The organism is Mesorhizobium sp. (assembly GCF_004962245.1).
In the GTDB taxonomy this organism is placed as follows: Bacteria; Pseudomonadota; Alphaproteobacteria; order Rhizobiales; family Rhizobiaceae; genus Mesorhizobium.
Map to the genome: position 1 here is coordinate 56,008 of NZ_SUHQ01000015.1, position 56,194 is coordinate 112,201.

A 56,194-nucleotide genomic window follows, 5' to 3' on the forward strand; every position below is an offset into this window, starting at 1 on the left:
TCGAAGCGGCGGCCCAACACCCGCGCGCCGATGAACAGCTTTCTGTAACTCAGTGCGCCGCCGATCACATCTTCGACGATAGGATGCGAGGCGCCCACACGGTCGGCGGCGTCGCGTATGGCGAGAAACAGCCCGCGATCAAGATCGCTGCCGAACAGCCGGGCCTCGGCGAAACGGTCGAACAGCGCGTTGGTGTTCGAGGACTGATCAGGGTTTCGCGCCACCAGTTCGGCGATGGTCATTGGCTCCAGCACACTGATCGACAGGTGCGGAAACCAGTGCCGGGGCGCCTTGTCCTCCGGTGTCAGCGATGCCGGCAGCGTTCGCGCTCCAGCGACGAAGATCGGCACGATGCGGGCGTCGGCCTGCATCGCGATGCGGGTGACGGCGCGAAACAGGCGAAATGTCCTGACATCAGGCTCGACCATATCCGGCAGGTAGACGGCGAGGCGGCCCTTGCCCTTCAGCACCCGCACCAGCCGGCGGCTGACGAAGACATGCTCGGCGTTGAAGGCGATGGTGCGGCCAAGCTCGCGCCAGGGTTCGAGCCAGGGCGATCGCGCCGAGGCCTCGTCGAGGATGTGCAGCGTGTCTTCCGGCAGCAATGACAGCATCAGCGCCGGTTCGAGGCGCGACTGATGCGAAATGACGTAGATGACCGGGGTGGCCGCGTTGCGGGCGATCCTGATACGGCTGTCGGCAATCCGGTAGGCGAGCTTGAACGGCACATAGAGCAGCGCCTGGACGAAGCGCAGGCCGAGGCGGAATTTCTCCACCACGCCGATCAGCAACCAGGCCGCAACGAGGCCCGCAAGCAGCGCTAGTGTCAGGATCATGCCGCATCTCCCAACGTTTTTCACGTCGCGCCTCTTCGGCGGGCGCTTCGGTGAGAACCTAGCCGAAGTGGGCCCAACGTCAATGCGGAGCTTTTCCTTCTCTACCTTGCGGGTGAACAGTCGGTTGCGCGCCATTCAGAGGCTGCTCGACCGGGGCGCAGCCGGCATGTTCGCAGACAGCCTTCCCTTGGCCCTAGCCTAGCGCCCAAAGAAAAAGCCGACCTTGCGGTCGGCTATAGGTTGACGGGCCGAGGGGTTTGGGGGGACTTGGGGTGACCCGTCAACCCAACAATGCCTGAACCCGATGATGGTTCCATGACTTTGCGGATTTATTTCAGGGGCAATTTATTTCAGCGGTAGATTTTCTCAGGCGGAGCGCTGCCTGGCCGCTTGCCAGTCGCGCCCGGCATGGGCGAACACCGCGCAGAGCACGATGACGCCGCCGATCATGCTGGCGGCCGGCGGGATCTCGGCCAGGAACAGGAAGGCGAACAGGATCGCGAACGGTACTTCAGCCGAGCCCAGCAGGCCGGATTCGGCGGCCGGGATGAGCCGTGCCCCCTCCGTCCACAGGATAGAGGCCAGCGCGAAGGACATCCCGAAAGCGACGAGCAGAACGGCGTCTCTGGCCGAGACCGCCAATGGGTCGGTGACGAACCAGCCGAGCACGAACAAAAGAAACGCCGATACCGCGCCGGCCCACACCACAGGCGTATCGCGGAAAGAGCGCACCATGATCATGTAGAGCGCGGCGCCGATCGTCATCAGCAGCGCCAGCCCGTCGCCGAGCAGATGGCCGGTGCCAAAGCCGGACCAGACCATGATCGCCACACCGCTGAGCGACACGGCGGCGGCGGCAAGCGTCTGCAGTCGGAAACGCTCACGGACCAGCATGAAGGCAAGCAGCGCGGTGACGAAGGGCGCGGTGGCGTAGATGATCGCGACATTGGCGACGAAGGTGAACTTGAACGCCGAGATGAAAGCGATGCTGGCGAGCGCGCCTTCGATCGCCAGCAGCCAGCCGCGCCAGCCGAGGCGCAGGCTTTCACGTCCGCCGGAGCGACGGCGCCGCCAAAGCACATAGAGCGTGATCAGGATCGAGCCGACGAAGCCACGCCAGCAGGTGATGGTCAGCGGGTCGGCATGGATCGACTTGGTCAACACGCCGGTGAGGCCGAAGACCGCCGCCGACGCCGAAACCAGGATAATGCCAAGGGTGCGCTCGGCAGCGGTGTCGATGGTGCCTGGCATGCTTAGGGATCCCGTCATGTCACCAGACTACGCTGCCTTGTCCTGACACCGTACTGTCAGCAGGGGTTGCCGCATCCTACAGCCGCTTGCGGAAATGCTCGTTGCCGATGATCAGCAGGCCAGCGGCGACGATCAGGGCGGCGCCGAGGAACACTTCGTGGCGCGGCACGTCGCCCCATATTGCGTAGCCGAGCGCGAAAGCCCAGACCAGTGAGGTATATTCGAACGGTGCCACGATCGAGACCGGCGCACGTTTCATACCTTCGAAGAGCAGGTATTGCGCAACGCCGCCGAGCGCGCCGACACTGATCAGAAGCAGCACCTGACCCCAGTCTGGCATCTGCCACAAAAGCAACGCCGGCAGCGCCGAAAAGATCAGGAAGTAGAAATTGTTGAGGATGAGCTGGACCATCGAACGCTCTGCCATCGCCATTTTGCGTAAAAGCACGATAGCGATGCCCCACAGCAAGGCGGCGGCCAATACCAGCAGCATCGGCATCGACAGGCCGAGACGGGCGGGGTCGCAGGCAACGAAGACGCCGGCAAAACCGATCAACACCGCCAGCCAGCGCAATATCGGCACTTTTTCGCCGAGCATGATCACCGAAAGCACGGTGACGATGATCGGGGCTGCGTAATAGATGGTGGTGAGTTCGGCCAGCTGCAGATATCGGGCGGCATTATAGTAGCAGAGCCACGCCGCCAGCGTGAAGGCGCTGCGCACGAACATCGGCCCGACGATGGGCGAGCGCGCAGTATCCGCAAACAGGCGACGTCCGCCGATCGCCGCGCATGCGACCAGGATGGTCATGCTGCGGAAGAACATGATCTGCCAGACCGTCATGCTGGCGACCAGGAGCTTGATCGAGGCATCCTGCGCGGAAAACAGGAAATAGGCGGCACCCGTGAACAGAATGCCGGCGAGAACCCGTTCGCGGGTTTCCAGGATGGCGATATCGGCCATGGTTGATCCGGCGGCTGTCGCGAGGAAGAGCGGGAAGCCTGCCAATCAAGCCGCCACGTATAAGCATACGGGTGAAACCTTGCGCGGCGCTGCGCCAGCGGAGAGCTTGCGTTGGGGCAGGGCTGGCGGCATCGACACGACGTAACCATCCGTATCGCACGCTTCCTTCCCTGTTGACTCGGCCCCTTGGGCAGCCCCGATAGAAGGGCGGTCAATAGCAACAAGGTGATTCATGAGCTCTTCCGCCCAGTTCCTGAACGCTTCCGAAGCCGCTTGCCGGCTCGGGGTGTCGGCCAAAGCCCTGCGGCTCTATGAGCAGCGTGGCCTGATCGCTCCAATCCGGACCGCGGCCGGATGGCGGGCCTACGGTCCTGTCGAGATGAGTCGCGCCGCCGAGATCGCGGCCCTGCGCGCGCTTGGCTTCAGCCTCGCCCAGGTGGCGCGGGTGTTGGAGGGCGACTCGCGGGGCTTGGAGCCGATCTTGGCCGCGCACCAGGTAGCACTCGAAGACCGGCTGCGCCAGCTTGTCGGCACTATAGAGAAGATCGGTAGCCTACGGGATGATCTCGTTCGAGGCGAGGCGCCAACCGCTGGGGAACTGGCGCGCCTGATGGCGCCAGACGTCAGGCTCAGCGTCGCTTTCGACCTGCCCTGGCCGTGGGGCGGCGAGCGCTTCGAACTGGGACATATCCGACCGCTGAACTACATCATCGGTCCGCTAGGCAGTGGCAAGACCCGACTGGCGTAGCGCCTGGCCGAGACCCTGCCCAACACCGCCTTCCTTGGCTTGGACCGACTGACGGATGGCGGCGCGACGGCCCTGGCTCTCTTGGACGCCGACCCAGCTCTCAGGTCGCGGGTCGATCAGACGCTGGCCTGGCTCGCTGAGGACGGCGCTACGGTATCGGATGCACTGATCGCCCTGCTTGCCGGACTGGAGGTCGAAGGCCCGGCGATGCTGGTCGTCGACATGATCGAACGGGGACTGGATCAGGCCTCTCAAGAGGCACTGATTGCCCATCTGCGCCGCCGTGGGCCTGGTGGTCGACCACTTTTTCTGCTCACACGCTCCTGCGCGATACTGGACCTGGCGGCCGTTGGCACCGACGAAGCGATCATCCTCTGCCCCGCCAATCACAGCCCCCCTAACGCATGTCGCCCCTTACCCCGGCTCGCCCGGCTACGAGGCCGTCGCTACCTGCCTGGCCTCACCCGAGGTACGGGCTCGGACGGACGGCGTCATTGCCTGGCGGCCCCAGGTCGCATGAACAGGTACTCTGTCAAATGACGCAGCCATGTCTGGCCGCTTGTCACTCTGATCCAAATGTCGTGAAATCGAAGTCTAGAGCGTCGGACCCAAAAGTGGGTACCGGTTTTGGAAAATCCGATGCTCAAACAAGAAGATGGAGCGGCAGTACGCTTCGACTTGAAAGCCCGCCGCTCTAGGTCGTACCGGTTCCATCGAGTGTCGCGACGGGCGAATGAAATGACTGTCGAGGAGGGCGGACATGGACGCCACCGGACTGAAGGCCATGCAGGCTCCGCTCAAGGAGGCCTATCGCGATGACGCATCGAGCGCGCTGGTCACGCTCAGGGCCAGAGGCTCGATCGACGATCAGTCGATCGCCTGCAAGGTGGAGACGGGCAGGGCACTGGCCGTTGCCGGTCTCCATCCGGCTACCGGCGGCTCCGGGCTCGAATTGTGCTCGGGCGACATGCTGCCGGAGGCGCTGGTCGCTTGCGCCGGCGTAACGCTGAAGGCGGTGGCGACGGCGCTGGAGTTCAAGCTCGGCGCCGCGACGGTGGGGCCGAAGGTGATCTCGATTTTCGCGGCACTTTAGGTGTGGCAAGAGATGCGCCGGTCGGCTTCCGCGCCATCCGGTTGAATTTCAGCCTCGACAGCGACGAGCCACATGAGCGCATCGACACGCTGCTCAAACTGACCGAACGCTACTGCGTGGTGTTCCAGACCATCACTGCCAGGCCGGAACTGACGGTGAGCGCGCAGCGCTGAAAACGCGCCGCCAGCTACTCGCTTTCGCCCTCGTCGGCGAAGGGTGAGGCGCTCGGCACGCACTGCACCCCCCAGCCGGCCGGCGTCGGCTGCTTCTGGTATTCGGTGACGGCGAAGGTGCACTGTTCGCGGGTGTCGAACGTGCTGGGCAGCACCACCATGCCGCCTTGCGGGCCGGCGACTACCAGATACCAGACCAACGCTACGCTCGAAGCCGCCATGGGAATTTCCTCAGCTGTTGTGGGAATCAAGCAATCCTATCAACTGCGGGCAATCGACGAAAGCGTCCGCCGGACGCGGCCGTGGGATTGCAGCCGCGTAATGGTCGACGGCTCAGTTCACGGCAAAGCAGTAGAACAGGCCGTCGCCGCCGGTGCTCTTCAGCGCCTCCTGGCTGCAGCCGCCGCGTGAAGCGTGCGAGGAATTCCACGATTTGGCGGCCGCCGAATCGTCGAGACCGGTGCGGTCGTGATGGCCGGTCATCGCCGCACCTTCGGCTCCGCTGAGCGTCCAGTCGCCGCAGGTCTGGTCGGCTATTTTCGTGCCGTCGGGCGTGGATCCCGTCAGCACGTCGTGCCGGTTGGGCTTGTCGCCGCGGCCGTTGACCATTTCACCCTTTTCGTCGAGCGCCGTCTGCTTGGTGATGGCGTTGGCGTCGCTATGCAGCGAAGCGACATCGTCGGCGATCTTGACTCCCTTGGCGTTGAACCACGGTCCCTTGCCGATGCGATCGCGCGCATCGGTGTCGCTGGTCGAGAGATAGGCGTGCCATGTCTTGCCGGTAACGCCGGCGGCTTCAGCCAGTGACCCGCAATGCGCATCGGCGCCCGCGAGGCCGCCGAGATCGGCACCCTTGCCAGAACCGACGCTGGTGACGAAGAAGCTCATTGTCGCATCCTGTGAGGATGCGACGCCGATGGCTGCTAGCGATGCAGCGGCGGTGACGAGAAGCAGTCTGCGCATGGTGGTCCTCCGTTTGCGGATATTTGGCATTCCAACAACGTCGGTGGCGGCGCAATTCTTCCGCCAAAATGCGCGGTGCGTCTACTCCGGCTGCCGGTAGGCGACAAAGCGGTTGTGCTTGGCCTGGAAGATCAGGCCGGTTTCCTTGAGCGCGGGGCTGGCCAGTGGCACGATGCGTTTGGCGATCTCTGAGGGATGCGGCAGCGTTTCCGGATCCTCGCCGGGCACGGCCTGCGCCCGCATGGCGGTGCGGGTGGCGCCGGGGTCGGCGGCATTGACCCTGAGGGCCAAGTTTTCCGTCTCATGCGCCCAGGAACGCATCATGGTCTCGACCGCCGCCTTCGACGCGGCATAGGGCGCCCAGAAGGCCCGCGCCGAATGGGCGGCGTTGGAGGAAAGCACGATGGCGCGGCCGGCGTCGGAGAGCCTGAGCAGCGGGTCGACCGAGCGGATCAGCCGCCATATCGCGGTGACGTTGATGGTCATCACCTTTTCGAAGGTCTTGGCCTCGACATGGCCGATCGGCGAGATGACGCCGAGCACCCCGGCATTGGCAACCAGGATGTCGAGCTTGCCCCAACGCTCGTGGATGGCGCCGCCCAGCCGGTCGATGCCGGCCATGTCGGCGAGGTCGAGCGGCACCAGTGTGGCCTGTCCGCCCGCCGCCTTGATCTCGTCGTCGAGTTCCTCCAGCCCGCCGACGGTGCGCGCGACCGCAATGACATGAGCGCCGGCGGCAGCCAGCTCCTTGGCGATGAAATAGCCGATGCCGCGCGAGGCGCCGGTGACGACCGCGACGCGGCCGGAGAGGTCGAGGGCAGGGGTCATGAGGGCTCGGCTGCTCTAAAAATCAAAGATTAAGGTGACCAGCCACTGTCATAGCCGGTCGGAAACCAGATTCCACGGCGCAGATGGTGACCAATGTTCGGCCTGACATGGTTCTGATCCAGGGCATCCAGATCGGGGATGATCCTGATTCTGAACGAGGCCGGAAATTCCTCGTACGGAAATAGTCGGCTACTTGCGACGCCAACCGCGTCAATCTCGTCCTCTGCGGTAATGCCAACGCCCATCGGGAAATCGCGGCAGCGTTCGTCCTCAAAATCCAGCCAGAACAATTTCAGCATCGAAGCACGGCATCAAGACCCGCCCGCCGCCAAGAGCGACAGCGTGCGCACATTGTCGGAGCCTTCGAAGTCGGCAAGCCGGGTCGGGTATTGCCCGGTGAAGCAGGCGTCGCAGAATTGCGGCTGCTCATTGTCGCGGCCGGCCTCGCCGACGGCGCGGTAGAGGCCGTCGATCGAGAGAAAACCAAGCGAATCGACGCGGATGAATTCGGCCATCTCCTCCACCGACATGCGCGACGCGAGCAGCTTCGACTTCTCCGGCGTGTCGACGCCATAGAAACAGGAAGCACGCGTCGGCGGCGAGGCAATGCGCATGTGCACTTCCTTGGCGCCGGCATCGCGCACCATCTGCACGATCTTCTGGCTGGTGGTGCCGCGCACGATCGAATCGTCGACCAGCACGACGCGCTTGCCTTCGATCATGCGGCGGTTGGCGTTGTGCTTGAGCTTGACACCCATATGACGGATCGAATCGCCAGGCTGGATGAAGGTGCGGCCGACATAGTGATTGCGGATGATGCCGAGCTCGAACGGGATGCTCGCGGCCTGCGAAAAGCCGATCGCCGCCGGGGTGCCGCTGTCCGGCACCGGCACGACGATATCGGCCTCGACCGGGCTTTCGAGCGCCAGCTCGGCGCCGATGCGCTTGCGAACCTCGTAGACGTTGCGGCCTTCGACCGACGAATCAGGACGCGCGAAATAAACATACTCGAAGATGCAGAAGCGGGTTTTCTGCGGCTCGAAGGGAAACAGGCTCTCGATGCCCTTGGTGGTAACCACGACCATCTCGCCGGGCTTCAGGTCGCGCACGAAACGCGCACCGATGATGTCGAGCGCGCAGGTTTCGGAAGCCAGGATCCAGGCGCCGTCGAGATCGCCGAGCACCAGCGGCCGGATGCCGAGCGGATCACGGCAACCGATCATCTTTTTAGACGTCATCGCCACCAGCGAGAAGGCGCCTTCGACCTGGCGCACCGCATCGATGAAGCGCGAATTCAAGTCACGCTCCTTGCTGGTAGCAACCAGATGCAGCAGCGTCTCGGTGTCGGAGGTCGACGAGAAGATCGCGCCCTGTTTCTGCAGCGCGCGCTGCACGGTCATGGCGTTGGTGAGGTTGCCGTTGTGGGCGACGGCGAAGCCGCCATCGGCGAGTTCGGCGAAAAACGGCTGGATGTTGCGCTGGCCGGCGCCGCCTGTGGTGGCGTAGCGCGTGTGGCCGATCGCGCGGTTGCCTTGCAGGCTGTCGATGACGCGCTGCTTGGTGAAGGTGTCGCCAATCAGGCCGACATGATGTTCAACATGGAACTGGGTGCCGTCGTAGGAAACGATACCGGCCGCTTCCTGGCCGCGATGCTGCAACGCATGCAGGCCGAGCGTGACGATAGCTGCAGCGTCTTGCCGGCCAAAAATACCGAACACACCGCATTCGTCGTGGAAATGATCGTCAGCTTCGGCGGAAAGCACGTCGTCTGCGTCTGCCATCTTCAGCTCCGCTAAAGTCGCTATATAGTGTGATGACTGCTTGAGAGCAACGTAGAGTTTGCGGCTTTCACATGATCGTCAGTTTGCCGGCGCCGGATTGGCCGGTGCATTGTCGGCCGGTGGCGCGTCGGTTCCGCTCTCGTCGGGTGCCGGAGCACCGGTATCGTCGCCGGTTGCCGGCGCGTCTGCCGCGGGTGCGTCCGCCGCTGGAGGTGTCTCGGCGCCGGTCTCGGGTGCCGGCTGATTCGGATTGAGCCTGTTGAGGATCGCGTTTTCCGGATCCTCGGGCAGCAGGCTTTCGAGCTTGGCGCCGATCGATTCGAGCAGCGGCCGGGACTTGGCGTTGGCGACCCAGCCCGGAGCCTTGGGGCCGGCCAGCCAGTTGAAGAACAGCAGGGCCACCGCGACGACCAGGATGCCGCGCGCCGCGCCATAGAGGAAACCGAGCGTGCGGTCGAGCGCGCCGATCCTGGAATCGATGATCCAGTCGGCGAGCTTCATGGTGATGACGGAAACGACGATCAGCGCGATGATGAAGACGATGCCGGCGGCGGCCACCATGGCAACCTTCTCGTTGTCGACATAGGGCTGAACGTAAGGCAGGACCGGTTTGTAGAAGAAGAACGCCGCTGCCGCCGCCGCTATCCAGGAGATGATGGAGAGAACCTCGCGCGAAAAGCCGCGAACCATGGCGAGCATCGCCGAGACCAAGGTGAAGCCGACGAGAATTCCGTCAAGCAGCGTAATCGGCATGTCTTTCGCCCCACTTCATGAGCCGCGTCACTCTTGCTCGTCGGCACGGCTGCGCCGTGAGCCGGCTATGCGCGCCACGAGGTCGGCAAGCTCGGTGGGCTGGAAAGCGCCGGCCCCTATCCCCCCGGCAAGTTCCTCGCTGCCCAAGGGCAGAACCGCACTTCCGAAACCCAGCTTTTCGGCTTCCTTCAGGCGCTGCTGCGCATGCGCAACCGGCCTTACGGCGCCCGAAAGGCTGATTTCGCCGAAATAGACGCAATCGGCCGGAAGGGCAAGACCGGTGAGCGAGGAAACCAATGCGGCCGCCACCGCCAGATCGGCCGCCGGCTCTGAAATGCGGTAGCCGCCGGCAACATTGAGATAGACGTCGTGGGTGCCGAAACGGACGCCGCAATGGGCTTCGAGGACGGCGAGGATCATCGACAGCCGGGCGCCGTCCCAGCCGACGACGGCGCGGCGGGGTGTGCCCAGCGACGACGGCGCCACCAGCGCCTGGATCTCGACCAGCACCGGGCGGGTTCCCTCCATGCCGGCGAAAACCGCTGCACCCGGCGATTTCGCATGGCGTTCGCCGAGAAAAAGCTCGGACGGATTGGCGACCTCGCGCAGGCCCATGTCAGACATTTCGAAGACTCCGATCTCGTCGGTCGGCCCGAAGCGGTTCTTGACCGTGCGCAGGATGCGGTAGTGGTGGCCGCCTTCGCCCTCGAAATAAAGCACCGCGTCGACCATGTGCTCGACCACGCGTGGCCCGGCGATCTGGCCTTCCTTGGTGACGTGGCCAACCAGCACGATCGCCGCTCCGGTGGATTTCGCATAACGGATCATCGCCTGGGCGGCGGCGCGCACCTGGGTGACGGTGCCGGGAGCCGAATCGGCCATGTCGGTCCACAAGGTCTGGATCGAATCCAGAATCACCAGGTCCGGCCGCTTGCCGTCGGCGATGGTGGCGAGGATGTCCTCGACATTGGTTTCGGCGGCAAGCTCCACCGGAGTGTCGGCGACGCCGAGCCGTTGTGCGCGCAGCCGGATCTGGGCAACGGCCTCCTCGCCGGAGACATAGACGATGCGGTGGCCTTTTGCCGCGAGTGCTGCGGCCGCCTGGGTCAATAGCGTCGACTTGCCGATGCCGGGATCGCCGCCGACCAGAAGGGCCGAACCGCGCACGAAGCCGCCGCCGGTGGCGCGGTCAAGTTCGCCGATGCCGGAGACGATGCGCGGCGCGTCCTCGATATCGCCGGACAAGGTCGTGAGCACCACGGCGCGGCCCTTGCGCGCATTGCGGGTATTGGCCGGACCCGAGCCGATGCCGCCGGACGTGCCTTCCTCGACTAGCGTGTTCCACTCGCCGCAAGCATCGCATTTGCCGGCCCAGCGCTGATGCACCGATCCGCAATTCTGGCAGATGAACTGGACGCGGGACTTGGCCATCAGATGGATGCCGCTTCGTGACAAGTTAGCGGGACAGCGCCCCCCTCTGTCCGGCAGGACAGAGGGGGGCGCGAAAGAACGCCGCGGTCCGGTGCCATTGTTTCTGTGTCTGCCAAGCGGCTACTCGAACCTCTCCGCAATATGATGCTCTTCAGCAAGGTCGGAGAAGCGGGTGAACTCGCCCTGGAAGGCGAGGCTGACCGAGCCGGTCGGTCCATGGCGCTGCTTGGCGACGATGACCTCGGCCTTGCCGCGCATCTCGTTCATCTCGTTTTCCCATTTGATATATTCGTCGGTGCCGGGCTTCGGCTCGCGGTTCTTCAGATAATATTCCTCGCGGTAGACGAACAACACCACGTCGGCGTCCTGCTCGATCGAGCCCGATTCGCGCAGATCCGAGAGTTGTGGGCGCTTGTCGTCGCGGCTTTCGACCTGACGCGACAGCTGCGACAGCGCGATGATCGGCACGGCAAGTTCCTTGGCCAGCGCCTTCAGGCCGGTGGTGATCTCGGTGATTTCCTGCACGCGGTTCTGCGAGGATTTCGCGCTCGACCCTTGCATCAGCTGGATATAGTCGATGACGATGACATCGAGGCCGCGCTGGCGCTTCAGCCGTCGCGCGCGTGCCGAAAGTTGGGCGATCGAGATGCCGCCGGTCTGGTCGATGAACAGCGGTATCTTCTGCATGGTCTGCGAGCAGGCGACCAGCTTTTCGAAGTCCATCTCGCTGATCTCGCCGCGGCGGATTTTTGACGACGGGATTTCGGTCTGCTCGGAAATGATGCGGGTGGCGAGCTGTTCCGATGACATTTCGAGCGAGAAGAAGCCGACGACGCCGCCATTGGCCGCCTTGAACGAGCCATCGGCCTGCTGCGCCGGCACATAGGCTTCGGCGATGTTGAAGGCCATGTTGGTGGCGAGCGAGGTCTTGCCCATGCCGGGGCGGCCGGCGATGATGATCAGATCGGACGGCTGCAGGCCGCCCATGCGGCGATCGAGATCGCGCAGGCCCGTGGCGACGCCCGACAGGTGCCCGTCACGCATATAGGCGGCGTTGGCCATGTCGACGGCGGTCTTGACCGCATCGGTGAAGCTTTCGAAGCCGCCATCGTAGCGGCCGGTCTCGGCCAGTTCGAACAGGCGTCGTTCGGCATCCTCGATCTGCTCGGACGGCGACATGTCGACCGGCGCATCGTAGGCGATGTTGACCATGTCTTCGCCGACGGTGATTAGCGCGCGCCGCGTGGCGAGATCGTAGATGGCGCGGCCATAGTCGGCGGCATTGACGACGGTGACCGCCTCGACAGCCAATCGCACGATATATTGCGCAACCGTCATGTCGCCGACCTTCTCGTCGGCCGGCAGGAAGGTCTTCAGCGTGATCGGCGTTGCTATCTTGCCCATGCGGATGAGTTCGGCGGCGACCTCGAAGATTTTTCTGTGCAGCGGCTCGTAGAAATGGCCGGATTTCAGGAAGTCCGAGACGCGGTAGAAGGCATCGTTGTTGACGAGGATGGCGCCGAGCAGCGCCTGTTCAGCCTCGATGTTGTTCGGCGCCTCACGATAGAGCGGTGTTTCCGCCACGCCGAATTTTCGCGCTGCCTCAGCCATGATGTCCCCGGTTTTTGATCCCGGCTTCTCGATATCAGAACGGGACAAGTCAGTGATGACTTATCTGCATCAGTCCCCAACCAACCAGCTTTGATGCCCGCGATTCACAGACAAGATCTTTCGGTGGAAAGAATCTTGATTGACTCGAATCAAGATGACGAGCTTAGCCATTCTTGAACGAGAACAAAACAGGAAAATGGCTGCCAGTCATTCCGGCAGCGCGTCGCCCCAGTCGAGCCGTCGCGCGGCCTTGAATATCTCGCCATCGCGCTTGGTGAACAGTTTTTCGCCGGCACTGCCGTCCTTTTCGCAAAGTTTCAGCAGAACCTTGCCGGAGCCCGATTTCGGCGGTGCGATCACCCGCGCCCGCGATGGGCCAACGGCTTGGCGGGAGGCGGCGACGTAGATGAATTTCTCGTCCTCCCAGGGTACGTCGGCCTCCTTGGCCAGCCGGTGCAGGCGCGAGCGCGCGACACGGCGCGAAAAATGGCACCAGTCGGGCGCCGCGAGCGGGCAGGGTGCCTCATGCGGGCAAGGGGCAAGCACATGCGCGCCCGCCTCGATAAGGTGCCGACGCACCGCAAGGATGCGCTCCCATCCGGCCGGCGTGCCCGGTTCGACGACCAGCAGCGTGTCGTCGCTCAGGTGCCAGAGCCGGTCGACGAGCTTTGGCAGCGACGCCGGCGCGATCTCGTCCAGCACATAGGCGCAGGTGACCAACTCGGCCGGTTTGAGATCGGCAAGGTCGATGGTGACATCCCCGGCCAGCCAGGCGATTTTGGCCGTCATCGCGTCTGCGGCAAGAGTCTCGCCGACCCGGCGCACCGCTGCGCTCGCTTCGAGCAGCACCGCTTGTTCGAGGTCGGGCCAGAGATCGAGCGTGGCCCAAAGCACCGTACCAGGACCGGCGCCGACATCGAGCAGGGTTTTCGGCGCGTAGCCGGGTCGCGCCTCGCTCACTGCATCGAGGCTGGCACGGACGGCGGCATAGGTCGCCGGCAGCCGCGTCGCCAGGTAGGCCTTGACCGCCATCTCCTCGGCCATGTGCAGGCGGCCGTCACGCAGCTCGGCGCGGTAACGGTCGGACAGCGTTTTTGCCGCTTGCTTCAGCGTCGGCAGCGGCACTTTTTCGAGGAGATGCTCTACGCCCTGTCGAAGCAAAATAGGCAGTTCCATAAATCAGGCCCCCCGACGCGCGAGCAGGATGATCGAGGCGCCAACGATGCAGAGCGCGGAACCGGCAAGGTCCCAGCGGTCAGGGCGCACGCCTTCCACCAGCCACAGCCATCCGAGCGAGGCGCCGATATAGATGCCGCCATAGGCGGCATAGGCGCGGCCCGCCGCACTGATGTCTACCAGCGCCAGCAGGAAGCCGAACAGGGCGAGCGAGGCCAGGCCTGGCGCCAGCCACAGCGGCGACTTTTCCAGTCGCCACCATGCCCAGATCGAAAAGCAGCCGGCGATCTCGGCAAGGGCAGCAACGCTGTAGATGAGATAGGTCATGAAAAAAGGTCTCGTGGCGACGACGAGACCTTTTTCAGCGTGCAGGCAGGCAATGGCAAGGGCAATGCGTGGCCACCGGCAGCTATTTCGGAGCCGCCATCCTGCGGCGCCGCGTCGGCCTGGCGGCAACGGTTTTTTGGCGATGCCCCATGTCGCGCATCTCCAGCGCCTTCTCGCATTTGGCCATATAGTCTCGAGACATCGGCAGCGTGTCGTTCTTCTTGGCGATCTGGATTTGGAAGATCACCAGGTCCTGCCAGCGGAAGGCGGCTTCCGAGGCTGCCAGATAGAACTCCCACATGCGGCAGAAGCGCTCGTCATAGATCGCCTTGGCCTTGTCGCGATTGGCGGCGAAGCGCTCGCCCCAGTGCTTCAGCGTGTCGGCATAATGCAGCCGCAGGATTTCGATGTCGGTGACGATGAGGCCCGACTTTTCGATCGCCGGCATGACTTCCGAGAGCGAGGGAATGTAGCCGCCCGGGAAGATGTATTTGCGGATGAAGGCGCTGGTTGCCCACGGCACGCCGGAGCGGCCGATCGTGTGCAGCAGCATGACGCCGTCCGGCTTCAGGAGCGTCGCCGATTTCTCGAAGAAGGTGCGGAAGTGGTTGACGCCGACATGCTCGAACATGCCGACCGAGACGATACGGTCGAAGCGCTCGTTGAGCTCGCGGTAATCCTTCAGTTCGAAATGCACGCGGTTTTCCAGACCTTGCGCGTGGGCGCGGTCGGTGGCGACGCCATGCTGCTCGGTCGACAACGTCACGCCTTGCACGTCCACGTCGAAGGACTTGGCGAGATAGAGGCCGAGCCCGCCCCAGCCGGAGCCGATGTCGAGCACCGTCTGGCCGGCCTTCAGCCTGAGCTTGGCTGCGATGTGGCGCTTCTTGGCGGCCTGCGCCTCATCGAGCGTCATGTCCGGCTGCTCGAAATAGGCGCAGGAATACTGCATGTCCTCGTCGAGGAAGAGCCGGTAGAGGTCGCCCGACAGATCATAGTGGCGCTGTACGTTGCGGCGCGCGCGCGCGGCCGTGTTGATCTGCTGCAGGCGGCGGAAGGCGTGGCGCAGGCCCTCGATCGCCTTCGACCAGGTGGCGTCGATGCCGCCGCTGCCCATGTTCTGGAAGGCGATGCGCATCACCCCCAGCACGCCGCCCTCGAGTATGTCGAGTTCTCCGTCCATATAGGCTTCCGGCACCGCCAGCATCGGATCGAAGGTGATGGCACGCTCGGCATGCGCGGTCTTGATGTGCATGTGCACCGGCTCGCCGCTGCCGTCGCCGAAAACCACTGCCGCGCCCTTCGGGCCGGTTACCTTGAGATTGCCGGTGCAAACCAGGCGGTCGAGAATGCGCTTCAACAGAATATTCATGACCAAACGTCCCCTCTCGGCCAGACAGGCTGTTCGCGCATGACCCAAAATCAATATCGATTTCGGAAAGGATCATGCGCCCAGTCAAGACGCTACAGCGTCCAGAGGACGCGCGGCGCTGTAGTCTGCAACAATATGTAGGGGTTCGAAAAGTTCCATTTGGCATAAAAATGCCCGGGCGAGAGGCCCGGGCATTGGTCCAGAAATGACTGGAAGCCGACTAAGTGACTGGAGCACCGTTCTGGCGCTCTGTCGTATGTAATCAGGCGTTGTCTTCGCCGCCCTCGAACTCGGCATTGGGGTCGAAGAAGTTCTCCGGGCGCGCATTGTCGTTGATGTCTTCGCCATAGATGGCTTCGGCGGTGGTCAGCGTCTCGCCCTGGGCCTGGCGCTCGGCTTCGTCGGCCGTGCGGGCAATGTTGAGCGTGATGGTGACCTCGACTTCCGGATGCAGCGCGATCGCCACATTGGTAAGACCGATGGTCTTGATCGGCTGGTTGAGCAGGATCTGGTTGCGGTTGACCGAAAAACCTTCCGCCGTCAGCAGCTCGGCGATGTCGCGGGTCGACACCGAGCCGTAAAGCTGGCCGGTTTCGCCGGCCGAACGCACGGCGATGAAGCTCTTGCCATCGAGTTTTTCCGAAATCTGCATGGCCTCGGACTTGCGCTCGAGGTTGCGGGCTTCGAGCTGGGCACGCTGTCCCTCGAACTTCTTCTTGTTGGCTTCGTTGGCGCGCAGCGCCTTGCCCTGCGGCAGCAGGAAGTTGCGGGCGAATCCGTCCTTGACCTTGACGGTATCGCCCATCTGGCCGAGGCGGGAAACGCGTTCGAGAAGAATGACTTCCATGGTTTTGTTCCTTCGTTTGGGCGCCAATCACTGGGATCGACGCCGAATTGTCTGGAACAGGTCAGGAAGCTGAGGGCGTCGCCGCCTATGTCGCTGTCCTGCCTGTCGCGGCAGTTAGAGGTCTTCACCTCAACCCGGGATTTGATGGCAACCCTGCGGCGCCCGTCGCCGTGGGAAAAGCGGGCGGCGAACCGCCCGCCAAAGAGTGTTAGCGAACCACGTAGGGCAGCAAGCCGAGGAAGCGGGCGCGCTTGATCGCCTTGGCGAGCTCGCGCTGCTTCTTCTGGCTGACGGCGGTGATGCGCGACGGCACGATCTTGCCGCGCTCGGAGATGTAGCGCTGCAGAAGACGTACGTCCTTGTAGTCGATCTTGGGCGCATTGGCGCCGGAGAACGGGCAGGTCTTGCGGCGGCGATGGAAGGGGCGCCGGGTCGGGATCTGATTGATGTCGACCATTATTCTGCACTCCCTTCAACACCTTCGCGCGGACGGCGCGGACCACGGTCTGCACCGGCGTCGCCACCGAAGCTGCGCGGCGGACGATCGCTACGGTCGCCGCGATCACGGTCGCCGAACGAGCGCGGGCCGCGATCGCGGTCACCAAAGCTGCCTCGCTCCGAGCGCTCTTCACGCTTCTGCATCATCGCCGAAGGGCCTTCCTCATGCGCATCGACCTTGACGGTGAGGAAACGCAGCACATCCTCGGACAGTCCCATCTGGCGCTCCATCTCGTTGAGCGCGGCCGGCGGGCAGGTGATGTCCATCAGCGTGTAGTATGCCTTCCGGTTCTTGTTGACCCGGTAGGTGAGGGACTTCAGTCCCCAGTTCTCGACCCGGCCGACGGACCCGCCATTGGCGGAGATGACACCCTTGTACTGTTCGACAAGCGCATCGACCTGCTGCTGCGAGAGGTCCTGCCGGGCAAGAAACACATGTTCGTAAAGAGCCATATTGTTCTTTGCCTTTCTTCGTTTCTCTCCCGGTTCCCGGCGGCAAAAGCCTCTGCAACTTCTCTGACCCGCTAGTCCCGAAGGGGCGGGGAAGAAAGGAGCATGACGAGACGGTCGAGAGCGGAGACACGGGAGGCGGAAGCGCTTCTGGCCCCACACGAAGGTTTTCGAAAAAACCTCCGGCCCTCCGTTCAGCCCCCAGCAAGGACCGGCAGATTGCGGGCGTCTATACAGCAATTTGGCCGCAAGGCAAGGGCGAGCCGAAAACCCGCCGCTGCAAGGACGACATGTCGCGCCGCGGCAGGGTCAGCTTGTATGGGGGACGAGCTTGTTCACCGTTTCCGGGAAGAAATCGGGCGCTGCACGGCGCTTGCCGAACATCATGTCGTATTGCAGCAGACGGAAATCGCGGATGGCCGGGTCGATTTCCTTCTTGCGCGCCCAGTCCGGCGTAGCCTCGCCCGCCGGCGTCAACAGCAGATTGCGGTCGACGACACGGTAATGCTCGCGCATCTGGCCGAGAAAGCCGGTGTAATAGGGGTGGCTGATCCCGGCCGTGGTCAGGATATGGTAGGGCAGGAAGGCAGGGCTTACCGCCTCCATTTCCTCGGCCGGCCCGGTGCGGTTCGACCATACGACCAGCGGCGTCTGGTGATGCAGCAGCATCAGATCAGGCGGCTCTTTACGCGGCGCGACATTATCCTTGAGGAAGCCGGTCTCGACATAGACCGGACCGAGCGGCGGCAGATGGTCGCCGAAGAAGGCGATGACCGTCGGCCGTTTGCGGTTCTTCGCCCATTCGACAAGGCGCCCGAGGCCCTTGTCGGCGTCGGATGCACCCTCTGTGAAGCTCAGGAGCGAATCCTTTGCCCACTGGCTGGTCGGCGCCTGCACCTTGTGGGTCGGATTGTAGTAGCGGTTCGGCTCATAGGGTCCGTGATTCTGCAGGCTGACGGCAAAGAAGAAGAACGGATCGTCGGTGGCGTCGGCTTCGCGGATGATCTCGTCGGTCATCGCCGCATCGGAGGCCAGCGGCCCGCGCTTTTCGAGATATGGCATGTTTTCCTCCGACTTGAAGGCGTCGAAGCCGAAATCCGCATAGACCGGCGTGCGGTTCCAGAACCAGCTCGTGCCCGGATGGATGGCGCGCGTCTCATAGCCCTGGCTCTTCAGGAACGTCGCCATCGATGGCACCGGCGCGCGGACATATTGCTGGTAGGGGATGCTGCCGGCCGGCAGGAATGCGTTGGAGAAGCCCGTCAGCGCCTCGAATTCGACATTGGCGGTCATGCCGCCGAATTCGGGCGAGAACACGTGGCCCGAGCGCAGCGCCCGCACGTTGGGAATCGGGTCGGGCGTGACGGCGACGCCGGGCAGCCCGGTCGGATCCCAGAAGGATTCGCTCATGACGATGATGATGTCGGGCTTCTCGGCCGGTACCGAGGCCGTCACATCAGGCCTGTCGATCGCCGCGATCGACTTGTCGGAGTAGCCGGCGGGCGCCTTGACATGGGCCATCGGCACGTTGAGCGCGAAGGCAAGCGCGAAGCCGTTGGAGGCGTAGTTTTCCTTCTGGTCCCACATCATCGGGATGATCTGCAGCCGGTCGCGGGTCCACGAGAAGGTTGCATAATCCATGATTGAGACGAAGAAGGCGAGCAACGGCACGGTCAATGTCAGCCGGGCAAGGCGGCCCTTGTGGCTGAGCGCCGGCACTCGGCGGCGCCACTGGCGCCAGCCATGGACCAGCAGCGACAGCCCGACGACGATGCTGACCGCAAGGGCGAGGGCGGTTCCCGGGCGATCGCGCACCAGTAGCGGCATCAGCGCCACGATCTGGCGTGAATACAAGAAGTCGGTCGGATAGAGCGGATCGCCGAGATAGAGCGATTTCTGATGGCCGATAAAGGCCAGCGCCAGCGTCAGCGGCGCGACGATCACCAGGCTCTGGTGGCTGCGGCCGAGCACGGCGTCGAGGCCGATCAGGATCAGCGCGAAGATGATGATGGTGGTCCAGCCCGGCTTGAAGGGCTGCAGGAAGAAGGTGACGGTGCCGGCAAAGTTGCCGCGCACGATCAGTTCGATCGCAAACACCAGAATGGCGGCGGCGAGCAGGCTGACGAGGCCGTAGCGGATAACAGGCCATTTCCGGCCCGGCAGATAGCCGGTGGCCGGATCGCCTTCCAGAAACTGTGGCGCGGCCTTGCTTGCGCCTTTTCTAGTCCTTGCCACCTTACAATTCCCCCAGCCATACACAAAACGTCACTGAACTGTCATCGATCTGTCACGAAAAGCTAGCGTCTGTGGCTGAAATAAGAAGAGCCAGCAAACGAATCGTGAGCGGTTTTCATCAGGAGTGATCGCCAAAAAGCCTTTTGTAACAGGCACTCGGCCAGTGATGCCGAGCCGGAGTGGGCTGGAGTGGGCCGATAGCGGACTTGACTTGCCCGCCCGCCTTGCGTCACAGGCAGGAAAAATCAGCCGCTTGGGAGCACACATGGCCGTCGCATTCACCTTTCCGGGACAGGGCAGCCAGGCTGTCGGCATGGGCAAGGACCTTGCCGACGCCTTTCCGGAATCGCGGAAGATCTTCGAAGAGGTCGATGACGCGCTCGGCGAAAACCTGTCGAAGCTGATCTGGGAAGGGCCGGAAGAGACGCTGACGCTAACCGCCAATGCCCAGCCGGCGCTGATGGCCGTGTCGCTTGCCGCGATCCGGGCGCTGGAATCGCGCGGTTTCTCGCTGAAGGACAAGATTGCCTATGTCGCCGGCCATTCGCTTGGCGAATATTCGGCACTTGCCGCCGCCGGCTTCGTTTCGGTCGCCGATGCCGCCCGGCTCTTGCGTATCCGCGGCAACGCCATGCAGGCGGCAGTGCCGGCCGGGGAGGGCGCCATGGCGGCGATCATCGGGTTGGAGCAGGCCGATGTCGAAGCTGCCTGCGCTGAAGCTGCTAAAGGTTCGGCCAAAGGCTCGGTTTGCCAGATCGCCAACGACAATGGCGGTGGCCAGCTGGTGATCTCCGGCGCCAGGGCGGCGGTCGAACTGGCGGCGAGACTGTGCACGAAAAAAGGCGCCAAGCGGGCGCTGATGCTGCAGGTTTCGGCGCCTTTCCATTCGGCGCTGATGGCACCGGCGGCCGAGATCATGCGCGAGGCGCTGGCCGGGGTGACGAAGAACGCGCCGTTCGTGCCCGTGGTCTCCAACGTGTCGGTCACCCCGTCCAGCGATCCGGACGCAATCGCCCGCCGCCTGGTCGAACAGGTGACCGGCCGCGTGCGCTGGCGCGAAACGGTGGAATGGTTCGGCGCGAACGGCGTTGCGACGCTTTACGAGGTGGGTGCCGGCAAGGTGCTGTCGGGGCTGGCGAGGCGTATCAACCGCGACATCGCCACCGGCGCCGTCGGCACCGCCGCCGATGTCGAGGCGACGATGGCGGCATTGGGTGAGCCACGTAGCTTGAATTCATCGGCGCTTGGCGCTACGTGAATACATGTATCGCAACGAGGTGCGGCATGCCCACATCGATCCGCCTTTCTCCTGAAGTTGAGCAGCGCCTGGATTTTCTCGCGGCCAAGACGGGTCGCAGCAAGGCCTACTATCTGCGCGAGCTCATCGAACGTGGTCTGGAGGACATGGAGGACTATTATTTGACCGCCGAAGTCCTGGAGCGGATCAGGCGTGGTGAAGAGGACGTCATGAGGGCTGAGGACTTCTGGCGTGGCCTGGACGCTTGAATATGCCCGCTCGGCGCGTAAGTTCGTCGAAAAACTGGATCCGCAGACACGTCACCGCATCCGCGATTTTATTGAAAACCGCATTGCCGTCCTCGAAAACCCGCGTGAACTCGGCAAGCCGCTGAAGGGCCCGCTCGCAACATTTTGGAGATATCGCGTCGGCGACTATCGGATCATTTGCGATGTCCAGGATAACCGGCTCGTCATTCTGGTGGTAACCATAGGCCACAGCGGCGATGTCTACAGATAATCGAACTCACCGGCCTGTTATGATTTGGCCGGCCTGTTATGATTTGGAAAGAGGATAACACATGTTCGAATTGACCGGTCGCAAGGCGCTCGTCACAGGCGCATCGGGAGGCATCGGCGAGGCGATCGCCCGGGTGCTGCACGCGCAGGGCGCCATAGTTGGCCTGCACGGCACCCGCGTCGAAAAGCTGGAAACGCTGGCAGCCGAGCTCGGCGACCGGGTCAAGCTGTTCCCGGCCAACCTTGCCAATCGCGACGAGGTCAAGGCGCTCGGCCAGGAGGCCGAGGCTGATCTCGACGGCGTCGACATTCTCGTCAACAATGCCGGCATCACCAAGGATGGGCTGTTCGTGCGCATGGCGGACGCCGACTGGGATACGGTGCTCGAGGTCAATCTGACCGCCGTGTTCCGGCTGACCCGCGAACTCACCCATCCGATGATGCGGCGCCGGCACGGCCGCATCATCAATATCACCTCGGTCGTTGGCGTTACCGGCAATCCCGGCCAGACCAATTACTGCGCCTCCAAGGCCGGCATGATCGGTTTTTCCAAATCGCTGGCGCAAGAGATCGCCACCCGCAACATCACCGTCAACTGCGTCGCCCCGGGCTTCATCGAATCGGCCATGACCGACAAGCTCAACGACAAGCAGAAAGAGGCGATCATGGCGGCGATTCCGACACGGCGCATGGGCACCACCGCCGAAGTCGCTTCCGCCGTCGCCTACCTCGCTTCCAACGAGGCTGCCTATGTCACCGGCCAGACCATCCACGTGAATGGCGGCATGGCGATGATTTGACAGTTGCGGGAAAACACCCCTTTTCGCCTTGGACCCAAGCCGATTTTCGTGTAATGCGGCCCGCAACCCGGCGGTTCGGGCAAAAACCGGTCCGGTGCCGTTGCGTTTCCGGCAGGACCATCTTTCAGCTTGATTAGCGGCATTCTGCCCGCTAACGAAGACAGACAAACAAAAGACGAGGATGCCCAAATGAGTGACACCGCAGAGCGCGTCAAGAAGATCGTTATCGAGCACCTTGGCGTCGACGCCGACAAGGTGACGGAGCAGGCGAGCTTCATCGATGATCTGGGCGCGGACAGCCTCGATACGGTCGAACTCGTCATGGCGTTCGAAGAAGAGTTCGGCGTCGAGATTCCGGACGATGCGGCCGAAACCATCCTGACTGTTGGCGATGCGGTGAAGTACATCGACAAGGCTTCGGCCTGACGCTATTTGCAGTCACCACCGGGGAGGACCTGCGATGAGGCGTGTCGTCGTCACGGGCCTTGGGCTGCTTTCGCCGTTCGGCATGGGCTTCGAGCATAGCTGGAAGGAGCTTCTTACCGGCCGCAGCGCAGCCAAGCGCATCACCGAGTTCGAAGTGGAGGATCTTGCCTGCAAGATCGCTCACGTCGTTCCGCGCGGCAACGGCGAGAACGCCACTTTCAATCCCGAGGCCGTTCTCGAGCCGAAGGAACTGCGCAAGATCGGCGACTTCATCCTTTATGGGATCGCGGCCGCCGACGAAGCCCTGAAGGATTCGGGATGGGCGCCGAAGACGCACGAGGAGCAGTGCGCCACCGGCGTGCTGATCGGCTCGGGCATCGGCGGCATCGAAGGCATCGCCGAGAACGCGATGATCCTGAAGGAGCGCGGTCCGCGCCGCATCAGCCCATTCTTCATCCCCGGCCAAATCATCAATCTCGTCTCCGGCCAGGTCTCGATCCGGCATGGGCTGAAAGGCCCCAACCACGCCGTCGTCACCGCTTGCTCCACCGGCGCGCATGCCATCGGCGATGCCGCCCGGCTGATCATGTGGGGCGATGCCGACGTGATGGTCGCCGGTGGCGCCGAGGCGCCGGTGACGCGGCTGTCGATCGCCGGGTTCGCCGCCTGCCGGGCGCTGTCCACCGACCGCAACGACGCTCCAGAAACGGCCTCGCGTCCTTATGATCGCGACCGGGACGGCTTCGTCATGGGCGAGGGCGCCGGCGTCGTCGTTCTGGAGGAGCTGGAACACGCCAAGGCGCGCGGCGCCAAGATCTATGCCGAGGTCACCGGTTACGGCCTGACCGGCGATGCCTATCACATCACCGCGCCGGCCGAGGATGGCGACGGCGCCTTCCGCTGCATGGTAGCAGCGCTGAACCGGGCCAAGCTGACGCCGGCAGACGTCGACTACATCAACGCGCACGGGACCTCGACCATGGCCGACACGATCGAGCTCGGCGCTGTCGAGCGGCTGGTCGGCAATGCCGCGTCGAAAATATCGATGTCGTCGACCAAGTCGTCGATAGGCCATCTTCTGGGCGCGGCGGGCGCCGCCGAGGCGATCTTTTCGATCCTCGCCATTCGCGACAATATCGCGCCGGCCACCATCAATCTCGACAATCCGGAGCGCGAAACGGCGATCGATCTGGTGCCGCACAAGCCGCGCGCCCGCCAGGTCGACGTGGCGCTATCCAATTCCTTCGGCTTCGGCGGCACCAACGCCTCGCTGGTTTTCCAGCGCTACAATGGCTGACCGGCTCGCCGACCCGCACGGTTTGCGCGTGCCGTCAATTTTGCCATATTCCACCCTACTGTGCCCAGGGGGATTCGTTGCAAGATCAAGCGGCAGGGCGCCATGAACACAAATTCGGCGGACAACGGGGAATTCGGGCAACGGCCCGCACCGTCGGGCCCGATCGTGCCGAAGACGGCCAACGAGGCGTTGCGGCCTGAAGCCGGCACACCGCCGCCCAAGCGCTCGCGCGCTTCGCGCAGCCAGTTCGTCGTGTTCATGAATTTCGTCATTTCGCTGGTGATGCTGGTGATTCTGGCGGCCGGCTTTGCATTGTATTTCGGTAAGCAGGAATTCAACGGACCCGGCCCGTCGGCCAATGCCGACACCTTCCTGGTCAAGCCGAACACCGGAGTCCAGGAAATTGCCGACCAGCTCGAGCGGCGTGGACTGATCAGCGACGCGCGCATCTTCCGCCTTGGCGTGCGCGCCTATGGCAATGATGCCGCGCTGAAGGCCGGCGAATACGAGATCAAGCCGCGGGCCTCCATGCGCTACATCATGGAGTTGCTGAAGAGCGGCAAGTCGGTGATGTATTCGCTGACCGTCCCCGAGGGGCTGACCGTCGAGCAGGCGCTGCAGCGCATCGCCGATCAGGCAGCGCTCGACGGCGATATGCCGGCGACCATTCCACCCGAGGGCAGCCTCGCTACCGACACGCTGCGCTTCACCCGCGGCGCGACGCGCCAGCAGATGGTCGAAAAGCTTTTGGCCGACCAGAAGAAGCTGGTCGAGGATGTCTGGCAGCGGCGCGCGCCCGACCTGCCGCTGGCCAATGTCGAGGACTTCGTCATCCTGGCTTCGATCGTCGAGAAGGAGACGGGCAGGGGAGATGAACGCTCGCGGGTCGCGGCCGTCTTCCTCAACCGGCTGGCCAAGGGCATGCGGCTGCAGTCCGATCCGACCATTATCTACGGCCTGTTCGGCGGCAAAGGCAAACCTGCCGACCGTCCGATCTACCAGTCGGACATCCAGAAGCCGACGCCCTACAACACTTACCTGATCAACGGCCTGCCGCCGACGCCGATCGCCAATCCCGGCCGTGCCGCGCTGGAAGCCGTTGCCAACCCGTCGAAGACCGACGACCTTTATTTCGTTGCCGACGGCACCGGCGGTCACGTCTTTGCCGCGACGCTCGCCGAGCACAACGAGAACGTCGCCCGCTACCGGGCGCTGCAGAAGAAGCTGGCCGGTGAGGCCGCCAAGGCGGACGCCGCCAAAGTGGAAGGTCAGACCGATGCGCCGGTGGACGGCGATGCGGGAGCGGCGCAGTAGCGCCGGAGGGTTTTGAGATCGTCCCTCCGATCCGTTTGACGGCAGGGACGTGCTGTTTTTGATCAGGAGCGCCTCGCGTCCGATTTGGCGAAGAGGCGCTCCGGCATTTTGAAGCCGCGCATGACCTGCCCGGAACCACTTCCGGAATCATGCGCCAGGGGGACGCAAGGGCATCATGAATTTGCAGAGCATGACCGGTTTTGCACGGGCCGTCGCCGAACATGACGGCACGTCGATCGCCTGGGAGGTCAAGTCGGTCAACGGCAAGAGCGTCGAGGTCAGGCTGCGGCTGCCGCAGGGCCTCGAGCGACTGGAGCCGTCTGTCAGGCAGACGGTGCAAAAGCGTTTTGCGCGCGGCAATTTCCAGGCCACGCTGACCATCGGCCGCGCCGCCGGCCAGCAGGCGCAGCCCGTGGTCAACGAGGCCTTCCTGAGCGATCTGGCGGGGCTGGCCAAGCGGCTGCAGGAGCAGTTCGGCGTAGCGCCTGCGACAGCCGACGGGCTGCTTTCGCTGCGCGGCGTGCTCGACATCCCCGAAACCGCCGAGACCGAAGAGGCGCGGGCGGCGCTCGACGGCGCGATCCTCTCGGTGCTCGAAGTGGCGCTGGGCGGGCTGGAGCAGGCACGCCAGGGCGAGGGCGCCGCCCTGCGTTCGCTGCTGTCTGGCCACATCGACGCCATCGAGGCACTGACGTTGCGCGCCGAGGCCGATCCGTCGCGCGAGCCGGCGGTGATCCGCGAACGGATTGCCGAGCAGGTCCGGCTGCTGATGGATGCCTCTGCCAATCTCGACGCCAGCCGGCTGCATATGGAAGCTGCGTTCCTGGCCACCAAGGCCGACATCCGCGAGGAGATCGACCGGCTGAAGACGCATGTCGCGTCCGGCCGGGTGCTGCTGGCGGGCGGCGGCGCCATCGGCCGCAAGCTCGATTTTCTGGCGCAGGAATTCAACCGCGAATCGAATACGCTGTGTTCGAAGTCGAACGCCGCTACGGTCACCGCCATAGGGCTGGAGCTGAAGGCGGTCGTCGACCAGTTCCGCGAACAGGTCCAGAATCTGGAGTAACCCTGATGGTCGCCAAGGAGCCGATGGTTGCTAAGGATCTGGGTTCCCGCATTCGCCGCCGGGGCCTGATGCTCGTGTTGTCGTCGCCGTCCGGCGCCGGCAAGTCGACGATCGCGCGCAATCTTCTGGAAAGCGATTCCAGTCTCGAACTGTCGGTCTCCGTCACGACGCGGCCACGCCGCGGCAGCGAGATCGAGGGCGTCCATTATCATTTCCGCACCATGCGCGAGTTCGAACGGCTTCGCGATTCAGACGAACTGCTCGAATGGGCCGAAGTGCATGGCAATTGCTACGCGACGCCGCGCGAGCCGGCCGAACTGGCGCTTGCACAGGGCCGTGACATGCTGTTCGACATCGACTGGCAGGGCGCCCAGCAGCTCAAGGAGAAGATGCGCGCCGACATCGTCTCGATCTTCATCCTGCCGCCCTCGATGAAGGAACTGAAGGCCCGGCTGAAGCGCCGCGCCGAAGACCAGGAATCAGTGATCGAGACGCGTCTGAAAAACGCCTGCAACGAGATCGAGCACTGGAAGGAATACGATTTCGTCATCATCAACGACGATCTCGACCGCGCCTTCGCCGAGGTGCGCGGCATCGTCACCGCCGAGCGGCTCAGACGCGACCGCCGGCCCGGCCTGTTCGATTTCGTCTCAGGGTTGCTCGACGAGAAGACGGATTAGGGGCGGTGGAGCGCCAATCCCCCCTTGTGGGGAGGTTGGCAGCTTCTCACACCGCGTTGGTCAGTCGCACGAATTCCTCGACGTCAAGCGTTTCGGCGCGGCGGGTCGGATCGATGCCGGCGCGGGTGAGCAGGGCTTCGCCGCCGAGGCTCTTGACGCTCTGTCGCAGCATCTTGCGGCGCTGGCCGAAGGCTGCTTCGGTGACGCGGCTGAGCTTCTTGACCTCGGCGGGCAGGGGACTTGCCCGCGGCACCAGATGCACCACCGACGACACTACTTTGGGCGGCGGCGTGAACGCTTGCGGCGGCACGTCGAAGGCAATTCGTGCCTCCGTCCGCCAGCCGGCCAGCACGCCCAGCCGGCCATAGGCATCGCTGCCGGGACGGGCGACGATACGCTCGGCCACCTCGCGCTGGAACATCAGCGTCATCGATGCGTAGAAGGGCGGCCAATCGGCAACGGTCAGCCAGCGTATCAAAAGTTCGGTGCCGATGTTGTAAGGCAGGTTGGCGACGATCTTCACCGATCCATCGCCTCCATGCGCCCCTTTGGCAAGCGCTGCGAAATCCGTCTTCAGCGCATCGCCGGCAATGATCTCCAACCGGCCCGGATAGTGGTCCGACACTTCCGCGAGCGCTGCCAGGCAGCGCTCGTCGCGCTCGATGGCGATGACCCGGCCAGCGCCGTGGGAAAGCAACGCCCGGGTCAAGCCGCCGGGACCCGGACCAACCTCGATCACCGTGGCGTCCGTCAGGTCGCCGGCGGCGCGCGCGATCTTGCCGGTCAGGTTGAGGTCGAGCAGGAAATTCTGGCCGAGCGCCTTTTTCGCTTGCAGCCCATGGCGTTCGATCACCGCGCGCAACGGCGGCAGTCCGTCGATGCTCATGCGACCGCCCTCAAGGCGCTCATGCGGCGCCAGCCTTCGCCCCGGTGTCGGCAAGCCTGCGGGCGAGCCTCAGCGCCGCGATCAGGCTGTCGGCCCGGGCTATGCCCTTGCCGGCGATATCGAAGGCGGTGCCGTGATCCGGTGAGGTGCGGATGAAGGGCAGGCCAAGCGTGACGTTGACCGCCTCGTCGAAGGCAAGCGCCTTGGCCGGGATCAGCGCCTGGTCGTGATACATGCACAGCGCCACATCGTAGCCGGCTCGGGCGCGGGCATGGAACAGCGTGTCGGCCGGCAGCGGCCCGAAGGCGTCGATGCCCTCCGCCCTCAGCCTGTCGATCGCCGGGCGGATGATGTGCTCGTCCTCCGCACCCATCGCGCCGCCTTCGCCGGCATGCGGATTAAGGCCGGCAATGGCAAGCCGCGGCTTGGCGATGCCGAAGCGGTGTTCGAGGTCGGCGGCGGTGATGCGGGCGGTCGCGACGATCAGGTCCGTCGTCAGCGCCTTCGGCACCTCGCACAGCGCAATATGGATGGTGACCGGAACCGTGCGCAACTCGGGACCGGCAAGCATCATCACCGGCATCGCTTCGGCGCCGGTGTGGAGCGTCGCCAGATGCGCCAGATACTCGGTGTGGCCTGGGAAACGGAAGCCGGCATCGTAGAGCGGCTTCTTGGCGATCGGGCACGTGACGACCGCCGCGGCGCGGCCGCCAAGGCAATCGTCAACAGCGCGGTCGATGGCCTCGATGATGCCGGCGGCGTTGGCTGGGTCCGGCCGGCCGGGGCCGTCGACGAAGCGGGCGACGAGCGGCAGGACGGGCAGGGCGCGTGCAAAGACACGCGCCGCTTCGGCCGGCTTTGTCTCCGTGATTGGCACATCGGCGCCGAGTCGGCGTGCCCGTGCGGCAATCAGCGCCGGATCGGCTATGAGATAGAAGGGCGGTACACCGGCGCTGTCACGCGCCTGCCAGGCGGCAATGGCGATTTCAGGCCCGACGCCGGATGGATCGCCGACGCTCAACGCCAGCGGGAGCTCTGCCTCTGGCGACTTCAGCGCTCGACGATGCGGGCTTTCTTCCGCAACTCCTCGACATACTTCTTGGAGAGATCGTCGGCGTCCTTGCCGGTCGAGCCTTCGCTCTGGAACACCATCTGGGCGGCCTTGTCGTCGGACACTTCGCGCGACGAGCAGATGCCGATGAACTCGACGCCACGGTCCGTCTGGCGTGTGGGGGTGGCGCCGCCGACCTTGGTGGCCTTGATCTGGTCGGCCCATTCCGGCGGCAATTGCGGCGCCAGCACCCGGCCGAGATCGCGAACGGTGACGTCGATCAGGCCCTTGGCGAATTCGCGCGAGGTGCCGCAGCCGTTGAAGCGGGCGCGCATGGCATCGGCCTCGCGCTTGCGCTTGGCAAGCGTCGCGCTGCGCTCGGCCGCCGGCACGACGAAGATGACCTGCTGCAGCATGTACTCCATGGCGGTCGGCTTGGCGCCGCCCTTGTCGAGCATGCGCCTGACCGCGTCCTGTTCGGTCATGGCGCCGCCACCGCTCTCGGAACGATGACGCGCGGTCAGCGCCTGATTCCAGGCCATCTGGGCGCGGATGAACTCCTTGAAATGCTGCTTGCCGACGCCGGACTGCGCCATGACGCCATCGAGCTGCTTGAGCTGCATCTTGTTGGTCGTGGCAAAGCGCTGATAGGCGGCGTCGACCTGGGCGTCGCTGATGCGTATGCCGAGACGCTTGGCTTCGGCGAGGCGCAGCGTCTGCTCGATCATTTCGTTTGCGGCGTCGCCCTTCCTCCGCTGGAGGCGCAGAAAGGCCGCACGATGCTGGATATCGCCGGTGGTGATCGGTACGTTGTTGACGACGTACTTGATCTGGCTGGCGAAAGCCGGCAGCGTCGTCATGGTGATCGAGGCCGAGGTCGCCGCCACCAGCAGCGCGAACCCTGCCGAAAAGAGGTATTTCCTCATCGAAAGCATCCCAATTTTATCCCGGTTCCGGCCCAACTCTATCTCATTTTGAGGGAGCTGAAACCCGTGCCTGCCTTATGCGGCGAAACGATGTCGCTAAGCGACCTGCGTCCACTTGGGCGCGCAAGGTACGCTCCAATACTTTGAATCTACGCATCGTGTTTTCTTAAAATCTAATTCCAATCTCAGGCCGATGCGTTGGCGGGCCGCCCGTTCCGGCCGTCTGTTGCTGGCCAGTCGTCCACTGGCCGGTCGTCTGCTACTGGATAGCGCCGAAGGAGCTTTGTGATGAGCCGAAATCGCCGAGCGTGCGAAACGACAGGTTGAAGCCGACATTCTGCGACACTTCCCTGGTGTTCAGGTCGCGGGTTTCCGAGAACGTCATCAAGTAAGTGAAGCATGAATCACTATAGGCAAAACCGATCCCGTCCTTGACCAGGACACTTTGCTCCAGATCGTAGGTGCCGGTGCCGAAAACACGCCAGTTCTCGGCAAGTTGCGTCGAGGCGCCGAGCGTGACCTCATGGCGATCGGTCGTGAAGCCATAAAGCGGCTGCGCCTGGATGAAGGCGTATTTGGCGCTGAACGAAATCGGCAGGCCGGAAAAGGCCGCTTTCACCTCGGCGCGGCGGACCTCGAAGCTCTGTTCGTCGAAACGGCCACTGACCGAGCCGGAAAGCCCACCGGGGCTGTTGAAGCCCACAAGGCCAACGTAGTCGGAGGTCTCGGTCTCAAGACCCGAATAGGCGCCGACATTGACCAGGTCCGGTGAATCGAACGAGTTATAGCCGCCCAATTGATAGGATTGGCCGAACAGGGCGTTGGTGCTCCAGCCATTGTCGTAGGCGCCGGAATAACGCAGCCCGACATTGGCGCGCGAGCCACCCTCCATGCGATCGTAACCGGAGAACTTGTCGCGCTCGAACAATGTCGTGGCATCGAAGACGAAGCTCTGAGCGTCCTCGTTGGGGACAGCGAGGCCACCAACATATTGCTCGTTCGGACGCACAAAGACCTGCGCCATCGGCTCGAAGATATGGCTGGAATTGGTCGACGAAAACAGCACAGGCCAGCGCATCTCCAGCCCGGCGGTCGCCATGTAGCGGGCGAGCGAGGAGCGCATGTCGGCGCTGGTGTTTATATCCGGGTTCATCGCCATCTCGTTGATGGCGGTGAGCGAGGGCGAAGAGGCATTGACATAGCCGGCGTCGCCACGCAGCGCCAGCAATGGCGTCAGCAGCAGCCCGCCATCGGTGGTGAACGTGCGCTTCCATTCGGCTTCGGCGGTGAGACGGCCCGATTGACCCTCGATGCCGCGCACGCGTTCGACGTCTGAGGTGAGATCCTCAGGGATAGCGTGAACTTTATCCAGCCTGTCGCGGCTGATGGCCTGCGCGTTGACATTGAACGACAATTGGCCGCCGGCCACCGCCATGTCCGGGATGTAGGCGTAGTCGAGCGAGGGCAGCACCCAGGGCTGCTTGCCGGCACGTGCGGTCGGATCGTCAGGGAGCGTCTTTTCCTGGACCTCGAAGCGCATGGCGCGCACATCGAAATAGTTGCGGCCGTTGAGGCCGGTCAGATAGATCTCCGAGCGATGCACGCTATCGTTGAAGTCTTCGATGGCGTAGGTGCGCGAGAAGTTCTTGTCGGTCTGCAACAGGACATTCCAGCCGAAGTCCCAGCGCGGATTGATAGCGAACTGCCCCTTGGTGCCCATCATGCCACGGAACTTGTTCGGATCACCGGCCGCACCAGAATCCACAGTGGGGCCGTAGCTGTCGATGAACTCCTCGGGGTTCTCTTGCCGGATGCCGGCGATCTTCAGGCTGTACTGGCCGTTGTTGAAGCGCTGGCGCCATTCGGCCTCGCCTAGGAAGCCTTGCTTGGTGTAGCCGCTGCCGGTGACGGTGAGGTCATAGGTCGGCGAAAGCGCGAAATAATAGGGCACCTTGATGCCGGCGCCGAGGTCGCTCTTGTAGGCAACGCTGGGGTTCAGGAAGCCGCTCTTGCGCTTGACGGTAGGGTCGGCAATCTCGAAGGCCGGCAGGTAGGCGAGCGGAAAGCCGAAGAACTCGAAATTTGAATTCTCGAAGCGGACCGTCTTCTTCTCGCCGTTCCAGATGATCTTCCTGGCCTTGATGCGCCAGGTCGGTGCCTTGTCCGGTTTGTCCGCGCATGGCTCGCAGGCCGTGTAGACGCCATTGTGGAACGTCGTCAGCACGCCGCCCATGCGCTCCGCGCTTTCGGCGGCGAAATACGCCTTGTCGACGGTTTCGACGCGCAGCGCATTGACGAAGCCGTCGGCGAAATCGTCGGTTATGTCGACATGCTGCGAATAGATCTTGGTGCCGTCGCTGTTGATGACCTCGACATTGCCACTGGCGACGAGGCGCTGGGTGTTGCGGTTGTATTGCACCCGCTGGGCGACGAGGCGGTTGCCGCCATAATCGATCTGGACCCCGCCGACGGCCGTTACCGTCTGGTTGTCGTTGTCATAGACCAGCGTATCTGCCGCCAGCAGCATTTGCGAGTCGGCGGGGACGTCCGGCGCCATATCGCTGATATCCTGGGCAGAAGCCGGAACTGTCGGGACGACGCAAGCGAGCAGGCATGCCAAGGCGCTCGCCCCATAGAGGCGTGCCAAACCGGCCTGCCTATGGCTACGCAAAACCGCCCCCCTCACTAGCCGTCTTCCTTGTAAAGCAAGAAAGTCACCCCGAAGAACATAGCCACGACAACCGGAACCCATGCAGCCACGACTGTGGGTACGAATCCCGCAACACCGAATGCCTTGACCAGCACCGTCACGACATAAAGCAGAAACCCGGCCAGGACGCCACCCAGAATCATCGTCGCGGATTGTCCCATCCTTGCAAATCGCATCGACACCGTTGCAGCGATCAGCGTCATGGCGACGAGAAGGAACGGCAGCGCCACCAGCGAATCAAACTGCATGGCAAAGGCATTTGCCTTGAGGCCGAAGGAGCGGGCAACCTCGATCTTGCTGGGCAGATCGTAGAAAGGGATGGTCTCCGGGCGCGCCAGCCGCTCTTGCACGAATTCGGGCTTGAGGTTGGTCGGCACTCGGTCGCTTGCTATCGATTGGATGTTGCCGTCCCGGAAAACCTTGACGTCCTGCAGCTCCCAGTAGCCATCTCGCAAATAGGCGTGCACCGCATCCTTGCGTTCGACGATGTCGCCTTGCGGGTTGAGGACGAAGAAGACGGCGTCGGCCATCTCCAGCCCCTGATTGAGAATGGCGCGCGCGCCGATGATGGTATCGCCGGAACTGGTTTTCTGCCGGATCCAGGGGGCGGCATCGGCCGAGACGGCGCTCGACTTGCCGGAGCGGAGCTGGGTCTCGATTCTCTCGGACCAGGAAAACGCATGCGCAGCGATCGGATTGATGACGCCGACCGACAGCACGCCGAACAGCAGCGCCCCGATGCAGCACGGCAGCAGGAACTGCCATGCGGACACGCCGGCGGAACGTGCGATGACCAGTTCATATCTGCGATTGAGCGAGACCAGCGTCGCCATCGCCGAGAACAGCCCGACGAACGGCACTGTCTGCAGCATGATCATCGGCATCCTCAGCCCTGAAATGGCGAACGCCGTACCGTAGGTGAAGCCTGGCAGGCCGGTCATGCGGCTGGAAAGCTCGGTGAAGTCGATCAGGAACACAAGCGCCAGGAGGCCGACGAAGAACCAGATGGTGATCGTCACGTAACGGAAGAAGAAGTATCGACCCAGAGTCCAGCCCATTAGCGTGCCCAGCCCATCAGCCGGCCCCTTGGCCAGAAGCGCCACGCCTGGCGAAGCGGAGCTTGATGGCGCTCCAGCCCTCACCGAAGCGGCCGGCGAAATTCGTCATCCAGTCGGCCCAGGCGACCGGCAGCTCCATGGTCCGATTGGAAACGATGAACCATATCGCCACTGCGGACGCCACGATCGGAACGCCGTAGACCATATAGGCGTATTCCGGAATCTTGTCGGCTTTGCCGGCGGCAAAGAAACCAAGCCAGCGTACGAAAAGCGCAAGCGCGATGGCCGTTATCAGCGGGTGAATGCGCGCCTCGCGATGGGAGCGCGCGTCTCCCGCGACCGCGAGCGCGATCAGCGCGAAGACGAGTGAATAGGACCATTCGGAAAAACGCTGATTGAGCTCGGCCAGGTACCTGTTCGGCGCCCTCTGGAACATCTTGTCGTTGGGACTGGGATTGAGCAGGTACTGGGTCGTCCGGTCCTTCGGCAAAAGCAATACGTCGGATGAGGCCGACATGAAGGCGGACAGATCGAAGGCATAGGAGGTGAACCGGATGACCGAAAGGTCGCCTGTCAGCGTTTCGCGATGGATGACGCCGTCGTTCATCATCAGCACCTTCTCGTCGCCGCTTTCGATGATGGCCCCGGTCTTGGCGTAGTAGATGAGGTTGGCGCCTTCCTCGCGCGAATCGGCGACGAAGATGCCGCCGAGGCGGTTGTCTGGAAGCCGTTCGCCAATCTGCAGGAAGAGGCCGTCATCGATCTTGCGGAAGGTCCCTTCCTGGATGATCAGCGACAACAGATCGGCACGCGACGACGCCACCAGTTGGCGGTTTTTCTGGCGTGCATAGGGGTCAATGCCGTTATCGACGGCGAATGAAAGAACGCTGGCCGCCAGCGCCAGGAGCATGATCGGCCTGACGATGGTCCAGCGCGAGGCGCCCGCGGCGTTCAAGACGGCAAGCTCAGAGTCGGAATTCATCGCGCTCAGCGTCTGCGCGACTGCGACCACCAGGGCGAAAGGCACGACGATCGGGACGATCGACGGAATGATCAGGGCAGCGACCTCGAAGAAGGTCAGCGCCGACTGGCCGCTGTCGGTGACGAGGTCGATGCGGGCGAGCACCTGCGTCGTCCATACGATCGCCAGCGTCCAGATGAGCGCTGCCAGGAAGACCGCCAATGCGCGACGCATGATGTAGCGTTCAACGACCTTCATGAAGGCTTTTCTCGATTTTGCCGAACGGCATCATGCCTCCAGACAAGGTAGTCGTCCGGCCACGCCTGTACAACCGGTTCCGTTTGGCGGTCGACCCGTCCCGTCCCGCATCATTATTCCCGGTGGGCCGGAGTGTCGGCGGCAATGGATAAGAAAGCGCGAACATCAATGGTTAACAACAGGTTGCGGCAGGAAAGCGGGGCCGTGCCGCGACGAATCGCCATCGATTCCATACGCCATATGGGATCTGATTCCGGCAAAGTCTTGCCAAATGCCGGAAAACGACCAAATGTCGCGCCGATCACGGTTATGGCCGCCGTGGCAGGTACAGGCATGGAAGCAGAAGCAACAGAATTGCGCGGTCAAGCCGGCCAGGAATCGATTTTTCACGATGCGATCGTGATCGGCGCAGGCGCGGCGGGGCTGGCTGCCGCACATGCGCTGGTGAAGGCCGGCGTACCAACGCTTGTCCTGGAAAAGGAAAGCCGGCTTGCCGAGCCCTGGTACCGGCGGCACGAACGGCTGCACCTCAATTCGCATCGTGATCTCTCGACACTGCCTGGCGTCGACTACCCCGCGGGCACCCCCGCTTTTCCCCACAAGACCGCCGTCGTCCGCCATCTGAACGATTTCAGCAAGGCGCACAGTCTGCCGGTCCGGCTTGGCGTCGCCGTCGAGGAGATCGCGTTCAACGGCGATCACTGGACCGTTGAGACCACTGCCGGGTCCCTGCTGGCGCGTCATGTCGTCATTGCCACCGGGCGCGACCGGCAGCCGTTCATTCCGCAGTGGAAGGGCGCCAGCGACTTTGCCGGCCGCATCATGCATTCGGCGGATTTTGGCAAAGCCGAGGACTATGCGGGAAAAAAAGTGCTGGTTGTCGGCGCCGGCAATTCGGGCTTCGACGTGCTCAATCATCTGGCGGGGGCGAATGCCGCCTCTATCTGGCTGTCGGCCCGCAACGGCCCCTCGCTGCTGCCGAAACGCATCGGCAAGATCGCCGTCCACAGGCTTTCGCCGTTCATGGCGCGCTTGCCGTTGTGGCTCGCCGATGCGGTGATGGCGGCAACGCAGCGCCTGGTTTTCGGCGACTTGAAGAAGTTTGGCCTGCCGCGCGCGTCCTCGGGAGGCGCAAGTCGCCTGACTGCCGACTACACCGCGATCGCCACCGACGACGGCGCCGTCCGCGCCATCAAGGCCGGCAAGATCGTGGTCCTGCCGCAGGTGCGCGAATTTACCAGCGACGGCGTCTTCCTCGACAATGGCGACCTGATTGTTCCCGATATCGTCATCGCGGCGACCGGCTACCGCACCGGGCTCGAACGCATGGTCGGCAAGCTCGGCGTCCTCGATGGCAAGGGCGTTCCCCTTTTCAACGGCGGCGAGACCGACCCGAAATTGCCCGGTCTGTGGTTTACCGGCATGCGGCCAAGCATTCGCGGTTGTTTCGCCAATGCCCGCATTCAGGCCAAGGCGATCACGCAGCAGATCGTCAGGCAGGGACGATGATCTGCAACGCATGGGATGCCGACACGAGCGCCCGGTTCGTGGCCGGGGCATTGCCGACAGCGGATGCCCTTTGATAGAACGCACCTCGAACTGAAAGGCCCCCTCAAACTGAAAGGCCATTTCAAACTGAAAGGTAAGGGTGATGACACCGGCCAGCATTCGCTACATTGTCGATGATGTCGCCGCCTCCGTCGACTTTTACACGGGACATCTGGGCTTCTCCATTGAACAGGACGCACGGCCGGCGTTTGCGTCCGTCACGCGTGGTCCACTGCGCCTTCTCTTGAGTGGCCCCGGCAGTTCCGGTGCCCGGGCGATGCCGGATGGTCGCCGGCCGGTTCCGGGAGGATGGAACCGCTTGCTGTTGCTGGTGCCGGACCTGAAGGAAGAGGTTGCGCGCCTGAAGGGCGCCGGGCTTGTCTTTCGCAACGATATCATAACCGGTGTCGGCGGTTCTCAAATCCTGCTCGAGGATCCGTCCGGGAATGTGATCGAGTTGTTTCAACCTGCCGCCCATTGACCCGAGAAAGACAAGGCGGTCCCATCGGGGATCCGCGATGGGCGAGAACCGGCCGAAAGGCCAATTGATCGAGGCTTGAAAAATAGGGTGGTGCTTCCGGTCGGAAACGGCCAAATATCGGGTTTCGTCAAGTCACTCTCCCAAAAACCTCAACGCCGTTCCCGAAAGCAGGACATGATGACTTCGAGACCTTCGATCGCCTTCGCCAAATTCGCAGCGCCCAAAAAGGGCGGTGTCTTCGTGCTGGCGGCCGACGATGGCGGCCTCGGCGACGCGGCGAAGGCTTGCGATCCGGCAAAGACCCTGGAGCGGGCGTTTCCGGTGGCCGACTTTTCCGGCAAGTTCGCCAGCCTGGTCGAAGTGCTGGCGCCGGAGGGCACATCGCTCGACCGGCTGGTGGCGGTCGGTGTCGGCAAGGTCTCGGGGCTCGACGACCATGCGTGGCTCAAGCTTGGCGGCACCATCGCTGCATCCTTGCGCAAGGCGGCCGAGGTGGCCGTCGTGGTCGATCTGCCGGGTGCTGCCGTCGGCGGCAAGCAAGCGGCACAGCTTGCCGCGGGCATCCTTCTGCGCAGCTATGTCTTCGACAAGTACAAGACGAAAAAGGAGAATGACGGCAAGAAGGTCGAGTCCAAGAAGCCGGCCAAGGTGACCATCCACACCACCGATCCGGCATCGGCGAAAAAGGCCTTCGCCGACGAAGTCGCGGTGATCGACGGGGTGTTCCTGGCGCGCGATCTGGTCAACGAACCGGCCAATGTACTGGGGCCGGTGGAATTCGCCGCCCGCGTCGGCGAACTGGAAGCGCTCGGCGTCACGGTCGAGATCCTGGTCGAGAAAGAGATGAAGAAGCTCGGCATGGGCTCGCTGCTCGGCGTCGCGCAAGGCTCGCCGCGTGGAGCCCGCATGGCCGTCATGCGCTGGAACGGCGGCAAGGCCAAGGACAGCCCGGTCGCCTTTATCGGCAAGGGCGTCACGTTCGACACCGGCGGCAATTCGATAAAGACGGCCTCCGGCATGGAGGACATGAAGGGCGACATGGGCGGCGCGGCCGCCGTGACCGGGCTGATGCACGCGCTGGCCGCCCGCAAGGCCAAGGCGAACGTCGTCGGTGTCATCGGGCTGGTGGAAAATGCCGTCGACGGCCATGCGCAACGCCCTGGCGACATCGTCACCTCGATGTCGGGCCAGACCATCGAGGTGCTCAATACCGACGCCGAAGGCCGCCTCGTCCTGGCCGACGCGCTGTGGTACTGCAACGACCGCTTCCAGCCGAAATTGATGGTCAATCTGGCGACGCTGACCGGCGCCATCATGGTTGCGCTCGGCCAGCACTATGCCGGTCTGTTCTCCAACAATGACGAATTGGCGGACAGGCTGACGAGCGCCGGGCAGGCGACGCAGGAACGGGTGTGGCGGATGCCGCTAGGCACCGAATACGACAAGCTGATCGATTCGAAAAATGCCGACATGAAGAACATCGGCGGCCGCTACGGCGGCGCGATCATCGCGGCACAGTTCCTGCAGCGCTTCGTCAAGGATACGCCTTGGGCACATCTCGACATCGCCGGCACCGCGCTGGGCGCGCCGTCCAACGAGATCAACCAGTCATGGGGCTCCGGCTTCGGCGTCAGGCTGCTCGACCGGCTGGTGCGCGACAACTACGAGGGATGAGGCCTTTCAAGGCGCGATCATGGCCGATGTCCTGTTCTACCACCTGACCGAATCGACGCTGGAGGATGCGCTGCCCGGCCTGCTCGAGCGCAGCGTCGATCGCGGCTGGCGCGCCGTGGTGCAGACCGGTACCGAGGAGCGGCGCGACGCGCTGGACCAGCATCTCTGGACCTTCAGGGACGATTCGTTCCTGGCGCATGCGACGGACCGCGAATCCTATCCGGCCGAGCAGCCGATCCTTTTGACCACCGGCCAGGGCAATCCGAACGAGGCGCAGATCCGCTTCCTGGTCGACGGAGCCGTGCCGCCGGAGCTTGTCGGCTATGAACGCGCCGTGTTTCTGTTCGACGGCCACGACACGGCCCAGGTCGAGGCGGCGCGCACGCACTGGAAGGCGATGAAGGAAGCCGGCCACGCGGTCACCTATTGGCAGCAGACATCAGACCGGCGCTGGGAACGCAAGGCGTAAAGCGTCCCGCCTCGGCTATCGTCAACCTGGGATCAGATCGCTGAGCAGTTGGGTCGCGATGCCGAATAGAGCATCGGACCCAACGTGAAAACCGGTTTTGGGTCGGATACCAGCCACGGATAGTGTCTCAGTTTGAATTTCAGCTGTCGGTGGAATGTCGCCATTCGTCTCGTAGATGGGAACGAGCAAGCAGCGCCAATTGTTGCCATTCGCTCGCATTGAAGGAAACGACCGTTCCTAACTCGATTTCAGTCACCCTCGGGGACGACCCGCCGAAAAATCTGCTGGTCGACGATGCCGCGACGTAGCAGCCGAACGCTGCCCCGATCGCGTTCCCGAACCCAGGCAGGTTGCCGAGGACCATGCCATCTGGCGGAGAGAACGAGACGGGCCAATAAAGGCCTAAATTAGAGGGTACTGTTATTTGAGCGCCGACGCGGCGAACCTCGATCCGACGACTCCTCCGGAAATGTCCGTGAGAGCGTTATCGGAGAAATGGCACGTGCCGCAGCGGTTGTTGGTCGGCCGGAACGGGCTACCGTGACCACGTTCAGGTCGCTGAAACCAGAGAGGTATCCCCATGGCTCTCCTTCCCGACTTCGCCGCCGCCACGTTCGGCAATTCCACGAATATCGACAACACGTTCTTCCCGCTGCCCGGCGGCACCATCAACAGCTACGGCGCCGCGCTTATCGATCCCGAGACCGGCGAAGAGGAGACGGAGCGCAACGATCACTTCACCACGTTCGAGACGAAGATGATCGAGGGCGTCGAGACGGTCGTCGTCCGCGATACGGCCTATGCTGACGGCGTTCTCGTCGAGGACACACTCGACTGGTACGCGCAGGACGATGAAGGCAACGTCTGGTATCTGGGCGAGATCGCGACGAACTACAACTACAACGACGAGGGCGAGTTCATCGGTACCGACTTCGGCGGATCGTGGGAGGCGGGCGTAGATGGGGCCGCGCCGGGATGGATCATGCGCACGGCACCGGTGCCGGGCGACAGCTATTTCCAGGAGTTCTACGCCGGCGTGGCGGAGGATGAAGGCCAGGTGATCGCGACCGGCCTCACTGTCGAGACCGACTTCGGCTCTTTTGACGGCGTCGTGAAGATCCTCGATACTTCGGGTCTGGAGCCCGGCGTGGGCGCCTACAAATACTTCGCGCCCAGCATCGGCCTGGTGTTGGAGGAGGAGGTGGTGCTCTCGGAGGATGAGCCTGAGCTCGTCATCGAGATCAAGAACAGGCGCGAGGTCGACGTCTCCGCCCCTGTCGATCCGACGGAGCTCGCCTTCGCGGGGGACGGCACTGCCAAGACCATCACCTTCCTCAGCGAGGACGCGAGCACCAACGGCGCGATCGGCGCCTATACCTTCGACACGGCGACGGGCGAGATCGGCGAGGCGCGCATCCTCTTTGCCGACACCGAGGATGTAAAGGCCGGCGCCAAGGCGACGATGACGGTCGCGGCCGGGCAGTCGCTCGGCCTGTTCCTCATCCCGGATGTCGAGGAGCTCGGCCTCGAGCTCGAGGACTACGCAGACGGCGGCCTCTTCTTCCGCAACTTCACCTCGGGCGATGTCGCCGACGTTTACGACGGCGACGACGCGACGACCTACACGCCGGGCCCGGCCACCATCTACGACCGGGTGGCGCCGGTCGTCACCGATGCCGACGGCAACCTGCTGCCGATCCGGGCGTTCCACTCGGTCGGCAACCGCGACGGCTTCAATTTCCTGAACCCTGTGGCCGGCGAGAACGCCCTTGCAAGCGATATCGACGACGGCCTCGCCGGGGTCGAGGTGGTGAGCTTCGAGGATGGCCTGGCCAGCACCGAGGACTTCGACGGCGACTTCGACGATGCTTTCGTTGCCGTCAGCGATGCGTCGCTCAGCGGCGAGACAGTCAATGCCCTGGTTGAAGCAACCGGCATCAGCCGGCGGGTCGGCACGGACGGCCCGGATCGGCTGGTCGGAACCGAGGAGGACGATCAGCTCATCGCGCTTGACGGCAATGACGTGATCCGGGGTCGCGGCGGTGACGACCAGATCGAGACCGGCGACGGCAATGACCGTGCATATGGCGGCGGAGGGGATGACGAGATCTCCGGCGAGGAGGGGCACGACCGGCTGTTCGGCGGCAAGGGAGACGACGAGATCGATGGCGACGAGGGCCGCGACAGGATCCAGGGCGGTGCGGGCGATGACGAACTCGCGGGTGGCGAGGGCAACGACCGGCTCTGCGGCGGCGATGGCTTCGACGAGATCAAGGGCGGTGAAGGCGATGATCGGCTCCTGGCCGGCGGCGACGGCGCGCGGATGTCCGGCGGCGCGGACGACGATACCCTCTTCGGCGAGGCCGGCGCCGAGGACGTCTTTGTCTTCGACCTGATACCTTTCGGCAGTGACCTGATCCGGGGCTTCGAGAACGGCGCCGATCGCATCGAGATCGCGACCTATACGGGCGTCGAGAGCTTCGAGGACGTCGCCGTCACGCAGGACGGACGGTCGACCGTGCTGAGCTTCGCGGAGGGAATCGTAGAGATCGCCAATTTCGACTCCGGGCTGATCGATGCCTCCGATTTCTTCTTCGTCTGACGCGCGGGCGGGGCGCGGTCTCCCTGGCCGCGCCCTTGTCTCGCCGATTGGTCAAACGGTACTTGCTCTGCAGTCATTGGCGTTAACCCTGCGACACTTCACTCGAAAATGAATCCCGTGGCCGAAGGGCCTGCAGCACAATGGCAGGCGGCGCCAATGAGCGGCCTTTTCCGAGGAATCTCATGACGCGCAAGCACGCAGTGCCAGCCGCCCAACCAGAAGAAGCCGGTGCGGCCACGCGAACGCATGACAAACGTCAGCTCACGGCCCCATTCCGGACCACTGCGCATGCGACGGCCAATGTCGCGTACGGGTCAGGGCTTGCCTTGGACGTCCTCCGAACGAAGGGCAGACAAAGGATCGTGAGCCGAAATTCAACTAAGGCACTACCCCGCCACTTGACGAAAGGTCGATCGCGCGCAAAACTGCTAAGATGTCAGACCAATTTTGGATATAGGTGCCCATGCGAGCGCGCGGCGAACGGCCCGGAGCACCTGCCACGCGTGTGGCAATTGCCACGCTCCCGCCGCAGGACCGCGGCAAACAGGTTATGGAAGCGCTGGCCGACTACGTCGAGCGCGCCGCGCTGAAAAGCGGTGACCGGCTTCCGACCGAACGCGAATTGATGGCCGCGCTTTCCGTCGGGCGTTCGACGATACGGGAGGCGATGGGGCGTTTCGAAGCGCTCGGCGTCACCGAGACCCGCAAAGGCAGCGGCACCTATCTGCTCAAGCCGATATCCGCCGGCACCATCCATCTGCCGTTGTCGCTCGATACGGCGGAGCTGCGCGACGGTCTCTTGCACACCCTCGAGGTGCGTCGCGGCATCGAGGCCGAGGCAAGCATGGTCGCGGCGCGGCGGCGCACGGCCGACGATCTGCGGACGATCGAGGAAAAGCTCATCGAGATGGAGCGCGTCCATCTCGCCACCGGCACGTCGGGTCCGGAAGACCTGGCCTTTCACCTGGCCATCTATGACGCCACCCACAACCCGCTTTTCCGGCAGCTCCTGGGGCAGATGCGCGAAGCGTTCGAGCGCTTCTGGGACCATCCGTTCGACCGCCAGGATTTCGCGCGGCGATCGTTCCCGCATCACCGCGAGCTGTTCGATGCCATCGTCGCCAGGGACGCGGAACTGGCGCGCGGAAGAACGCTGAAGATCCTCGAGGTCGTGGAAGAGGATATCGAGGAAATGTCGAAATGAACGGTCCCGATTTTTTCGACCAGGCATCGCTGATCGCTGCGCATGACGAGGGCAACGCCTTCGATGCCGTCGTGCCGCCGATCGTGCAGACCTCGCTCTTCACCTTCCCGAGCTACGACGAGATGCTCGAGACATACCGCGGCGAGAAAGTGCGGCCGACCTACACGCGTGGGCTAAACCCGACCGTTCGCATGTTCGAGGAAATGCTGGCAAAGCTGGAAGGCGCCGAGGACGCCATCGGGTTCGCGAGCGGCATGTCCGCCATCTCGTCGGCCGTGCTGAGCTTCGTCGAGCCGGGCGACCGCATCGTCGCGGTCAGGCATATCTACCCGGACGCGTTCCGGCTGTTCGGGACGCTGCTTGCGCGGATGCGCATCGAGGTGACCTATGTCGACGGCCGTGACGAGGCGGCTGTCGCGAGCGCCCTGCCTGGCGCCAAGCTGTTCTATATGGAAAGCCCGACCAGCTGGGTCATGGAAACGCATGACATCGGTGCGCTCGCTGCGCTGGCGAAGTCCCGTGGCATCCCGACCATCATCGACAACAGCTGGGCTAGCCCGGTCTTCCAGCGGCCACTGTCGCTCGGCGTCGACGTTGTGGTCCACTCCGCGTCCAAGTATCTGGGCGGCCACAGCGATGTCGTGGCCGGCGTGGTCGCGGGCTCGAAGGACCTGATCGGCCGCATCCGTGGTGAAGCCTATCCATATCTCGGCGGCAAGCTGTCGCCATTCGATGCCTGGCTCCTGATCCGTGGCTTGCGCACGCTGCCGATCCGCATGCGAGCGCATCAGGCGTCCGGCCTAGAAATCGCACGACGCCTGCAGGACCATCCGATCGTCGAGAAGGTCTGCCATCCGGGGCTGGCCAACCGGCTTCCCGCGGGGCTCACCGGTACGTCCGGGCTGTTCTCATTTGTCTTCCGCGACGGCATCGACATCCGGACGTTTGCCGACCGTCTCAAGCTGTTCAAGCTTGGCGTGTCCTGGGGCGGCCATGAAAGCCTCATCGTGCCGGGCGAGGTCGTGCTGCAGCAGAAGGCCCAACCCAATTCCGCGCTGGCGTTCCGCGTCCATCCGCGGTCCGTGCGTCTCCATATCGGCCTTGAGGGAACCGAGGCGCTGTGGAGTGACCTGGAAGCGGCGATTACAGCCGCTTCCGAAGAAAAGACCTGAAGCAACCAGACAAGAAGGGAACGGAAAATGAAGAAGCTTCTTATCGCCGCATTCGCCACCGTACTGATGTCGGGTACTGCACTCGCTGACACGACGCTGAAGCTCGTGGAGGTGATCACCAGCCCCGAGCGCACTGAAACGCTGAAGTCGATCGTCTCCAAATTCGAGGCCGCCAACCCGGGCACGAAAGTCGAGGTCATCTCGCTGCCCTGGGGTGAGGCGTTCCAGAAATTCGCGACCATGGTGTCCGCCGGCGAAATCCCCGACGTCATGGAGATGCCGGACACGTGGCTGTCGCTGTATGCCAACAACGGCCTTCTCGAAAGCCTCGAGCCTTACCTTGCCAAGTGGGAGCACACCTCGGGCCTCACCGATCGCGCGCTCGAGCTCGGCCGCGACGTGAACAACACTGCCTACATGCTGCCCTATGGCTTCTATCTCCGGGCGATGTTCTACAACAAGAAGCTGTTCCAGGAGGCTGGTGTCGCCGAGCCGCCCAAGACGATGGATGAGTTCGTGGCGGCGTCGGAGAAAGTCTCCAAGCTCCCGGGCAAATACGGCTACTGCCTGCGCGGCGGGCCGGGCGGCCTCAACGGCTGGATGATGTTCGGCGCAACGATGGCCGGGTCCAACAAATTCTTCAACGACGACGGCACCTCGACCATGAACAGCGAAGGCTGGGTCAAGGGACTGACCTGGGTCGTCGATCTCTACAAGAAGGGATTGGCACCGAAGGACAGCGTCAACTGGGGCTTCAACGAAATCGTCGCCGGTTTCTACACCGGCACCTGCGCAATGCTCGATCAGGATCCGGACGCGCTGATCGCAATCGCCGAGCGGATGAAGCCGGAAGACTACGGCGTCATGACCATGCCGAAGGGGCCGGACGGCAAGACGTTTCCGACCATCGGCTACGCCGGTTGGTCGATGATGGCGGCCAGCCAGAACAAGGACCTCTCCTGGAAGCTGATCGAAACGCTCGAAGGGCCCGAAGGCAATGTCGAGTGGAACAAGCGCACCGGAGCGCTGCCGGTTCACAAGTCCGCCGAAAAGGATCCCTTCTACGCAAGCGAGCAGTTCAAGGGTTGGTTCGCCGAACTCGAGGACAAGGATGCGGTGCCGACAGTCATGCCGACCTATCTCGAGGAGTTCGCCTTCTTCAAGGACTCGATGGTCATCAAGACCAGTCAACAGGCACTGCTCGGCGATATTACGCCCGAGGAAATGGCCAACCAGTGGGCCGACTATCTGACCAAGGCGCAGCAGAAATTCCTGGCCAAGAAATAAACGGCGAACCGCGAGCATCGGAGCCGCCCATCGCGGGTGGCTCCGATGGATCTCGTCCATGGCCAATTGGAACGAAAGCGTTACCTGATGGTTTTTGACGCCACCGCCGGGCTACCGGAATCGCGCCGCCGGTCGCTGATCGAACGGATCACGCGCCGTGCCGAGCCATATCTTTACACCGCCCCGGCACTGATCCTGATCGTCACCATCATGCTGGCGCCACTGGTGCTTGGCCTGTCCTACGCTTTCCGCGACGTGCATTTGCTCAATCCCTTCTCTGGTGGATATGTCGGGCTCGATCATTTTCGTACCCTTTATGGCGACGACAATTTCTATCGGGCGCTGCGCAACACGCTGTGGTGGACCGGTGCGTCCGTCTTCCTGCAATTCGTGTTCGGCCTGATCCTGGCGCTGCTGCTCGACCGGCCGTTTGCCGGCCGCGCCATCGCGCAGGCGCTGGTGTTCCTGCCCTGGGCGGTGCCGACCTTCCTCACCGGGCTCAACTGGGCGTGGTTGCTCAATCCTGTCATCGGGCCGCTGCCGCATTGGCTTTATGCGCTCGGCCTCATGGATGAGCCGGCCAACATCCTCTCCAATCCGCAGCTTGCCATGTGGGGACCGATCATCGCCAACGTCTGGTGGGGCATTCCCTTCTTCGCCATCACGCTGCTGGCCGCGCTTCAGGCAATCCCGCGCGACCTCTACGAGGCGGCGGCGATCGACGGTGCCGGCGCGGTCAGGCGGTTCACGTCGATCACGTTGCCTTTCCTTGCGCCGACCATTGCGATCACCGTGCTTTTGCGCACCGTCTGGATCTCGAACTTCGCCGACCTGATCATCGTGATGACCAATGGCGGCCCCGCCGACCGTACGCAGATCGTCGCGAGCTATATCTTCACGCAGGCTTTCAGGGCACTTGATTTCGGCTACGCCTCGGCCATTGCGCTGGTGCTGCTCGTGCTGCTGCTCGCCTATTCGATGCTGATCGTCATGCTGCGGCAAGTCCTGATGGATCGCGCCTGATGGATCGGGGATGACCGGATGAACAGGTATTCGATCTACGGCACCGCGCTGCATCGCCTGGCAATCCTCTGCTACGTGGTCTTTGCGCTGTTCCCGCTGTTCTGGCTGTTGAAAGTATCGGTCACGCCGAACGACCTGCTCTATTCGGAGGGCGTGCGGATGTGGCCGTCGCGGATGAGCTTCGAGCATTTCCGCTTCGTGCTGGCTCACAGTGCATTCCCGATCTTCTTCAGGAACAGCATGATCGTTGCCGGCGCAACGGCCGCGATCGTGACGCTGCTCGCGTCTCTCTCCGGCTATGCGCTGTCGCGCTTCACCTTCCGCGGCAAATACTGGCTGGTCGCACTGATGCTGCTCACGCAGATGTTTCCGTTGGTGATGCTGGTCGCGCCGATCTTCAAGATGCTCTCGCCGCTCGGGCTGACCAACAGCCTGACCGGGCTGGTGGTCGTCTACACGGCCTTCAACATCCCCTTCGCGACATTCCTGATGCAGTCGTTCTTCGACGGCATTCCCAAGGAGCTGGAGGAGGCGGCCAAGATCGACGGCGCCACGCAGTTCATGGCGTTTCGCCAGATCATCCTGCCGCTGACGCTGCCGGGTATTGCCGCGACGCTGGGTTTTGTGTTCACCGCCGCGTGGAGCGAACTGCTGTTCGCGCTGATGCTGATTTCGGGCAACAGCGCCGCAACCTTTCCGGTCGGTCTGCTCACTTTCGTGTCGAAGTTTTCGGTCGATTTCGGACAGATGATGGCGGCCGGCGTGCTGGCGCTGATCCCCGCCGGCCTCTTCTTCCTGTTCATCCAGCGCTATCTGGTCCAGGGCCTGACGGCCGGCGCGGTCAAGGGCTGAGGGAGGTTTCATGGCATCGATCGACATCCGCAACGTTCGCAAGAATTTCGGCGTCGTCTCCGTGCTTCACGGCGTCGACCTGGCGATAGAGAACGGCGAGTTCGTGGTGCTGGTGGGGCCGTCGGGCTGCGGCAAGAGCACTTTGCTTCGCATGATCGCCGGGCTCGAGGAGGTGACCGAAGGCGAGATCCGGATCGACGGCACGCGCGTCAATGAACGTGCACCCAAGGACCGCGACATCGCCATGGTGTTCCAGTCCTACGCGCTCTACCCGCACATGAACGTCGCCGAGAACATGAGTTATGGCCTGCGGATCCGGAAGGCCGCCAGCGAGACGATCGCAGCCGCTGTCGGCAACGCGGCCAGGAAGCTTGAGCTGCAGCCGCTGCTCGCACGGCGGCCGAAGGCACTGTCGGGCGGCCAGCGCCAGCGCGTGGCGATGGGCCGCGCGATCGTGCGGCAGCCCAAGGCATTCCTGTTCGACGAGCCGCTGTCCAATCTCGACGCGCGCTTGCGCGAGCAGATGCGGGCAGAGATCAAGAAGCTGCATCGTGATCTCGGCGCGACATCGATCTATGTCACCCACGACCAGATCGAGGCGATGACTTTGGCCGACCGGATCGTCGCCATGCATGAGGGCGTGGTGCAGCAGGTCGGCAGCCCGCTGGAGCTTTACGACCGCCCGGCCAACCTGTTCGTCGCCGGCTTCATCGGATCACCGGCCATGAATTTTCTGTCGGCACGTTACGAGGTCAGCGCAGGCACGGCCGGCGCACGACTGCCTGACGGAACGCTGATCGCGCTTTCGTCAGGTTATCAACTGGAGGAAGGCGCGGCGGTGACACTCGGCATCCGGCCGGAGCATGTCGAGATGTCGCCGGCCTTGGAGGGCAGCCTGAGGGCGACGGTCGACCTGATCGAGCCGACCGGCTTCGGCATCATCCTGCATCTCGGCCTGCATGGCCTGCCATTCAACGTCTTCACGCTCGACCGGGCCGCGCTGACGGCCGGCCCGACGGTGACGGTGGCTTTCCCGCCGCAACATCTGCATTTGTTCGATGCGACTGGAAAGCGCGCAGCGAGCCTCCAGCCGGGGAAGAGCTGACCCTCCTTTCGGTCGCTCGGGTCATTCGAGCGTTTCCAAAACCGGTTCCCACCTTTGGGTCCGATGCTATTGTCTATCTTGGCGCTGCCGAATTCGATAGGACATTCGCTCTCGGCCTCGACACGCTCTTTGGACGAGGTGGAAATGCGCCAGCGACGGCGCCAATGCTAGGTAGTTGAGCGCATGCGCTTTCTGTTTCTTCTGATCCTGCTCGCCGGCATCGGCATCGGCGTCGTCTATCCCTGGGCGATGACCAATTTCTCAGGCCATGAGATCGGCACCTGGCGGGTCTACGAACAGGGCCGGTTCAAGCCGGTGACGGTGTCGCTGGCCGGCGGCGACGCGCCGGTGCGGGTGCTGGTCGACCTCACCACCCGGGCCGAACGCATCGTCGTTTCGCAACAGCGCACCGTGCTGACGCTGACCGCCGCCACCGGCGGCAGGACGGTGCTCGCCTCGACGCTGCAGTTCATCCATTCCGAGAACCCGCGCCAGGTCAGCCCGCAACTGCCCGACAAGATCTTTCGCGACGAGGCAGGCCTGATCCCAACCGTCAGCCCCGGTCCCTACATCTTCACCGCCGGCCCCGGTGACGCCGAAGGCATCGAGATGCGGGCGGTGGACCTTGTCCTGCGCTCCGGCGTCGGCGAGATCGACAGCCGTGCGCAGCCGGTTGGCTTCTCGCTGATGGCGGTTGGCCTGATCGGGCTGGTGTTGGCTTTGCGTTTCGGCGGCCGGCGACCGCAAAATCCGAACTCGCAGCCGCCACCGCCGCGCTGGGGCAGGGGCTCGAATTAAGTCGTGAACTATCGCCACGCCTATCACGCCGGAAACTTCGCCGATGTCGTCAAGCATGTCGTGCTGAGCCGGCTCGTCGAATATCTGAAACAGAAGGACAAGGCGTTTCGCGTCATCGACACCCATGCCGGCATTGGCCGGTACGACCTGTCGTCGACTGAAGCGCAGAAGACAGGCGAATGGCGAGGTGGCATCGGCCGGCTGGTCGATGCCACGCTCGACCCGCCGGCGGCAGCACTTCTGGCCCCCTATCTGGAAGCCGTCCGTTCGCTCAATCCCGAAGGCGGCGTGAAAAAATATCCGGGCTCGCCGCTGATCGCGCGTCATCTCATGCGCAAGCAGGACCGGCTGTCGGCGATTGAGCTGCATCGCCAGGATGTCGCGAAGCTGAGGACGCTGTTCCAAGGCGATTTCCAGACCCGGGTGATCGAGCTTGACGGCTGGCTGGCGCTCGGCGCGCATCTGCCACCGAAAGAAAAGCGCGGCCTCGTGCTGGTCGATCCGCCATTCGAGGAGCAGGGCGAGTTCGACCGCCTCGTCGACGGGCTGCGCAAGGCGCACAAGCGCTGGCCGGGCGGCATCTACGCGCTGTGGTATCCGGTCAAGGACCGCAAGGCGGTCGCTGCCTTCAGGAGGGCGCTGGTGCAGTCAGGCGTCCCGAAGCTGCTCGACATCGGCTTCGAGATCAGGCCGCCATCGGCCGAACCCAGCCTCGACGGCAGCGGCATGGTGGTGGTCAACCCGCCGTTCACGCTGGAGGGCGAGTTGCGGACGCTGCTGCCGGCCCTGCACAAACTGCTTGTCGCTGAAAAACCGTCGCACTGGACGCTGGAGTGGCTGGCGGCATAGGGGGCGCAGGTGTTCACGCGCCTGCCTTGGTTGAAGCAATTTCAAACTAAGAAACCATCGTCTCTACAACCGCTTGACCGCGCGCAAGCGAATCCGCACAGTGCGCGCAATCGACCATAAGAGGCTGCCATGACTCGCTTCGCCCAATCCGCCCTTGCCGCACTGATCGCCCTTTGCACGCCGCTCGGCACATCCCTCGCTGTCACCCAGACAGCAAAGGCGGCCGACCTTGCCGTCTATTCCGACGAAGACAGCGGCGTTTGCGGCGAGGCCTGGGTGCTGAATAAGATCACCAGCCGCTTCTCGTATCAGGTGCGCCATGTGCCGAATCTGCCCGATGTCGAGATCACCGATTTCCAGCGCATCCACCAGCACCGCTATTTACCGGCCAACGACACCTGGCCGATCGGCCGCCGTTATTGCGGCGCCACCGTCAGCCTGTCCGACGGCCACGCCCGCACCATCTGGTATCTGATCGAGGAGGGGCAGGGCTTTGCCTCGATCGGCGACAATGTCGAATTCTGCGTCTCGGGCTTCGACCGTTGGATGGTCTATAACGGCCGCTGCCGCGTCCTGCGCTAGAGACGGGTTACAAGCAGGCGCCGGCTGGGTAGATGGTTGAGGTTCGCGCTCCATGCCGCCCCCCTTTCGTCCTGCCGGACATCTCCCCCGCACGTCCGGCAGGACAGAGGGGGCGCTGTCCTGCTGCCATGTCGCAAACTCGCGATCCCAAGCTCTCAGCGAGCTTCACGCCGTTTTGACGCCGGACAGGTAGGCGCAGATCAGTTCGACCAGTTGCTTTTGCAACTCTGGTGCATCCAGCATGCCCCTTCGCGCCGCATTGTGGATCACCCCCTCGACCGCCGATGATAGCACGCGCGCTACGGTCTCTGTGTCGGCGCTCTTTCTCGGCTTGCGGTAAGCGGCGACTGCGGTCGCATAGTGATTGAGGTATTGCGCCTGGAAGGAGGCATGGGCGGCGCGCGAGCCGCGATCGCTCGGCGCCTCGTCCAGCAGCACCTGGTGCAGCGTCGGGTGAATGCTGTGCGCCGCAATCATGCCGCGCACCAGATCCTGCGCGAATTTCCTGAGGGGCTTTCCGTCTGCTGCCGAGTCGCGAATGACCGACAGCACATGATCGAAATGGCGGCGCCGGATGGCTTCGAGCAGGGAAAGTTTGTCGGGAAAATACTGGTAGAGCGAGCCGATGCTCACGCCTGCCGTCTCTGCCACCTTGTTGGTGGTGAAGCCGGCCCAGCCCAGCCCGCTCAGAACATGAGCTCCCGCCTCGATGATCGCCTCGACGGTCGCCCTGGAACGCGCCTGGCGCGGTTGTTTGCGCATGCGCTGACGCGGCTTTGCAATGCGAGTAGACACGTCTGCTTCATCCCGTGAAAATGTAAACAACATACTCACATTTCCGGAAAAGGACACCGACCATGAGCACGCTCGCCTTGCTTCGCAGCCTCTTTGCCTATCAGGCATGGGCCAATGACGAATTGCTGGAGAAGCTTGCGAGCCTCGACGCCCGCGTACACGACAAGGAACGGCACGCCGCAATGCGGCTCATCAATCACTGCCATGTGGTGTCGCGGATATTCTCGGCGCACCTGCTTGGCGCAAGTCACGGCTACTGCGCCGACAACACTGATGAGACGCCGGCGCTCGGCGAATTGCGCGCGGCGGTCACGGCGACCGATCGCTGGTATCTCGACTATCTGGAAACCGTTTCGTCGCAACAGCTTTCAGAGCCCGTCGCATTCGTGTTCACCGATGGGGATAAGGCATTGATGTCACGACAGGAAATGTTGACCCACGTCGTTCTGCACGGGGGCTACCATCGCGGTGAAGTCGGGCGCATCCTGGCGCAGATTTCCATCACCCCGCCATGGGATACTTTCGCCGTCCATCTCCATCGGGCCGAGCCTTCTCGCCGGCTGCAGATGAGGCACGAGCCGCTCAGAGCCTGACCGCCCGAGGGCTTTTCGATTCGCGATACCGGCTCGACCGGATCTGTCGAGGCGTCACCCTGTCTTCATAAATGCGAGCTATCAGCTCACGTTCGTCGCGTTGTGCAAGATGTGCAGCGGCGCGCTCATTCGGTTGCTTTCGCCTTCGACTGTAGTTCATTGCGCTGAGCAAGATGAACTGAGCGACGCCTTAGCTCTTGATGATCTTCGCGACGAGCATTGGGCGTTGAAGCGCAAAGCCGCTCGAAAAAGCCCTAAGCTTGACGAGAACACCGGCCGAGATAGAGTGCGCAGAATTCTCGTGTCAGAACTTTGCCGCGAGGAGCGAAGATTCGCAGCCGGTTTTCGCGGCGGCAGCATGGTCGCGCGATCGCCGTAACCAAAACTTAAACTGCAAAATTCATGCTAATGCTTCGCTGGCTAGACAGTCGCGAGTCAGATATGCATTGCACGCCGGGCCACTAACGGCCGTCGGCACAACGGAAGGGGCATGATATGGCTAAACAGTCATCCAAAGCGCCGGCATCCAAGTCACCGGCAAAGAAGGCACCGGCAAAGAAAGCACCACCAAAAGCAGCGGCGGCTAAGGTCGCAACTGCCATGAAGAAAGCAGCACCTGCCGCCAAGCCCAAGGCCGCCGCGGCCAAGGGAAAAGCAGCGGCGGCAAAAGTGACAACCGCTGTGAAGAAAGTAGCATCTGCTGCCAAGCCGAAGGCCGCCGCGGCCAAGGCAAAAGCGCCGGCCAAGAAGCCGGCCGCGAAAGCCGCGGCAAAACCGGCAGTGAAGAAAGCGGCACCCGCCAAGGCCAAGGCGGCACCTGCCAAGGCTGCGCCCGCCAAGGCGAAGGCAGCACCTGCCAAGAAGCCGGCTGCAAAGGCCGTGGCGAAGCCGGCAGCGAAGAAAGCAGCACCTGCCAAGGCCAAAGCCGCACCGGCAGCGAAGGCGGCGGCAGCGAAGTCTTCGGCAGCAGTGAAGAAAGCAGCGCCGGCGGCCAAGCCGAAGGCAGCGCCCGCAAAGCCGAAGGCCAAGAAGTAATCGCGTCTCGTCGCTCGCGGAGGACAGTGCCGAAGACGGTTGAGGGAGTGTGCCTCACTCACAGGGTCGGTGCTCGGGCAAGAACAGAGGCGGGAGGGAAGACAGCTTTTCGCAGCTCCCAGGACTTCGCCGCCACGGCGAAGTCCGGTGGGGCATTTGTCTGTGCCTGGAAGGAAACCCTCGGTGAAACGCCGGAATTGATCAGGTTGGGATCTGTCCGACCTGTTCGGATTCTCATGCGGCTGCAGCTGCCGTACACCGCTCATTTGCCTCAAGATCGCGGAGGAAACGGTCGTTCTCCGTGGCGCCTGGTTTTCCCGCTTGTGGCTGTTGATCATGCTGGCATGCCCAGTCAACAGTGCCGCGCGTCAAGGATCAGAGTGCTGCAACGTCCTTTGTGCGTCCAAGTGGACGCGCGGCGCTGCAGTCGGCAAACAGGAACCCGATCATGCCCAGACTGCTCTACGCTTCCACGTCCCCATACAGCTCCAAGGTGCGCATGGCCGCGCTTTATGCCGGCATCGCCGTCGATCTCGTGCCGGTAAAAACCGAAGACAAGCCGGCCGAGCTGATCGGGGCCAATCCGCTCGGCAAGATCCCGGTTCTGGTGCTCGACGACGGCCGTTCGATCCACGACAGCCGCGCCATTACCCAGCATCTCAACCGCATGTCGAAGAACGCGCTGTTTCCGCGCAACCCCGACAAGCGCCTCGAGGCCGAAGTGCTGGAGGCGCTGGCCGACGGCATCTGCGACTGCGCGCTGTCGATGGTCTATGAGCGGCGCACACGCCCTGAAGACATGGTCTACCAGCCGTGGCTCGACCGCCAGTGGGCGAAGATCACCGGTGCGCTCGATCTGCTCAACGCCAATCCGCCAAAACTGCCGAAGAAGATCACCGCCGGCCAGCTGGCGCTGCGCGCCTGCCTTGGCTATCTCTCACTGCGCTTTGCCGGAAAATGGGAAAAGGGTCGCAGCCGCCTGGTCCGCTGGGCAGCGCGCTTCGACGAGAAGTTTCCGGAACTGAAATCCTGCGTTCCGGCGTGAGCTGGTTGACGCAGCCAGCCCCGAGAAGGGATCGCAAAAAAAGCCGGGCGCGAGGCCCGGCTTTTTCGTGTCGTGGCTTGGACGATCTAGAACTTCATACCGACGCCGAAGGTGACGCGGTTGTCGGTGGACTTGACTTTGCCAACATCGCCGAAGTCCTTGTCGCCGAAGTCGGTGTAGCGGTATTCGACACGGCCGAACACATTGTCGGTGATCTTGATGTCGGTGCCGACGCCGGCCGTCCAGCCGAGCATGGTGTTGTCGTCGTTGACACCAGTGTTGTGGTTTTCAATCTTCTGGTTCTTCAGCGCGCCACCGGCGGTGCCGTAGAGCAGGATCTCCGGGGTGACGGCGTAGCCGAGGCGGGCACGCAGCGAGCCTTCGACGCCGCCCTTGGCCTCGATGCCGAGATCGTCACCTTCGATGCCGCTATAGCCGATATCGGCTTCAGCACCGTAGACGAAGTTCTCCTGCTGCCACTGATAGCCGCCGAAGACGCCGCCGACGAATCCATCGGTGCCGACGTCTACGCCGACATCCTCGGCATCGGCATGGCCGCTGAAGCCGTAGCCGACGCTCACACCGGCATAGGGACCGGCCCAGGACGCGACCGGAAGTTCGGCGATCGGGGCAGGTGCCGGTGGCTCTTCCTGGATCACGTCAGCAGCATAGGCGGTTCCGCCGAGGGCGAAGAGCCCGAACGCCACCGCCAGCGGTCGCGCAAATTTAAGATTGGCTTGCATTGTTCTTTACTCCTTAAGCCACAGGCACAGGCTTGCTTTTTACAAGCACCCTCAACCCGCCGGGGGGATAAACGGGTCTGGCGCTCAACGGTTCCAAATGTCGTGTCAAAATGCGGCTGAAGCGAACCTGAACTTGGGTCATTCCCTGGCGCGAATGAGGCCGAACCTTGACGTTGCATCTGCGCAACAGATGGTGTCAGGAGGCTTTGCCACGCCGCGCTGAACACCGCTTGGAGCATGGGGTCCAGCGCCCTATATTGCGGTCTGGCAGGCCGAGTCCCGGCCAGAGTCGAAAGACCGATCCGGCCGCTTTGCCACAATGCTGCCCAACGTGCGAACGGCATTTAACGCTTGGCCGGCCATATTTTGCCGGCGGGCTGAAATCGAGGCCCATTGAGGATTGACAGGATGAGCAAGGCCGCTGGAACGGCGTTGGTGACGGGTGGGGGAAAGCGGATCGGCAAGGCGATCGTCGAGGATCTTGCCGCGAACGGTTTTGCTGTCGCTATCCATTGCAACCGCTCGCAGGCTGAGGCGGAAGCGTTGGCCGCGCGGATCAACGGCGGCCATTTTGGCAAGGATGGCCGCGCCGCTGTGGTCGCCGCCGACCTGACCGACATGGCCGCGGTCGGCGACCTGGTCGGCCGCGCCCAGGCCGCGCTCGGACCAGTTACACTGTTGGTCAACAACGCCTCGCTGTTCGTGGACGATACGGTTCAGGACTTCGACTGGCTTGCCTGGGACAGTCACTTCGCCGTCCATGTGAAGGCGCCGGCGCTTTTGGCGCAAGAATTCGCCCGCGCGCTGCCGGAAGGCCGGGAAGGGCTGATCGTCAATATGATCGACCAGCGTGTCTGGCGGCCGACGCCACGCTATTTCTCCTATGCGCTGTCGAAATCGACATTGTGGACGCAGACGCAGATGATGGCGCAGGCGCTGGGGCCCCATATTCGCGTCAACGCCATTGGTCCCGGGCCGACACTGAAGAGCGCGCGCCAGGACGACAGCGATTTTGCCGCGCAGGTCGGCGGCCTGATCCTGAAGCGCGGCCCGGAATTGCCTGAATTCGGCGCCACCATTCGCTATCTCTGGGGCGCGCGCTCGGTCACCGGCCAGATGATTGCGCTCGACGGCGGCCAGCACCTTGCATGGCAGACGCCGGATGTGACAGGCATGATGGAATGAGTTCCATGGACCAGAAACACAAACGAGGCGGCGCCGCCGACGACCTGCCCCCCGATATCGACCTCGAGGATGAGGCGGCCGACGAGATCGTCGAACCTTCAGTTCCCGGTCCCAGTGGCCCTGACGTGGCCTTTACGGCCATCGACTGGACGCCGCATGCCGGTGATGCCGACGGCATGGTCGGCGCCGAAGTCATCCAGACGCTGGTCAAGCGGCTGCCCAACGCGCCCGGCGTCTACCGCATGATGAATGCCGCCGGCGACGTGCTCTATGTCGGCAAGGCGCGCAGCCTGAAGAAGCGCGTGACCAACTACGCGCAAGGCCGTTTCCACACCAGCCGCATCGGCCGCATGGTGCGCGAGACGGCGACGATGGAATTCGTCGTCACCCGCACCGAGATCGAAGCGCTGTTGCTGGAAGCCAACCTTATCAAGCGCTTGCGGCCGCGATTCAATGTGCTGATGCGGGACGACAAGTCGTTCCCCTATATCCTGCTGACCGGCGACCATGTCTCGCCCGGCATCTACAAGCATCGCGGCGCGCGCTCGCGCAAGGGCGACTATTTCGGCCCCTTCGCCTCGGCCGGCGCCGTCGGCCGCACCATCAATTCGCTGCAGCGCGCCTTCC

The 56,194-nt window shown here is 63.4% G+C and carries 57 protein-coding genes and 1 pseudogene (2 of these 58 running past the window's edge); 30 read left to right on the forward strand and 28 right to left on the reverse strand.

What is annotated here, in order from left to right; translation table 11 throughout:
- The 3 genes from E5X88_RS17320 to E5X88_RS17330 form a co-directional block, all read right to left on the reverse strand.
- Positions 1–836 carry the 5' end (the start) of an AMP-binding protein gene (locus E5X88_RS17320; protein WP_292163396.1) on the reverse strand. 1,387 nt of this gene lie to the left of the window's left edge, so 836 of the gene's 2,223 nt are visible here — the first part of the coding sequence; it begins with the start codon at positions 834–836; its stop codon lies off the left edge, out of view.
- A 366-nt stretch (positions 837–1,202) separates the two neighbouring features.
- Positions 1,203–2,087, reverse strand: a complete 885-nt coding sequence (locus E5X88_RS17325) for a DMT family transporter (RefSeq protein ID WP_292163399.1) — start codon at positions 2,085–2,087, stop codon at positions 1,203–1,205.
- Between the two features lie 76 nt (positions 2,088–2,163).
- Complete coding sequence (locus tag E5X88_RS17330; RefSeq protein ID WP_292163401.1) at positions 2,164–3,051, reverse strand: DMT family transporter; 888 nt, start codon at positions 3,049–3,051, stop codon at positions 2,164–2,166.
- A 232-nt stretch (positions 3,052–3,283) separates the two neighbouring features.
- Between E5X88_RS17330 and E5X88_RS17335 the strand changes: the two genes are divergently transcribed.
- Entirely contained in the window at positions 3,284–3,799 is a 516-nt protein-coding gene (locus tag E5X88_RS17335; RefSeq protein ID WP_292163402.1) for a MerR family transcriptional regulator, read from the forward strand.
- Here the strand turns inward: E5X88_RS17335 and E5X88_RS17340 are convergent.
- A complete protein-coding gene (locus E5X88_RS17340; RefSeq protein WP_292163405.1) occupies positions 3,770–4,189 on the reverse strand; it encodes a hypothetical protein in 420 nt (139 codons plus the stop codon). The two genes, E5X88_RS17335 and E5X88_RS17340, sit on opposite strands and share 30 nt — an antisense overlap.
- Before the next feature lie 370 nt (positions 4,190–4,559).
- Here E5X88_RS17340 and E5X88_RS17345 point away from each other — a divergent pair.
- Positions 4,560–5,065: pseudogene (locus tag E5X88_RS17345) on the forward strand (OsmC family protein).
- Positions 5,066–5,079: 14 nt separating this feature from the next.
- On the opposite strand, the gene E5X88_RS17350 reads toward E5X88_RS17345, so the two are convergent.
- The 15 genes from E5X88_RS17350 to E5X88_RS17420 form a co-directional block, all read right to left on the reverse strand.
- A complete protein-coding gene (locus E5X88_RS17350) occupies positions 5,080–5,286 on the reverse strand; it encodes a hypothetical protein (protein ID WP_292163571.1) in 207 nt (68 codons plus the stop codon).
- 112 nt (positions 5,287–5,398) lie between these two features.
- Positions 5,399–6,028 carry a hypothetical protein gene (locus tag E5X88_RS17355; RefSeq protein WP_292163407.1) on the reverse strand — a complete coding sequence of 210 codons (630 nt, stop codon included), beginning with the start codon at positions 6,026–6,028 and terminating at the stop codon, positions 5,399–5,401.
- Positions 6,029–6,109: 81 nt separating this feature from the next.
- Positions 6,110–6,856, reverse strand: a complete 747-nt coding sequence (locus E5X88_RS17360) for an SDR family NAD(P)-dependent oxidoreductase (protein ID WP_292163409.1) — start codon at positions 6,854–6,856, stop codon at positions 6,110–6,112.
- Positions 6,857–6,885: 29 nt separating this feature from the next.
- Complete coding sequence (locus E5X88_RS17365) at positions 6,886–7,155, reverse strand: hypothetical protein (protein ID WP_292163411.1); 270 nt, start codon at positions 7,153–7,155, stop codon at positions 6,886–6,888.
- A 12-nt stretch (positions 7,156–7,167) separates the two neighbouring features.
- The gene (purF, locus tag E5X88_RS17370) at positions 7,168–8,637 is read right to left on the reverse strand and encodes an amidophosphoribosyltransferase (RefSeq protein WP_292163412.1); all 1,470 of its coding nucleotides are present in this window, start codon (positions 8,635–8,637) and stop codon (positions 7,168–7,170) included.
- 78 nt (positions 8,638–8,715) lie between these two features.
- The gene (locus tag E5X88_RS17375) at positions 8,716–9,390 is read right to left on the reverse strand and encodes a CvpA family protein (protein ID WP_292163414.1); all 675 of its coding nucleotides are present in this window, start codon (positions 9,388–9,390) and stop codon (positions 8,716–8,718) included.
- 27 nt (positions 9,391–9,417) lie between these two features.
- A complete protein-coding gene (gene radA, locus E5X88_RS17380) occupies positions 9,418–10,821 on the reverse strand; it encodes a DNA repair protein RadA (RefSeq protein WP_127292600.1) in 1,404 nt (467 codons plus the stop codon).
- 120 nt (positions 10,822–10,941) lie between these two features.
- On the reverse strand, positions 10,942–12,432 hold the full coding sequence (locus E5X88_RS17385) for a replicative DNA helicase (RefSeq protein ID WP_292163416.1): 1,491 nt from the start codon (positions 12,430–12,432) through the stop codon (positions 10,942–10,944).
- A gap of 207 nt (positions 12,433–12,639) precedes the next feature.
- Entirely contained in the window at positions 12,640–13,608 is a 969-nt protein-coding gene (locus E5X88_RS17390; RefSeq protein WP_292163419.1) for a small ribosomal subunit Rsm22 family protein, read from the reverse strand.
- Positions 13,609–13,611: 3 nt separating this feature from the next.
- Complete coding sequence (locus E5X88_RS17395) at positions 13,612–13,935, reverse strand: YnfA family protein (protein WP_292163420.1); 324 nt, start codon at positions 13,933–13,935, stop codon at positions 13,612–13,614.
- 82 nt (positions 13,936–14,017) lie between these two features.
- Positions 14,018–15,307: a cyclopropane-fatty-acyl-phospholipid synthase family protein gene (locus E5X88_RS17400; protein WP_292163421.1), complete on the reverse strand. Its 1,290-nt coding sequence runs from the start codon at positions 15,305–15,307 to the stop codon at positions 14,018–14,020.
- Between the two features lie 262 nt (positions 15,308–15,569).
- Positions 15,570–16,154 (reverse strand): 50S ribosomal protein L9, encoded by a 585-nt coding sequence (gene rplI / locus E5X88_RS17405; RefSeq protein ID WP_292163424.1) that lies wholly within the window; start codon positions 16,152–16,154, stop codon positions 15,570–15,572.
- Between the two features lie 208 nt (positions 16,155–16,362).
- Positions 16,363–16,611, reverse strand: a complete 249-nt coding sequence (rpsR, locus tag E5X88_RS17410; protein WP_006203718.1) for a 30S ribosomal protein S18 — start codon at positions 16,609–16,611, stop codon at positions 16,363–16,365.
- Positions 16,611–17,105, reverse strand: coding sequence for a 30S ribosomal protein S6 (gene rpsF / locus E5X88_RS17415; protein ID WP_292163425.1), 495 nt, complete (start codon positions 17,103–17,105; stop codon positions 16,611–16,613). Before rpsF ends, rpsR begins: the two co-directional genes overlap by 1 nt.
- Before the next feature lie 306 nt (positions 17,106–17,411).
- On the reverse strand, positions 17,412–19,337 hold the full coding sequence (locus tag E5X88_RS17420) for an LTA synthase family protein (RefSeq protein ID WP_292163426.1): 1,926 nt from the start codon (positions 19,335–19,337) through the stop codon (positions 17,412–17,414).
- Positions 19,338–19,602: 265 nt separating this feature from the next.
- Between E5X88_RS17420 and fabD the strand changes: the two genes are divergently transcribed.
- The 9 genes from fabD to gmk all read left to right on the forward strand — a co-directional run bounded on the left by fabD (position 19,603) and on the right by gmk (position 26,675).
- The gene (gene fabD, locus E5X88_RS17425) at positions 19,603–20,595 is read left to right on the forward strand and encodes an ACP S-malonyltransferase (protein WP_292163428.1); all 993 of its coding nucleotides are present in this window, start codon (positions 19,603–19,605) and stop codon (positions 20,593–20,595) included.
- Positions 20,596–20,621: 26 nt separating this feature from the next.
- Positions 20,622–20,843, forward strand: a complete 222-nt coding sequence (locus tag E5X88_RS17430) for a ribbon-helix-helix protein, CopG family (RefSeq protein ID WP_292163429.1) — start codon at positions 20,622–20,624, stop codon at positions 20,841–20,843.
- Positions 20,827–21,093, forward strand: a complete 267-nt coding sequence (locus tag E5X88_RS17435) for a type II toxin-antitoxin system RelE/ParE family toxin (RefSeq protein WP_292163433.1) — start codon at positions 20,827–20,829, stop codon at positions 21,091–21,093. The genes E5X88_RS17430 and E5X88_RS17435 overlap by 17 nt, the downstream gene beginning before the upstream one ends.
- Positions 21,094–21,154: 61 nt before the next feature.
- On the forward strand, positions 21,155–21,892 hold the full coding sequence (gene fabG / locus E5X88_RS17440) for a 3-oxoacyl-[acyl-carrier-protein] reductase (RefSeq protein ID WP_292163435.1): 738 nt from the start codon (positions 21,155–21,157) through the stop codon (positions 21,890–21,892).
- A 189-nt stretch (positions 21,893–22,081) separates the two neighbouring features.
- Positions 22,082–22,318, forward strand: coding sequence for an acyl carrier protein (locus E5X88_RS17445; RefSeq protein WP_006203723.1), 237 nt, complete (start codon positions 22,082–22,084; stop codon positions 22,316–22,318).
- A gap of 34 nt (positions 22,319–22,352) precedes the next feature.
- The gene (gene fabF / locus E5X88_RS17450; RefSeq protein ID WP_292163437.1) at positions 22,353–23,615 is read left to right on the forward strand and encodes a beta-ketoacyl-ACP synthase II; all 1,263 of its coding nucleotides are present in this window, start codon (positions 22,353–22,355) and stop codon (positions 23,613–23,615) included.
- Between the two features lie 102 nt (positions 23,616–23,717).
- Positions 23,718–24,929, forward strand: coding sequence for an endolytic transglycosylase MltG (mltG, locus tag E5X88_RS17455; protein ID WP_292163439.1), 1,212 nt, complete (start codon positions 23,718–23,720; stop codon positions 24,927–24,929).
- Between the two features lie 175 nt (positions 24,930–25,104).
- Positions 25,105–25,995, forward strand: a complete 891-nt coding sequence (locus E5X88_RS17460) for a YicC/YloC family endoribonuclease (protein ID WP_292163441.1) — start codon at positions 25,105–25,107, stop codon at positions 25,993–25,995.
- Between the two features lie 5 nt (positions 25,996–26,000).
- The gene (gene gmk / locus E5X88_RS17465) at positions 26,001–26,675 is read left to right on the forward strand and encodes a guanylate kinase (protein ID WP_292163442.1); all 675 of its coding nucleotides are present in this window, start codon (positions 26,001–26,003) and stop codon (positions 26,673–26,675) included.
- A 46-nt stretch (positions 26,676–26,721) separates the two neighbouring features.
- Here gmk and rsmA read toward each other — a convergent pair whose 3' ends face one another.
- From rsmA to E5X88_RS17500, 7 genes are all read right to left on the reverse strand, one after another.
- A complete protein-coding gene (gene rsmA, locus E5X88_RS17470) occupies positions 26,722–27,561 on the reverse strand; it encodes a 16S rRNA (adenine(1518)-N(6)/adenine(1519)-N(6))-dimethyltransferase RsmA (RefSeq protein ID WP_292163445.1) in 840 nt (279 codons plus the stop codon).
- 19 nt (positions 27,562–27,580) lie between these two features.
- Positions 27,581–28,588 carry a 4-hydroxythreonine-4-phosphate dehydrogenase PdxA gene (gene pdxA, locus E5X88_RS17475; RefSeq protein WP_292163573.1) on the reverse strand — a complete coding sequence of 336 codons (1,008 nt, stop codon included), beginning with the start codon at positions 28,586–28,588 and terminating at the stop codon, positions 27,581–27,583.
- A gap of 23 nt (positions 28,589–28,611) precedes the next feature.
- Positions 28,612–29,547 carry a peptidylprolyl isomerase gene (locus tag E5X88_RS17480; protein WP_292163447.1) on the reverse strand — a complete coding sequence of 312 codons (936 nt, stop codon included), beginning with the start codon at positions 29,545–29,547 and terminating at the stop codon, positions 28,612–28,614.
- A gap of 250 nt (positions 29,548–29,797) precedes the next feature.
- The gene (locus E5X88_RS17485; RefSeq protein ID WP_292163449.1) at positions 29,798–32,224 is read right to left on the reverse strand and encodes an LPS-assembly protein LptD; all 2,427 of its coding nucleotides are present in this window, start codon (positions 32,222–32,224) and stop codon (positions 29,798–29,800) included.
- Positions 32,224–33,306 (reverse strand): LPS export ABC transporter permease LptG, encoded by a 1,083-nt coding sequence (gene lptG, locus E5X88_RS17490; protein ID WP_292163451.1) that lies wholly within the window; start codon positions 33,304–33,306, stop codon positions 32,224–32,226. Before lptG ends, E5X88_RS17485 begins: the two co-directional genes overlap by 1 nt.
- A 16-nt stretch (positions 33,307–33,322) precedes the next feature.
- On the reverse strand, positions 33,323–34,525 hold the full coding sequence (gene lptF, locus E5X88_RS17495; protein WP_292163452.1) for an LPS export ABC transporter permease LptF: 1,203 nt from the start codon (positions 34,523–34,525) through the stop codon (positions 33,323–33,325).
- A 113-nt stretch (positions 34,526–34,638) separates the two neighbouring features.
- Positions 34,639–34,830 carry a hypothetical protein gene (locus E5X88_RS17500; protein ID WP_292163454.1) on the reverse strand — a complete coding sequence of 64 codons (192 nt, stop codon included), beginning with the start codon at positions 34,828–34,830 and terminating at the stop codon, positions 34,639–34,641.
- A gap of 28 nt (positions 34,831–34,858) precedes the next feature.
- On the opposite strand from E5X88_RS17500, the gene E5X88_RS17505 reads away from it, so the two are divergent.
- The 14 genes from E5X88_RS17505 to E5X88_RS17570 all read left to right on the forward strand — a co-directional run bounded on the left by E5X88_RS17505 (position 34,859) and on the right by E5X88_RS17570 (position 50,171).
- On the forward strand, positions 34,859–36,034 hold the full coding sequence (locus E5X88_RS17505) for an NAD(P)/FAD-dependent oxidoreductase (protein ID WP_292163455.1): 1,176 nt from the start codon (positions 34,859–34,861) through the stop codon (positions 36,032–36,034).
- Between the two features lie 142 nt (positions 36,035–36,176).
- Positions 36,177–36,554 (forward strand): VOC family protein, encoded by a 378-nt coding sequence (locus tag E5X88_RS17510; RefSeq protein WP_292163457.1) that lies wholly within the window; start codon positions 36,177–36,179, stop codon positions 36,552–36,554.
- A gap of 177 nt (positions 36,555–36,731) precedes the next feature.
- Complete coding sequence (locus E5X88_RS17515) at positions 36,732–38,228, forward strand: leucyl aminopeptidase (protein ID WP_292163575.1); 1,497 nt, start codon at positions 36,732–36,734, stop codon at positions 38,226–38,228.
- Positions 38,229–38,247: 19 nt separating this feature from the next.
- Positions 38,248–38,697, forward strand: coding sequence for a DNA polymerase III subunit chi (locus E5X88_RS17520; RefSeq protein ID WP_292163459.1), 450 nt, complete (start codon positions 38,248–38,250; stop codon positions 38,695–38,697).
- Between the two features lie 580 nt (positions 38,698–39,277).
- Positions 39,278–41,299: a hypothetical protein gene (locus tag E5X88_RS17525; RefSeq protein ID WP_292163460.1), complete on the forward strand. Its 2,022-nt coding sequence runs from the start codon at positions 39,278–39,280 to the stop codon at positions 41,297–41,299.
- Positions 41,300–41,762: 463 nt separating this feature from the next.
- Positions 41,763–42,503 carry a FadR/GntR family transcriptional regulator gene (locus tag E5X88_RS17530; protein WP_292163462.1) on the forward strand — a complete coding sequence of 247 codons (741 nt, stop codon included), beginning with the start codon at positions 41,763–41,765 and terminating at the stop codon, positions 42,501–42,503.
- Positions 42,500–43,675: a PLP-dependent transferase gene (locus E5X88_RS17535; protein ID WP_292163464.1), complete on the forward strand. Its 1,176-nt coding sequence runs from the start codon at positions 42,500–42,502 to the stop codon at positions 43,673–43,675. Before E5X88_RS17530 ends, E5X88_RS17535 begins: the two co-directional genes overlap by 4 nt.
- 27 nt (positions 43,676–43,702) lie before the next feature.
- Entirely contained in the window at positions 43,703–44,962 is a 1,260-nt protein-coding gene (locus tag E5X88_RS17540; protein ID WP_126040650.1) for a sugar ABC transporter substrate-binding protein, read from the forward strand.
- An 87-nt stretch (positions 44,963–45,049) separates the two neighbouring features.
- Complete coding sequence (locus E5X88_RS17545) at positions 45,050–45,985, forward strand: carbohydrate ABC transporter permease (protein WP_292163466.1); 936 nt, start codon at positions 45,050–45,052, stop codon at positions 45,983–45,985.
- A gap of 18 nt (positions 45,986–46,003) precedes the next feature.
- Positions 46,004–46,837 (forward strand): carbohydrate ABC transporter permease, encoded by an 834-nt coding sequence (locus tag E5X88_RS17550; protein ID WP_292163468.1) that lies wholly within the window; start codon positions 46,004–46,006, stop codon positions 46,835–46,837.
- Between the two features lie 10 nt (positions 46,838–46,847).
- Positions 46,848–47,942, forward strand: coding sequence for a sn-glycerol-3-phosphate ABC transporter ATP-binding protein UgpC (gene ugpC / locus E5X88_RS17555; protein ID WP_292163469.1), 1,095 nt, complete (start codon positions 46,848–46,850; stop codon positions 47,940–47,942).
- Between the two features lie 183 nt (positions 47,943–48,125).
- Positions 48,126–48,740: a hypothetical protein gene (locus E5X88_RS17560; RefSeq protein ID WP_292163470.1), complete on the forward strand. Its 615-nt coding sequence runs from the start codon at positions 48,126–48,128 to the stop codon at positions 48,738–48,740.
- Positions 48,741–48,743: 3 nt separating this feature from the next.
- A complete protein-coding gene (locus E5X88_RS17565) occupies positions 48,744–49,589 on the forward strand; it encodes a 23S rRNA (adenine(2030)-N(6))-methyltransferase RlmJ (protein ID WP_292163472.1) in 846 nt (281 codons plus the stop codon).
- Positions 49,590–49,718: 129 nt separating this feature from the next.
- Positions 49,719–50,171, forward strand: a complete 453-nt coding sequence (locus E5X88_RS17570; RefSeq protein ID WP_292163473.1) for a hypothetical protein — start codon at positions 49,719–49,721, stop codon at positions 50,169–50,171.
- A 165-nt stretch (positions 50,172–50,336) separates the two neighbouring features.
- Here the strand turns inward: E5X88_RS17570 and E5X88_RS17575 are convergent, their stop codons facing one another.
- The gene (locus tag E5X88_RS17575; RefSeq protein ID WP_292163577.1) at positions 50,337–50,933 is read right to left on the reverse strand and encodes a TetR/AcrR family transcriptional regulator; all 597 of its coding nucleotides are present in this window, start codon (positions 50,931–50,933) and stop codon (positions 50,337–50,339) included.
- Positions 50,934–51,028: 95 nt separating this feature from the next.
- Here E5X88_RS17575 and E5X88_RS17580 point away from each other — a divergent pair, with 95 nt between their 5' ends.
- The 3 genes from E5X88_RS17580 (at position 51,029) to E5X88_RS17590 (ending at position 53,639) form a co-directional block, all read left to right on the forward strand.
- Entirely contained in the window at positions 51,029–51,559 is a 531-nt protein-coding gene (locus E5X88_RS17580; protein WP_292163475.1) for a DinB family protein, read from the forward strand.
- 600 nt (positions 51,560–52,159) lie between these two features.
- Positions 52,160–52,594 (forward strand): hypothetical protein, encoded by a 435-nt coding sequence (locus E5X88_RS17585; RefSeq protein WP_292163476.1) that lies wholly within the window; start codon positions 52,160–52,162, stop codon positions 52,592–52,594.
- A 448-nt stretch (positions 52,595–53,042) separates the two neighbouring features.
- On the forward strand, positions 53,043–53,639 hold the full coding sequence (locus E5X88_RS17590) for a glutathione S-transferase family protein (RefSeq protein WP_292163478.1): 597 nt from the start codon (positions 53,043–53,045) through the stop codon (positions 53,637–53,639).
- Between the two features lie 86 nt (positions 53,640–53,725).
- On the opposite strand, the gene E5X88_RS17595 is transcribed toward E5X88_RS17590, so the two are convergent.
- Positions 53,726–54,382, reverse strand: coding sequence for an outer membrane protein (locus E5X88_RS17595; RefSeq protein WP_292163480.1), 657 nt, complete (start codon positions 54,380–54,382; stop codon positions 53,726–53,728).
- 408 nt (positions 54,383–54,790) lie between these two features.
- Between E5X88_RS17595 and E5X88_RS17600 the strand changes: the two genes are divergently transcribed.
- A complete protein-coding gene (locus E5X88_RS17600; RefSeq protein ID WP_292163481.1) occupies positions 54,791–55,567 on the forward strand; it encodes an SDR family oxidoreductase in 777 nt (258 codons plus the stop codon).
- Positions 55,564–56,194 carry the 5' end (the start) of an excinuclease ABC subunit UvrC gene (uvrC, locus tag E5X88_RS17605; RefSeq protein ID WP_292163482.1) on the forward strand. The gene runs 1,460 nt beyond the window's last position, so the window shows 631 of its 2,091 coding nt (coding positions 1–631); it begins with the start codon at positions 55,564–55,566; its stop codon lies off the right edge, out of view. The genes E5X88_RS17600 and uvrC overlap by 4 nt, the downstream gene beginning before the upstream one ends.

Excerpts from the sequence above, each read along its gene's own strand:
- E5X88_RS17445 (WP_006203723.1), top strand. The coding sequence starts at position 22,082 with ATGAGTGACACCGCAGAGCGCGTCAAGAAGATCGTTATCGAGCACCTT.
- E5X88_RS17535 (WP_292163464.1), top strand. The coding sequence starts at position 42,500 with ATGAACGGTCCCGATTTTTTCGACCAGGCATCGCTGATCGCTGCGCAT.
- E5X88_RS17365 (WP_292163411.1), bottom strand. The coding sequence starts at position 7,155 with ATGCTGAAATTGTTCTGGCTGGATTTTGAGGACGAACGCTGCCGCGAT.
- radA (WP_127292600.1), bottom strand. The coding sequence starts at position 10,821 with ATGGCCAAGTCCCGCGTCCAGTTCATCTGCCAGAATTGCGGATCGGTG.
- E5X88_RS17505 (WP_292163455.1), top strand. The coding sequence starts at position 34,859 with ATGGAAGCAGAAGCAACAGAATTGCGCGGTCAAGCCGGCCAGGAATCG.
- E5X88_RS17560 (WP_292163470.1), top strand. The coding sequence starts at position 48,126 with ATGCGCTTTCTGTTTCTTCTGATCCTGCTCGCCGGCATCGGCATCGGC.
- E5X88_RS17600 (WP_292163481.1), top strand. The coding sequence starts at position 54,791 with ATGAGCAAGGCCGCTGGAACGGCGTTGGTGACGGGTGGGGGAAAGCGG.
- E5X88_RS17540 (WP_126040650.1), top strand. The coding sequence starts at position 43,703 with ATGAAGAAGCTTCTTATCGCCGCATTCGCCACCGTACTGATGTCGGGT.
- E5X88_RS17330 (WP_292163401.1), bottom strand. The coding sequence starts at position 3,051 with ATGGCCGATATCGCCATCCTGGAAACCCGCGAACGGGTTCTCGCCGGC.
- fabF (WP_292163437.1), top strand. The coding sequence starts at position 22,353 with ATGAGGCGTGTCGTCGTCACGGGCCTTGGGCTGCTTTCGCCGTTCGGC.
- rsmA (WP_292163445.1), bottom strand. The coding sequence starts at position 27,561 with ATGAGCATCGACGGACTGCCGCCGTTGCGCGCGGTGATCGAACGCCAT.
- rpsF (WP_292163425.1), bottom strand. The coding sequence starts at position 17,105 with ATGGCTCTTTACGAACATGTGTTTCTTGCCCGGCAGGACCTCTCGCAG.
- E5X88_RS17550 (WP_292163468.1), top strand. The coding sequence starts at position 46,004 with ATGAACAGGTATTCGATCTACGGCACCGCGCTGCATCGCCTGGCAATC.
- E5X88_RS17460 (WP_292163441.1), top strand. The coding sequence starts at position 25,105 with ATGAATTTGCAGAGCATGACCGGTTTTGCACGGGCCGTCGCCGAACAT.
- gmk (WP_292163442.1), top strand. The coding sequence starts at position 26,001 with ATGGTCGCCAAGGAGCCGATGGTTGCTAAGGATCTGGGTTCCCGCATT.
- E5X88_RS17360 (WP_292163409.1), bottom strand. The coding sequence starts at position 6,856 with ATGACCCCTGCCCTCGACCTCTCCGGCCGCGTCGCGGTCGTCACCGGC.
- E5X88_RS17350 (WP_292163571.1), bottom strand. The coding sequence starts at position 5,286 with ATGGCGGCTTCGAGCGTAGCGTTGGTCTGGTATCTGGTAGTCGCCGGC.
- E5X88_RS17335 (WP_292163402.1), top strand. The coding sequence starts at position 3,284 with ATGAGCTCTTCCGCCCAGTTCCTGAACGCTTCCGAAGCCGCTTGCCGG.
- E5X88_RS17375 (WP_292163414.1), bottom strand. The coding sequence starts at position 9,390 with ATGCCGATTACGCTGCTTGACGGAATTCTCGTCGGCTTCACCTTGGTC.
- fabG (WP_292163435.1), top strand. The coding sequence starts at position 21,155 with ATGTTCGAATTGACCGGTCGCAAGGCGCTCGTCACAGGCGCATCGGGA.
- ugpC (WP_292163469.1), top strand. The coding sequence starts at position 46,848 with ATGGCATCGATCGACATCCGCAACGTTCGCAAGAATTTCGGCGTCGTC.
- E5X88_RS17395 (WP_292163420.1), bottom strand. The coding sequence starts at position 13,935 with ATGACCTATCTCATCTACAGCGTTGCTGCCCTTGCCGAGATCGCCGGC.
- rpsR (WP_006203718.1), bottom strand. The coding sequence starts at position 16,611 with ATGGTCGACATCAATCAGATCCCGACCCGGCGCCCCTTCCATCGCCGC.
- lptG (WP_292163451.1), bottom strand. The coding sequence starts at position 33,306 with ATGGGCTGGACTCTGGGTCGATACTTCTTCTTCCGTTACGTGACGATC.
- E5X88_RS17595 (WP_292163480.1), bottom strand. The coding sequence starts at position 54,382 with ATGCAAGCCAATCTTAAATTTGCGCGACCGCTGGCGGTGGCGTTCGGG.
- E5X88_RS17390 (WP_292163419.1), bottom strand. The coding sequence starts at position 13,608 with ATGGAACTGCCTATTTTGCTTCGACAGGGCGTAGAGCATCTCCTCGAA.
- E5X88_RS17585 (WP_292163476.1), top strand. The coding sequence starts at position 52,160 with ATGAAGAAAGCAGCACCTGCCGCCAAGCCCAAGGCCGCCGCGGCCAAG.
- E5X88_RS17575 (WP_292163577.1), bottom strand. The coding sequence starts at position 50,933 with ATGCGCAAACAACCGCGCCAGGCGCGTTCCAGGGCGACCGTCGAGGCG.
- E5X88_RS17515 (WP_292163575.1), top strand. The coding sequence starts at position 36,732 with ATGACTTCGAGACCTTCGATCGCCTTCGCCAAATTCGCAGCGCCCAAA.
- E5X88_RS17580 (WP_292163475.1), top strand. The coding sequence starts at position 51,029 with ATGAGCACGCTCGCCTTGCTTCGCAGCCTCTTTGCCTATCAGGCATGG.
- E5X88_RS17530 (WP_292163462.1), top strand. The coding sequence starts at position 41,763 with ATGCGAGCGCGCGGCGAACGGCCCGGAGCACCTGCCACGCGTGTGGCA.
- E5X88_RS17325 (WP_292163399.1), bottom strand. The coding sequence starts at position 2,087 with ATGCCAGGCACCATCGACACCGCTGCCGAGCGCACCCTTGGCATTATC.
- E5X88_RS17520 (WP_292163459.1), top strand. The coding sequence starts at position 38,248 with ATGGCCGATGTCCTGTTCTACCACCTGACCGAATCGACGCTGGAGGAT.
- E5X88_RS17510 (WP_292163457.1), top strand. The coding sequence starts at position 36,177 with ATGACACCGGCCAGCATTCGCTACATTGTCGATGATGTCGCCGCCTCC.
- fabD (WP_292163428.1), top strand. The coding sequence starts at position 19,603 with ATGGCCGTCGCATTCACCTTTCCGGGACAGGGCAGCCAGGCTGTCGGC.
- E5X88_RS17430 (WP_292163429.1), top strand. The coding sequence starts at position 20,622 with ATGCCCACATCGATCCGCCTTTCTCCTGAAGTTGAGCAGCGCCTGGAT.
- purF (WP_292163412.1), bottom strand. The coding sequence starts at position 8,637 with ATGGCAGACGCAGACGACGTGCTTTCCGCCGAAGCTGACGATCATTTC.
- E5X88_RS17570 (WP_292163473.1), top strand. The coding sequence starts at position 49,719 with ATGACTCGCTTCGCCCAATCCGCCCTTGCCGCACTGATCGCCCTTTGC.
- lptF (WP_292163452.1), bottom strand. The coding sequence starts at position 34,525 with ATGAAGGTCGTTGAACGCTACATCATGCGTCGCGCATTGGCGGTCTTC.
- E5X88_RS17590 (WP_292163478.1), top strand. The coding sequence starts at position 53,043 with ATGCCCAGACTGCTCTACGCTTCCACGTCCCCATACAGCTCCAAGGTG.
- E5X88_RS17385 (WP_292163416.1), bottom strand. The coding sequence starts at position 12,432 with ATGGCTGAGGCAGCGCGAAAATTCGGCGTGGCGGAAACACCGCTCTAT.
- mltG (WP_292163439.1), top strand. The coding sequence starts at position 23,718 with ATGAACACAAATTCGGCGGACAACGGGGAATTCGGGCAACGGCCCGCA.
- E5X88_RS17480 (WP_292163447.1), bottom strand. The coding sequence starts at position 29,547 with ATGCTTTCGATGAGGAAATACCTCTTTTCGGCAGGGTTCGCGCTGCTG.
- rplI (WP_292163424.1), bottom strand. The coding sequence starts at position 16,154 with ATGGAAGTCATTCTTCTCGAACGCGTTTCCCGCCTCGGCCAGATGGGC.
- E5X88_RS17525 (WP_292163460.1), top strand. The coding sequence starts at position 39,278 with ATGGCTCTCCTTCCCGACTTCGCCGCCGCCACGTTCGGCAATTCCACG.
- E5X88_RS17355 (WP_292163407.1), bottom strand. The coding sequence starts at position 6,028 with ATGCGCAGACTGCTTCTCGTCACCGCCGCTGCATCGCTAGCAGCCATC.
- E5X88_RS17545 (WP_292163466.1), top strand. The coding sequence starts at position 45,050 with ATGGTTTTTGACGCCACCGCCGGGCTACCGGAATCGCGCCGCCGGTCG.
- E5X88_RS17400 (WP_292163421.1), bottom strand. The coding sequence starts at position 15,307 with ATGAATATTCTGTTGAAGCGCATTCTCGACCGCCTGGTTTGCACCGGC.